At 33.1% G+C, this 57,671-nt stretch carries 49 protein-coding genes (2 of these 49 only partly in view); 16 read left to right on the forward strand and 33 right to left on the reverse strand.

The window, feature by feature from the left end:
* Positions 1-384, forward strand: the 3' end of a protein-coding gene (locus BW731_RS02305; RefSeq protein ID WP_079345347.1) for a polysaccharide deacetylase family protein. It extends 522 nt beyond the left edge of the window; only the last 384 of its 906 coding nucleotides appear in the window; its start codon lies beyond the left edge, outside the window; it ends in the stop codon at positions 382-384.
* 70 nt (positions 385-454) lie between these two features.
* Here BW731_RS02305 and BW731_RS02310 read toward each other — a convergent pair whose 3' ends face one another.
* The 14 genes from BW731_RS02310 to glsA form a co-directional block, all read right to left on the reverse strand.
* The gene (locus tag BW731_RS02310; RefSeq protein ID WP_079345349.1) at positions 455-991 is read right to left on the reverse strand and encodes a biotin transporter BioY; all 537 of its coding nucleotides are present in this window, start codon (positions 989-991) and stop codon (positions 455-457) included.
* A 72-nt stretch (positions 992-1,063) separates the two neighbouring features.
* The gene (locus BW731_RS02315; RefSeq protein WP_079345351.1) at positions 1,064-2,038 is read right to left on the reverse strand and encodes a biotin--[acetyl-CoA-carboxylase] ligase; all 975 of its coding nucleotides are present in this window, start codon (positions 2,036-2,038) and stop codon (positions 1,064-1,066) included.
* Positions 2,035-3,987 (reverse strand): alpha/beta hydrolase family protein, encoded by a 1,953-nt coding sequence (locus BW731_RS02320; protein ID WP_079345353.1) that lies wholly within the window; start codon positions 3,985-3,987, stop codon positions 2,035-2,037. Before BW731_RS02320 ends, BW731_RS02315 begins: the two co-directional genes overlap by 4 nt.
* A 105-nt stretch (positions 3,988-4,092) precedes the next feature.
* On the reverse strand, positions 4,093-4,803 hold the full coding sequence (locus BW731_RS02325) for an aspartate/glutamate racemase family protein (RefSeq protein ID WP_079345355.1): 711 nt from the start codon (positions 4,801-4,803) through the stop codon (positions 4,093-4,095).
* Positions 4,804-4,814: 11 nt separating this feature from the next.
* Positions 4,815-5,993, reverse strand: coding sequence for a carboxylate--amine ligase (locus BW731_RS02330; RefSeq protein ID WP_233120526.1), 1,179 nt, complete (start codon positions 5,991-5,993; stop codon positions 4,815-4,817).
* An 83-nt stretch (positions 5,994-6,076) separates the two neighbouring features.
* Positions 6,077-7,918 (reverse strand): asparagine synthase (glutamine-hydrolyzing), encoded by a 1,842-nt coding sequence (gene asnB, locus BW731_RS02335; RefSeq protein ID WP_079345359.1) that lies wholly within the window; start codon positions 7,916-7,918, stop codon positions 6,077-6,079.
* A gap of 201 nt (positions 7,919-8,119) precedes the next feature.
* Positions 8,120-9,628, reverse strand: coding sequence for a helix-turn-helix domain-containing protein (locus BW731_RS02340; RefSeq protein ID WP_158080139.1), 1,509 nt, complete (start codon positions 9,626-9,628; stop codon positions 8,120-8,122).
* 51 nt (positions 9,629-9,679) lie between these two features.
* A complete protein-coding gene (locus BW731_RS02345; protein ID WP_079345363.1) occupies positions 9,680-11,149 on the reverse strand; it encodes a response regulator transcription factor in 1,470 nt (489 codons plus the stop codon).
* Entirely contained in the window at positions 11,142-12,869 is a 1,728-nt protein-coding gene (locus tag BW731_RS02350; RefSeq protein ID WP_079345365.1) for a sensor histidine kinase, read from the reverse strand. Before BW731_RS02350 ends, BW731_RS02345 begins: the two co-directional genes overlap by 8 nt.
* Positions 12,859-13,464 (reverse strand): YesL family protein, encoded by a 606-nt coding sequence (locus tag BW731_RS02355; protein ID WP_079345367.1) that lies wholly within the window; start codon positions 13,462-13,464, stop codon positions 12,859-12,861. The genes BW731_RS02350 and BW731_RS02355 overlap by 11 nt, the downstream gene beginning before the upstream one ends.
* Positions 13,465-13,571: 107 nt before the next feature.
* Entirely contained in the window at positions 13,572-15,044 is a 1,473-nt protein-coding gene (locus BW731_RS02360) for an ABC transporter substrate-binding protein (RefSeq protein WP_079345369.1), read from the reverse strand.
* Between the two features lie 20 nt (positions 15,045-15,064).
* Positions 15,065-15,991 (reverse strand): carbohydrate ABC transporter permease, encoded by a 927-nt coding sequence (locus tag BW731_RS02365; RefSeq protein WP_079345371.1) that lies wholly within the window; start codon positions 15,989-15,991, stop codon positions 15,065-15,067.
* A 15-nt stretch (positions 15,992-16,006) separates the two neighbouring features.
* Positions 16,007-16,948: an ABC transporter permease gene (locus BW731_RS02370; protein ID WP_079345373.1), complete on the reverse strand. Its 942-nt coding sequence runs from the start codon at positions 16,946-16,948 to the stop codon at positions 16,007-16,009.
* A gap of 165 nt (positions 16,949-17,113) precedes the next feature.
* Positions 17,114-18,040 carry a glutaminase A gene (glsA, locus tag BW731_RS02375; RefSeq protein ID WP_079345375.1) on the reverse strand — a complete coding sequence of 309 codons (927 nt, stop codon included), beginning with the start codon at positions 18,038-18,040 and terminating at the stop codon, positions 17,114-17,116.
* 222 nt (positions 18,041-18,262) lie between these two features.
* Between glsA and BW731_RS02380 the strand changes: the two genes are divergently transcribed.
* Positions 18,263-19,723: an MDR family MFS transporter gene (locus tag BW731_RS02380; protein ID WP_079345377.1), complete on the forward strand. Its 1,461-nt coding sequence runs from the start codon at positions 18,263-18,265 to the stop codon at positions 19,721-19,723.
* A 244-nt stretch (positions 19,724-19,967) separates the two neighbouring features.
* Here the strand turns inward: BW731_RS02380 and tkt are convergent, their stop codons facing one another.
* Both tkt and BW731_RS02390 read right to left on the reverse strand, forming a co-directional pair.
* Entirely contained in the window at positions 19,968-21,968 is a 2,001-nt protein-coding gene (gene tkt / locus BW731_RS02385; protein ID WP_079345379.1) for a transketolase, read from the reverse strand.
* Positions 21,969-22,064: 96 nt separating this feature from the next.
* Positions 22,065-22,307 (reverse strand): DUF896 family protein, encoded by a 243-nt coding sequence (locus tag BW731_RS02390; RefSeq protein WP_079345381.1) that lies wholly within the window; start codon positions 22,305-22,307, stop codon positions 22,065-22,067.
* 145 nt (positions 22,308-22,452) lie between these two features.
* On the opposite strand from BW731_RS02390, the gene lexA reads away from it, so the two are divergent.
* The 6 genes from lexA (at position 22,453) to BW731_RS02420 (ending at position 28,068) form a co-directional block, all read left to right on the forward strand.
* On the forward strand, positions 22,453-23,073 hold the full coding sequence (gene lexA, locus BW731_RS02395) for a transcriptional repressor LexA (RefSeq protein WP_079345383.1): 621 nt from the start codon (positions 22,453-22,455) through the stop codon (positions 23,071-23,073).
* A gap of 108 nt (positions 23,074-23,181) precedes the next feature.
* Complete coding sequence (locus tag BW731_RS02400) at positions 23,182-23,370, forward strand: hypothetical protein (protein WP_071456510.1); 189 nt, start codon at positions 23,182-23,184, stop codon at positions 23,368-23,370.
* A gap of 57 nt (positions 23,371-23,427) precedes the next feature.
* A complete protein-coding gene (locus BW731_RS02405) occupies positions 23,428-24,462 on the forward strand; it encodes a M42 family metallopeptidase (protein WP_079345385.1) in 1,035 nt (344 codons plus the stop codon).
* A gap of 359 nt (positions 24,463-24,821) precedes the next feature.
* Positions 24,822-25,445 (forward strand): 50S ribosomal protein L25/general stress protein Ctc, encoded by a 624-nt coding sequence (locus BW731_RS02410; protein WP_079345387.1) that lies wholly within the window; start codon positions 24,822-24,824, stop codon positions 25,443-25,445.
* Positions 25,446-25,597: 152 nt separating this feature from the next.
* Positions 25,598-26,770, forward strand: a complete 1,173-nt coding sequence (locus BW731_RS02415; protein ID WP_079345389.1) for a hydroxymethylglutaryl-CoA synthase — start codon at positions 25,598-25,600, stop codon at positions 26,768-26,770.
* A gap of 20 nt (positions 26,771-26,790) precedes the next feature.
* Positions 26,791-28,068, forward strand: a complete 1,278-nt coding sequence (locus tag BW731_RS02420) for a hydroxymethylglutaryl-CoA reductase, degradative (protein ID WP_079345391.1) — start codon at positions 26,791-26,793, stop codon at positions 28,066-28,068.
* Positions 28,069-28,207: 139 nt separating this feature from the next.
* Here the strand turns inward: BW731_RS02420 and BW731_RS02425 are convergent, their stop codons facing one another.
* The 4 genes from BW731_RS02425 to BW731_RS02440 form a co-directional block, all read right to left on the reverse strand.
* On the reverse strand, positions 28,208-29,989 hold the full coding sequence (locus BW731_RS02425; RefSeq protein WP_079345393.1) for an oleate hydratase: 1,782 nt from the start codon (positions 29,987-29,989) through the stop codon (positions 28,208-28,210).
* A 130-nt stretch (positions 29,990-30,119) separates the two neighbouring features.
* On the reverse strand, positions 30,120-30,899 hold the full coding sequence (locus BW731_RS02430; RefSeq protein WP_079345395.1) for a sulfite exporter TauE/SafE family protein: 780 nt from the start codon (positions 30,897-30,899) through the stop codon (positions 30,120-30,122).
* Positions 30,900-30,967: 68 nt separating this feature from the next.
* Positions 30,968-33,121, reverse strand: coding sequence for a HelD family protein (locus tag BW731_RS02435; RefSeq protein ID WP_079345397.1), 2,154 nt, complete (start codon positions 33,119-33,121; stop codon positions 30,968-30,970).
* 153 nt (positions 33,122-33,274) lie between these two features.
* Positions 33,275-34,300, reverse strand: coding sequence for an NAD(P)H-dependent amine dehydrogenase family protein (locus tag BW731_RS02440; RefSeq protein ID WP_079345399.1), 1,026 nt, complete (start codon positions 34,298-34,300; stop codon positions 33,275-33,277).
* Positions 34,301-34,382: 82 nt separating this feature from the next.
* On the opposite strand from BW731_RS02440, the gene BW731_RS02445 reads away from it, so the two are divergent.
* The 4 genes from BW731_RS02445 to BW731_RS02460 all read left to right on the forward strand — a co-directional run bounded on the left by BW731_RS02445 (position 34,383) and on the right by BW731_RS02460 (position 38,997).
* Positions 34,383-35,219 (forward strand): MerR family DNA-binding transcriptional regulator, encoded by an 837-nt coding sequence (locus BW731_RS02445; RefSeq protein ID WP_158080140.1) that lies wholly within the window; start codon positions 34,383-34,385, stop codon positions 35,217-35,219.
* A gap of 72 nt (positions 35,220-35,291) precedes the next feature.
* Positions 35,292-35,921 (forward strand): TrkA C-terminal domain-containing protein, encoded by a 630-nt coding sequence (locus BW731_RS02450; protein ID WP_079345403.1) that lies wholly within the window; start codon positions 35,292-35,294, stop codon positions 35,919-35,921.
* A gap of 144 nt (positions 35,922-36,065) precedes the next feature.
* On the forward strand, positions 36,066-37,283 hold the full coding sequence (locus tag BW731_RS02455) for a quaternary amine ABC transporter ATP-binding protein (protein ID WP_079345405.1): 1,218 nt from the start codon (positions 36,066-36,068) through the stop codon (positions 37,281-37,283).
* A complete protein-coding gene (locus BW731_RS02460) occupies positions 37,276-38,997 on the forward strand; it encodes an ABC transporter permease/substrate binding protein (RefSeq protein WP_079345407.1) in 1,722 nt (573 codons plus the stop codon). The genes BW731_RS02455 and BW731_RS02460 overlap by 8 nt, the downstream gene beginning before the upstream one ends.
* Positions 38,998-39,034: 37 nt before the next feature.
* Here BW731_RS02460 and BW731_RS02465 read toward each other — a convergent pair whose 3' ends face one another.
* The 4 genes from BW731_RS02465 to ahpC all read right to left on the reverse strand — a co-directional run bounded on the left by BW731_RS02465 (position 39,035) and on the right by ahpC (position 42,402).
* Complete coding sequence (locus tag BW731_RS02465) at positions 39,035-39,856, reverse strand: DUF1129 domain-containing protein (protein WP_079345409.1); 822 nt, start codon at positions 39,854-39,856, stop codon at positions 39,035-39,037.
* Between the two features lie 4 nt (positions 39,857-39,860).
* Positions 39,861-40,181: a PadR family transcriptional regulator gene (locus tag BW731_RS02470; protein WP_079345411.1), complete on the reverse strand. Its 321-nt coding sequence runs from the start codon at positions 40,179-40,181 to the stop codon at positions 39,861-39,863.
* 120 nt (positions 40,182-40,301) lie between these two features.
* Positions 40,302-41,828, reverse strand: a complete 1,527-nt coding sequence (gene ahpF / locus BW731_RS02475) for an alkyl hydroperoxide reductase subunit F (RefSeq protein WP_079345413.1) — start codon at positions 41,826-41,828, stop codon at positions 40,302-40,304.
* Positions 41,829-41,838: 10 nt separating this feature from the next.
* Positions 41,839-42,402, reverse strand: a complete 564-nt coding sequence (gene ahpC / locus BW731_RS02480; protein WP_079345415.1) for an alkyl hydroperoxide reductase subunit C — start codon at positions 42,400-42,402, stop codon at positions 41,839-41,841.
* A 251-nt stretch (positions 42,403-42,653) separates the two neighbouring features.
* On the opposite strand from ahpC, the gene BW731_RS02485 reads away from it, so the two are divergent.
* Positions 42,654-43,220, forward strand: a complete 567-nt coding sequence (locus BW731_RS02485) for an HAD hydrolase-like protein (protein ID WP_079345417.1) — start codon at positions 42,654-42,656, stop codon at positions 43,218-43,220.
* Between the two features lie 19 nt (positions 43,221-43,239).
* The gene (locus BW731_RS02490) at positions 43,240-44,226 is read left to right on the forward strand and encodes an aldose epimerase family protein (RefSeq protein WP_079345419.1); all 987 of its coding nucleotides are present in this window, start codon (positions 43,240-43,242) and stop codon (positions 44,224-44,226) included.
* Positions 44,227-44,376: 150 nt separating this feature from the next.
* Here BW731_RS02490 and BW731_RS02495 read toward each other — a convergent pair whose 3' ends face one another.
* Together BW731_RS02495 and BW731_RS02500 are read right to left on the reverse strand one after the other, a co-directional pair.
* On the reverse strand, positions 44,377-45,237 hold the full coding sequence (locus BW731_RS02495) for an ROK family protein (protein WP_079345421.1): 861 nt from the start codon (positions 45,235-45,237) through the stop codon (positions 44,377-44,379).
* A gap of 9 nt (positions 45,238-45,246) precedes the next feature.
* Positions 45,247-46,620, reverse strand: coding sequence for a glycoside hydrolase family 1 protein (locus tag BW731_RS02500; protein WP_079345423.1), 1,374 nt, complete (start codon positions 46,618-46,620; stop codon positions 45,247-45,249).
* A 351-nt stretch (positions 46,621-46,971) separates the two neighbouring features.
* Between BW731_RS02500 and BW731_RS02505 the strand changes: the two genes are divergently transcribed.
* Positions 46,972-48,306 (forward strand): FAD-dependent oxidoreductase, encoded by a 1,335-nt coding sequence (locus BW731_RS02505; RefSeq protein WP_079345425.1) that lies wholly within the window; start codon positions 46,972-46,974, stop codon positions 48,304-48,306.
* 61 nt (positions 48,307-48,367) lie between these two features.
* Here BW731_RS02505 and BW731_RS02510 read toward each other — a convergent pair whose 3' ends face one another.
* Entirely contained in the window at positions 48,368-49,180 is an 813-nt protein-coding gene (locus BW731_RS02510) for a hypothetical protein (protein ID WP_079345427.1), read from the reverse strand.
* 500 nt (positions 49,181-49,680) lie between these two features.
* On the opposite strand from BW731_RS02510, the gene apf reads away from it, so the two are divergent.
* On the forward strand, positions 49,681-50,250 hold the full coding sequence (apf, locus tag BW731_RS02515) for an aggregation-promoting factor (protein ID WP_079345429.1): 570 nt from the start codon (positions 49,681-49,683) through the stop codon (positions 50,248-50,250).
* Between the two features lie 24 nt (positions 50,251-50,274).
* On the opposite strand, the gene BW731_RS02520 is transcribed toward apf, so the two are convergent.
* The 6 genes from BW731_RS02520 to clpX all read right to left on the reverse strand — a co-directional run.
* The gene (locus tag BW731_RS02520; protein WP_079345431.1) at positions 50,275-52,734 is read right to left on the reverse strand and encodes a heavy metal translocating P-type ATPase; all 2,460 of its coding nucleotides are present in this window, start codon (positions 52,732-52,734) and stop codon (positions 50,275-50,277) included.
* 11 nt (positions 52,735-52,745) lie between these two features.
* The gene (locus tag BW731_RS02525; RefSeq protein ID WP_079345433.1) at positions 52,746-53,186 is read right to left on the reverse strand and encodes a CopY/TcrY family copper transport repressor; all 441 of its coding nucleotides are present in this window, start codon (positions 53,184-53,186) and stop codon (positions 52,746-52,748) included.
* Between the two features lie 105 nt (positions 53,187-53,291).
* Positions 53,292-55,058 (reverse strand): sensor histidine kinase, encoded by a 1,767-nt coding sequence (locus tag BW731_RS02530; protein ID WP_079345435.1) that lies wholly within the window; start codon positions 55,056-55,058, stop codon positions 53,292-53,294.
* Positions 55,058-55,765: a response regulator transcription factor gene (locus BW731_RS02535; RefSeq protein WP_079345436.1), complete on the reverse strand. Its 708-nt coding sequence runs from the start codon at positions 55,763-55,765 to the stop codon at positions 55,058-55,060. The genes BW731_RS02530 and BW731_RS02535 overlap by 1 nt, the downstream gene beginning before the upstream one ends.
* 110 nt (positions 55,766-55,875) lie before the next feature.
* On the reverse strand, positions 55,876-56,775 hold the full coding sequence (locus BW731_RS02540; protein ID WP_079345438.1) for a phosphate ABC transporter substrate-binding protein PstS family protein: 900 nt from the start codon (positions 56,773-56,775) through the stop codon (positions 55,876-55,878).
* A 211-nt stretch (positions 56,776-56,986) separates the two neighbouring features.
* Positions 56,987-57,671: the 3' portion of an ATP-dependent Clp protease ATP-binding subunit ClpX gene (gene clpX, locus BW731_RS02545; protein ID WP_071456483.1), read on the reverse strand. 581 nt of this gene lie beyond the right edge of the window; only the last 685 of its 1,266 coding nucleotides appear in the window; its start codon lies off the right edge, out of view; it ends in the stop codon at positions 56,987-56,989.

Genomic DNA, 57,671 nt, shown 5'->3' on the forward strand with positions numbered 1-57,671 from the left:
CAATATTACTTCCACCAAGCAGACATGGAAAAAATGAAACAAAGTGGGCTTATTTCAATTGAAAGTCATACTGTTAGTCATCTTGATTTAAATACATTAAGTGACGAACAAATTCATACAGAATTACTTGATTCAAAAAAATGGCTTGATGACACACTTAAACAGCAAACAAGTGTTATATGCTATCCAGCTGGTAGATATGATGATCGTGTTGAAAAAGAAGCTGAGTTGACAGGTTATAAACTCGGTCTAACCACTGAACCTGGGTATGCAAGTAAAAATGATGGCTTATTTGCATTAAAAAGAATTAGAGTGTCTCCAGGTTTTGATAAAGAATCTTTTGGAAACTATCTTACTTCAAGTAATCAATATGCTAATAACTAATAAAAACGTATTAACTTAGTCAATTAGAGTCTAAGTTAATACGTTTTTATTTTTTCATTACTAGTGCTTTTTAAGCCATAGCTTTTCGTTGAACTAATGGACGTAACTTTTGCGATATTAATCCAATCAAAATCACTTTAATGATAGTTGTTGGAATAAAAGGTAGCACCGTTGCTGTAAAGGCTACAGATAGACTACTTCCTGTAACAAAATGAAACATAACAAATCCAACTACGAAATTTATAATAGCACTTAAACTTAGTCCCAGATAAAGAGAAAATGGATTACCTCGTTCTGCAAAAACTCCTGAAATGTAAGCCATTATTGGGAAACTTAAAATAAATCCTCCAGTTGGTCCAAACACAACAGCAGCTCCTCCAGAAAATCCTGCAAAAACAGGTAAACCAATTAATCCCAATAATACGTATAATGATGTAGCTACTGTCCCTGATTTTCTTCCAAGTAATACCCCTGTTAATGGAATAATAAATGTTTGTAGTGTCATCGGTACGCCGTAAGGCATTGGAATACTTATTTGTGATAGAACCAAAATCACTGCCGCAAATAATGCAGTTTTTGTTAAATCTGATGTTTTAAATTTTGTCATAGTCTCTCCCCTTTTCTTTTTTTATTATAGCAAAAAGAAAAGGTTAGTCAACCTTTTTTTAAAAAAAGTTGACTAATGTATTTTTAAGGAAACTTCTCCAAAACGAAGTTCTTGCGTTTGCCCATCAGAGCGTTTTACAACAAGTGAGCCATTATCTAAGATATCTTCTGCGATTGCGTCATAATTTGTGGTACCTGATACAACAGAAACAGGACGTCCAATCACGATTGATTTTTGTCGATATATATCCATCATTTTTTGCTGTGTCATACTATTAGCTTGTAAAAAGAACTGATTAATAATCTCTGCAGCAATATGATTTCTAACCACGTTTTTATCATCAAACAATGCAGTTGCAACTGATTGCACTTGATCTGAAAACAGTCGAGAATCTGTCGAAACGTTTATCCCTATACCTACTACAATCCAGTCTAGTTTACCTGTTTCAAGATTGGTTACAGCTTCAGTCAAAATACCACAAACTTTTTTTCCTTTAAGAAACAAATCATTTACCCATTTAATCCCAATATTTTCACCTGTGAAATGTGATAATACGTCTGCTACTATCACTGCCGAATAAGCTGTCATAAGTGAAGGTTCGATATTAGGTAACTCATCTGGTCGAATAATCAAACTCATATAAATCCCTGTGTCCTTTGGTGATTCAAATACTTTCCCGTATCTTCCTCTACCTTTAGTTTGTTCATTGGCAATAATGACTGTTCCATGTTCTGCCCCTGTAACGGCTAATTCTTTTGCTCGATTATTGGTCGAATCAATGGAATCATAAACATTAATCTGAGTTGCATTAATTGATTTACCTAGGTAAGGTTTCATGCCTTGTAAAGAGAGTTTATCACTAGTCTCCTCTAACGAATAACCTTTACTTTTTACAGCGTTAATTGGATACCCTTCACTTTCTAATTGTTTGATGGCTTTCCATACAGCGTTTCGAGATACGCCAATTTTCTCTGCTAGTTTTTCACCGGAAAAAAATTCTCCCCGATGATTTTCTAGCATTTCTAATGTTTTACTCTTTACTGTCATTTTATTTCCTCATTATTTAAATACTTGTCGAACCAATTTGCAATATCCGTTAAACGAGCGACCCTTAGATTTGGTAAGCCAGCTCTTGATAAACCATGACTTGATTTAGGGTAGACGATCATTTCTGTTGGCACATTAAATCGTTTCATTGCCGTAAACATTTGTTCACCTTGTTCTTTTGGACAACGTAAATCTTCTTCTCCATGTAAAACCAATAAAGGTGTCTTAGCATTTTCAACATAGGCTAACGGAGATAGTCGCCACATCTCTGAAATGTTTGGTAAATCTGTTAATAATTGATACTTAACAAAGAATGCACCGATATCACTTGTTCCATAAAAACTAATCCAATTTGAAATAGAGCGTTGTGTCACTGCTGCTTTAAATCGTTTTGAGTGACCAACAATCCAGTTTGTCATAAATCCACCATAACTACCACCAGCTACAACCAATTTTTTTTCGTCAATTTCGGGGTGTTCTGTTAATACAATATCTAATCCTGTCATCAAATCTGTATAATCTTTATTGCCATAATCTCCTAATATTGCACTAACAAATTTCTGACCGTAACCTTGTCCACCTCTTGGGTTTAACATAATTACACCATAACCATTTGCTGCATGATACTGCATCTCATGGAAGAATGTTTCACCATAACAAACTTGTGGTCCGCCATGAATATATAAAATAGCTGGATGATTTTTTTGTGTCGTTACAGGAGGCACATACCATCCTTGAACAGACACATCTTTTTCTGATTCATACCAAAATTCATGTGGTGTTGATAGTTCAAGTTCATTTAAAATTAATTCATTTGGATTATAAATAGTTTTTAATTCTGATGTATTTAAAGACAATACACCTAAAGATGATGGTTCTACTAAAGTTGAATATGTCACAGCAAACTCATTTCCATCAAAATAGGCATCTGTTAAATGATTTTTTTCATCATAAATTTTTTCTAAATGACCTTCTAAGTTTCCTTGATAAAGGAGTATTTTCCCATGATGTGTGACTGGAAAAATAAACTCTTTAGTAGATAGCCATTCAATGTCGACTCCTCTAACTTGTTGTTGGAAATCACCAACAATCGCATCTCCCACTTCCTCATCTAAGTGTTCAGTTAAACAAGCTAACTGTCCTGTTTTCATATTGTAGTGATACAATTTATTTTGTGAAACAAAACCAAAATCAAAAGTATTCCCTGTAAGTAGTAACTCTTCTTCTGTTGCATTCATTTTCCCATAGTAAAAACTTCCTGTAGGTAATGAATGGGTTAAGCAAGTGAGTGAGTGAGTTGAAAATTCAAGTTTATAAACAGTACTTCCATAATCCCACTCATCTTTTGGGTCTTTTTCTCTTCCAATAATGGCATAACTTTCGTCTTTTGACACATAGTCTAAACTAAACTCATCTTTTGTTTCATAAAGAATCGTTTCCTCTTTTGTAGCTACCATCACTTTACTCAATTGATAAGTCGCCTCTAAATCTAATAGACCAGCTCCATCTAGTTTGTAAGTTAGTTTGTCCCATTTTTTAGGTTGTTCAAATGATGTTTCTTTCGTTTCTTTTTTTGATTTGGTCTGAATAAAATAAATCGCACTGCTTGAAGCATTCCAAGTATAGTTTGAAAAGGACTCTTTTTTCATTATGCTAAAACTACTACCACCATCAAGAGCCTGAATATTCAAGTGTAATTCTTTTTCTTTTTTACTTACAAAACTTAGCCATTTTTTATTAGGAGATAGTTTTAACTGACTAATTGAAACGTCTTCTCCACTCCATAATCGTCGTTCGTTGGTTGATTTATTCACACTATAAATTCTTGATTCATATTTGTTTGTTTCTTTATTGATTGAGTGCTCCATAAAGAAAATCAACTCACCAGAAGATACAGGTTGAGATAAACTATTTAATTCAAATAAACTATCGGTTGTCACTTTTTTCATCTAATCAGTCCTTTCATATTACTATCATTGTAAAACAAAGAATTATAATATACTAGCCAAGACACAAAAAAGATGACCTCATCTCTTGATAAAGTCATCTTTCTCTTATTCCCTATTTTTTAATGCTAATTTTACCGTTTCTTCAGCTAATACATTTTGTGGATCGATGACGTGCTCATTCATTTGGTTTTCAGCGTCTTCCATCATAGATAATTCTGTACAACCTAACACAATCACGTCACAATTTAACGTGTTAAACATGTCATCAAGCACTTCATGATACAAGTCATGGTCTAATTGATTTAAATGTTTTATTTTTTCAAAAATAAGTTTGCTCACCTTATCTTGAATGTCTTGTGTTGGATGAACAACCTCAAATCCAGCTGATTCAATAAATGGATCATAAATTTTATTTTTAATCGTTCCTTCTGTCCCGATGATACCAACACGTGCATTTTTTTCATAAGCATCACTCACACGATTAATCGCAAGTTTTGGCATATGAAGTAATGGCTTGTCAGTCGCTTGTTCCAACTCATCAAAAAAATAATGTGCTGTGTTACAAGTTAGGACGAAAAAATCAGGTGATAATTTATCATATGTTTCAATCACATCAAGTAAATATGGTAATGGATTCTCATTGTTTTCTTTATCTAATATATAAGAACTTCTATCGGGAATTGTTGCATAATTTACTAAAACATAATTTAAATAATCTTGGTCTTTTTGGGCAGGCGTTTTATCATTTACCATTTTGACATATAATTCTGTCGCTTTTGTTCCCATACCACCAATGACGGTAAAGAAATGTTTCATGTCATCCCACCTTACTTACCATATTTTTTAAAGGCTTTTCGATAATATCTAAACATGCGTTGAAGTAGCATGTAACGTTTAATGCTACGGTCACCATCATAATAGAATGTGTAGCCATAGCGTTTATCAGCAATCATGTCTCGTGCAATATCTTTATAATGCGTCTCAGGCACGTATTTGTCAAAAATATCGATTGGGACATTTAGCCATAATTTACCTTGTTCTTCCGGAATATTCGCAAAAACAGGTTCGCTATCCTTTAAGTCATCATAGATATAATCTCTTACTACCCACTCAGCTAAATTCAAGCCGTTTAACGTGACAAAGAAACTACTTCTACCTTGTCTTAAATTAATTTCAAAGAATTTATATGTATTATCTTTGATATCATATTTCAAGTCAAAGTTTGCAAATCCAGTGTATTCAATATCTTCTAAAAAGTCTTTTACTTGCTTGTAAATAGCTTCATTGTAATCAGGCATAATTGCTAAATAATTTCCGATACCAAGTGGTGTTGGATCTTCAAGTAACGGATGACCTAAGCACATCATTTTTACTTGATGATTTTTATCAACATAACAATTTAACACACGCATCGGGCTTTCGTTGCCTTCAACAAATTCTTGTAAAATTAAGTTATCTTTATAACCTGCACCATATATACCATGAATGACACGGTTATATTCTGTCATATTATCAATGATATAAACTTTTTCTTTAATTGGGTCAGTAAAATCGTTCCAAGACACACTGTTTGCTGGTTTTAACGCAATCGGAAAATCAAAAGGCTGTGTTGCCTCTGAATTTTCTACCATACGGCGAGTGATAATTTTTGTTTTAGGATACGGCAAATTGTATCTCTCACAAACCTCGTAAAAATCTTGTTTATTAACTAATTGTTTTTCCAACTCTTTGTTGATGTAGGGACAAACAAACGTTTCAGATAATTCTTCAAGATGTTTTGAGATAAGTTCAGTATACCAATCTCCCATCCCCATCAAAATGACTGGGACATCAGAATCTTTATATTCTTTTGCAACTTCTCTCATTGTTTCGATAAATGTTGGGTCTGTGTCAAAATTCGGCACTACTTCAATAGCCAGTATTTTTGTGTGTTTGGTTGGCGCAATCGATGCACTGGCGATTGTCCGGACAGGTTTATTGGTAATGTCATAAAATGAGCGGGCCATGCCATATAGATTCAAGTCTCCACCGAGTAATACGGGGATAAACTCTTTTTTCTGAGTCAATACAATCGGTTCCCTTCTTTTAATTAATTTTCAATAAAATAAACTTGATACCAAACAATAAACGTGTAAATAGTAAATATTTTTTGCATATTTGCTATTCCTTGTTTTTGTTCTTCCAATAAACGATTTAGGTAGTCCACATTAAAGAATTTTTCAGCTATATCAGAGTTAAATGCCTCTTTTAACATCTCTTGGTATTTATCTTCTTTTAACCAAGAAGCTAGAGGTGATGGGAATCCTAGTTTTTCACGATTGACAATGCGATCGGGTAATTTTGCTTCTGAGGCTTCACGCCAAGCAATTTTTGTGACACCATTTTTCATATCTACACGTGTGTCTGTAGGCATTCTTTTCGCAATTTCAGCCACTTCTTTATCCACTAAAGGTGTTCTAACTTCTAAAGAATTTGCCATACTCATACGGTCTGCTTTATGTAAAATATCATAAGCTAACCAACCATGAATATCAAAATGTTGCATTTTAGTCACATCATCTTTACTTTTTGCTTCATCAAATAAATCTTTAACATAAAGAGATGAGGATTTATTGTAACGCGTATTTTTCAATAAATCATTTCTTTCTGCTTCATTAAACACATAATTTACACGATAATAACGTTCGCTAATATCTTGCGCACCACGAATTAAGAATCGACGACCATGGAAATGTGGCAAACGTTTCGCTGTTTGAGCAAACAATTGACGCATATTACGTGTCGTAAATTTCTCATATTTTCTAAATGTTCCTGCTTCTAAGTAAGTATTATACCCACCAAAGAATTCATCTGCACCTTCACCTGATAAAGCAACTTTTACATGCTTACTTGTTTCTTTTGATAAGAAATACAATTGAATCGCAGAAGGATTAGATAAAGGCTCATCCATGTGATACATTGCTTTAGGAATAATCCCAAAGAAATCGTCATCATTAATCATGATAGCTGTATTTTTTTGGTCAATTTCTTTTGCAAATTCTTGTGCCCATTCTAATTCACTGATGTTTTTATCTTCAAATCCTAATGAAAATGATTGGATATCTCTATCTTGTGATGCTTCATTTAAAATGTAGCTTGAATCAATCCCACTTGATAAGAAACTTCCCACTTCAACGTCAGCAATCATATGTTTTTTCACTGATTCATCAACTGTTTCAATGATGTCACGTTTTGCTTCATCCATTGTCATTTTTTTCTCTTCTTCAAATGTGAAGTGATAGTATTCATTCACTTCTAAATCGTTATCTTTAAATTTGAAATAATGACCTGGATTGACTTTATAAACATTTTTGAATAATGTTTCGTCACTTGGAATGTATTCAAAACTTAGATGAATTGGTAATAACTCTTCATTTAATTCTTTAACGAATGATGGGTGATCTAAAAAGGCTTTAATTTCTGACGCCCACATAAAGGTGTCTTCATTTTTAAAGTAATAAAGTGGTTTGATACCAAAATGATCACGAGCACCAAATACTTCGCCAGTTTCAGAATCATAAATAACAAACGCGTACATCCCACGAATACGGTCTAATAATCCTTCTTTCCAAGCATCATAGCCATGAATCAATACTTCAGAATCCACTTCTGTCTTAAATTCATACCCTAATTCTTGTAACTCTTCTCTTAATTCTACATAATTATATATTTCACCATTAAACGTTAATACTTTTGTGTTTGTTTGGTTAGTCATAGGTTGTTGTCCATGATTTAAATCGATAATTGATAGGCGTCTAAATCCCATTGAGATAGCGTCATCTTGGTAAAATCCTTCATCATCTGGTCCTCTATGTACAATTCGATCCGCCATTTTTTTGATGACTGTTGGATCAATACCTGGTTGGTTCATATATCCGACAAATCCACACATGTTTTCGTCCTCCAATTTTATAAATAAAACTTCTAATCATAAGTAACGCATGATTCCTCAACTATCAAGTATACTGCAAATTACTTGTAAATTAAAGTATATAATAGATACTTCCAAATTAAAATAAAATAACCCTATAATTCTGTTAATATTTTATTAAGAATTTACCCAAAAAAACATACTTCAAGAAATAAAAATCCCTTAAAGTATGGTTATCTCACTTTTTTCTTGAGCTAAATACTGTAACTTTTTACCAATATCTATTAAATCTCTTTCTTTTATAGGATAATCAAATAACTGAACATGCGATGAATAGCGGTTCATCTCTTCTAATGTGTTTGGGATATTCGTTAACATCAAGTCAATTATCTGTGTGTCAGTCAATTTCTTGAATACAATATGATAATCATACTTATAACGATATAAAATCCGTTCTTCAATATCCTTAGCAATAAAATAGGGTAAGTCAGTATCCAAATAAATGACAATTTCTGGTTCATAATATGTTAAAGGTAAAACCGATGAAAATAATAAAATATACTTTTGTAGTAAAAAGTCTTCCATTAAAAATAAATCATTACCTGTTTGATCATACAACTGTCTCACGGTAGATAATACCTTATGTTTTAATACAGGGTATCTATCATTCACCTCACTCATAACGTAATAACCATCAACATCTACATGAACACGCTTAAATAAGCGACAAAACATGTGAGCACAAAAACTCGTAATAAAAAAACGTTCCTTTAAATCTTTTGGTATCTGTACGAAAGTCTCTTGAAACACTCTCATGAATTCCATCGTTGCTTGATATACATCAGACTGTTTCATTTTATGATAGCCTAATATTTCTTGTTTAAAGACACTTGATTCATAGAATTTTGTTTTTATTTGAGCTACAACAGCATAAAAATAAATTTCAGATTCACAATAAATATGAAACTCCTGCATCACATTTTTTAAAAATGATAACTTTTCGATTAAAGTACTAATGTCAACATAATTCTTCCAAGATTCCTCCATCATCACAAAATGCTTTTTTCGTAACCGGATTAAGTTAGTTGATAACACATACGCTAATTGTTTACGCTGAATAACTGAAAATTGTAGATGATTCGTTTCGGAAAACAAATCTACTGTTTGATAAATAATGGTTTCATTAATTGTTTTAAATGGCCATTTAATTCCTTTATAAAGCGTCCACATCATAATATAAATAATTAATCGAATCTGTTTTTCATTTCCTACTATAGAATATGTTTGCCTTGATAAGCTTAAATCATATAATTCAAACATTAATTTAATTTTTTTTAAAGATGCCTTCACAGCATGGACACTAGTGTAATTATCCAATGCATATCGTTCAATATTTATCCCATCTTCTACTATAAGGTGCTTCAACAACTGGATAGTTTCATCTTTTTCAAAAATATAATTTTTTAAATCCATATAACCTGATTCACTATCTAAACAAATCCCCCGATATTTTTCATATTTAATAACAACTTTCACTTTAGATGTTTGATTAAATATATCCGTTATATCACGAATTTGCTGTATATACCTTTGTACCGTTCTTTCAACCATATTGATTTGAAGTCCTATTTCTTTGGTTGTATACCATCGCTTGTTTTCCGAAATAAAAGATAATATTTCCAATAATTGTTGATTTGTCGGATTTAATAATCGAAACATTTGCTTTTCCATCATCTCACCACTTTATTGTATACTATTTTTTCATCATATCATGATTATATATTATTTTTGATACTTTTCTCTGAATTCTTTTGGCGTCATACCATTTAATTTACGAAACATTTTTAAAAAATAGGTCATATTATTATACCCTATTTCAAACGATATCTCATTAATCGTCAAATTCGTATTTAGTAACATATCTTGAGCCTTTTCGATTCGCAGCTGATTTAATACCTGAGCAAAACTACGTCCTGTTTCTTTTTTGACTAGCTGGCCTAAATAGACGGAATTAACATGAAGCTCTTCGGATAATCTTTTCAGTGTTAAGTCCTCTTTAAAATCTTTATCAATAATATCCATACACTTTTGAACTAACTCTGAGTAGCGTTGTACTTTTCCATCCATACTTTCAGTAAGTTCAAGTAAATAAATCAGCCAATCTTCCAACTCTTTAATACTATGAGATTGTTTTATTTTTTCTAATGTTTCATTGTAAATAGCCACACTTAATGAAGGGAAGCGACGATATATATCAGTAAATAATAAAAATGATACATGGCGAACATTATCCGGTAAAAAAGCAAGTTGTCGCATTTGAGAGAATATCCCTTTTAATTTGATAATTGTCTCATTCATATCACCAACCATTAATGCTTTATTAAAAGACATAAACTCAAATGTCTCATCATCAAGTAGATTAAACACGTTTTTTGATGAGTTACTCAAAACCTGTTTATTATCATAAAACACTGAAAAAGTCATCATAGCTAAAGCTTGTTCATAACTTTCATAAACATTTTCCCACTCCTGCACCAATTCCCCCACACTTAATTGATAATCTTCTTCTATTGTTTGATCCATCTGTAATAAAAAAGTTGATAAGCCGTTTTTAGAGCCATGATAAATAATAATCGTATAAAACGTGTCTTCATTTTCTTGGATTACACATAATTTTTGTCCCATAGCCAAACTATATTGCCTTATAGTATCCGTATAAATGTCATTGGCACAGATAATAACAGCATAATCATCAAGTTTATCAACATCAAAATGCTGAATAAAATTATGGTATTCTGATTCATTTAACTCATCATTTAACCATCTAATTAATAACATTTCATTATATAAACGTTCTTTTTGTTTTTCTTGTCTATCATGATTTAGCTCTTCTTTTATCATCATTACTTTTTCAGTTAGTTCATTTTTATCCACTGGTTTTAATAGATAACCTTTAATGCCAAGTTCGAGCCCTTGCTTTACATACATAAATTCTTGGTACCCAGATAAAATGAGTATTTCTGAAGTTATTCCTTTTTCTTTCATGTAATGAATCAAATCAATACCTGATTTTTCTGGCATATTAACATCTGTAATCACTAAATCAACAGAATGACTATCTAGATAACGAATCGCATCATCTGTTCTACGACAAGTAGAAACGACATCAAATCCTAAATCGTTCCATGGAATAATTTTTTTTAACCCCTCTAAAATCATGTACTCGTCATCAACTAACAAAACGCTATACATCCACACTCACATCCTTTGATTGGTAAATAATGATTTGTATTTTAGTTCCCACGCCAATTTGTGATTCGATCATTAATTCAACTCCATTTGAAAAGTAATTTTGCATACGCTGATATACATTTTCCAACCCAATCGAGCCAGATAATAATTTATCACTGCCTTCTAGCTTTTCAGTTACTTCTTTCAATCTTTTTGTTGTAATCCCTTTTCCATTATCTTCCACTAAAATTTCAACATAAGAGTCATGTGTCGTTGCTCGAACACTGATAGCATTATCAATACGCGAATGATCCATTCCATGTATAAAATAATTTTCTATCAATGGTTGAATCATAAATTTTGGAATCATAAAATTTTTGAGTGATTCATCAATAATAAAGTGATACGCAATACTGTCTGGAAAACGCATTTGATACAAATACACATATTTTTCACAAAAGCGTAATTCTGCTTCTAAATCAATCGTTTTAGATTGATCAATGTTATTTCGTAACAGTGACGAAAAAGCAAACACAACATCTGCCAACTCCATTTGATCCTTACTAATCGCATACATGCGAATATATTCTAATGTATTATACATAAAATGAGGGTTAATTTGTGACTGTAATGCGCGCAAATGAGCATCCCGTTGTTTAACCTCTAAAACATAAACATCTTGAATATATTGATTTAAACTCACAATCATATCATTCACCGCATCTGATAAATCACATAATTCCATTTTCATATCTGTTGTATCAATTTGCGCTGATAAATTTCCCTGACTAACTTCTTTAGTAACTGATACAATACTGTTTACTTTTTTTGCATAGTTACTAAATACCCTTTTTAAACTGACTAATAAAAAGGCAATAACAAATAACCCCACTCCCCATACTGGAACTAGAGAGCGTAATATATCTTTCGTCACGTTTGATTTATCTAAAATAGTTAACACAGTTAATCCCTTAACTACTTCATCACTAAAGACTGCTTCTTTTTGTAATATTGTTCTATCTAGGTCGCCTGTTTTTTGAAACTCTTCCACTATTTTTTTTATTTTGGGGTTATGAAGTGAAGTACCATGCTCATATACTACTTGATGTCCTGTATCAAATACAAACGTTTTTATAGCATAATCATTAGCCAAGTCTTTTGATAAAAACATATCATCAAACGTTACGTAAATATGTCCAACTATTTCTCGTGTATTTGGTATTGGAATGGGACGTGATAACGTAAATTTTTTAGACAACATCGGTTTTCCCTGTAAAAATACCCCATTTGTTTTTTTTGTGTCTGCGTGCAAATAATCTTTTCTGCCATCCCATACAATATCAATTGTTTGAATAGAAGGAAAACTATAGAATAAATTATTTAAAACATTTGGGAAAAAGTCATTGTTTTGCGTCTCACGCCAATTATCCAATGAATATTCTACATATTCACTAATTGGTAACGTCATAAATTGATTTAAATTATCAAATTGATTTGGGGTTAACGCAATATCCCACAGAATACCTGATAATGTTGCATCTTTCACCTGAATAGAGGCTGCTAATTCTCTAGAGACCGTATCTAACACCTTTTTAGAATCGTCTTTTGCAAAATTAACGGTCAAAATCGTGTAGCCAATTAAGATAATCCCAATTGACCCAACTAATAAAAAACTATAAATTGTCATTAATTGATTCATTAAAATATTTTTTGAAAATAAACGATGTAATCTAGCTTTCATTTCCCACTAACCTTTTTTCAACAAACTCTCGGTTATGTTTTGTTGCAATATTATTCCATGCTGTCCACAGTGCAAAAGTAGCAAAAAGCAATAAGCCTTTCATTCCCCAACTAAATCCTAAAATAATAGCAATCCCAATTAATAATTTTAAAAAAGAAGAAAAACTTAAAAAGACACTAATGCACGATAATTTAATTAACTGTAACATCGGTAACTCATACTCTGATTCATACACTAATACATATTGATAAGACACGAAAATGAGTAAACTCATGGTTAATAATAAAAAGTCGATTATTAACCATAACAAACCCTTAAGCTGGACAGATAAGTATAAATTATAAAATAAAATAGCTAAACAGCCATTGTATAACCAAAATAATTGGTTACTCCGCACAAAATGACTTTTAAATGATATCCACGCTTTATGAAACGTTATTTCTTTGTAATCAAATTCAGACTCAACAAATAAATCATTCATCATTTGAAGTGCTGGACCCACACCAAACACAACTAGTCCACATAAACTAAATAGAACAAATAATAAATTTAATTTAACTATTAACCATACGCCTTTAAATCCTTTGTCAATCATCACTTTCACCTCTTCTATTTTTTATATCATACCATTATTTAATCTCTGTTTAATGATAATAATGTGAAAAGACTGAAACTCTTTTTGCTCGTTTCAGTCTTTCATTGTTATTTACTTGTCTTTAAAAAGTCATCCAATTGAGATTGCATTTCTTTTTGTACTTTATCCCATCCTGCTGTTTCCAAATCTTTATTTAATTTTGGTAATGTTTCTTTTGGATCAACTGTTCCTGTATTTAAACTTGCTTTATAACGATTCATCACATTTGCAATATTAGTAATTTCAGTTTTTACAGGAGCAGTATTAAAGTTAAATCCTAAGATTGGCGAAACTTCTGCATTTTTGATGCTTTCATCACGTTCTTTAATTTTTTCTTCTGGTAATGTATCTTGTGTGTATAAAATCATATTATTTCCAGTGTTCCAAGCTGCCATGTGCATATTTGGTTTGTAACCATCTAATAATTTAATACGGTTATCGCCAACTTTTTCCCACGCTTCGCCTTCAACACCCCAAACTAATCCATTTAATAAAGTTGGATCACTATTTAATAATCCTAAAAATTCGACTGATTTTTCTTTGTTTTTAGAAACATTTGATACAGCAAAGTTTGCCATTTGAGCTTGTGCTGTGGTTTTTAATGGCTTAGTGATTGCTTTTGACACTAATGGATGACCAGCAGCATTACTTAAAATTGTGTCACCATAATCCATAGGTCCTTGTGTTTCTTCACGCATAAACCAAGTATTTCCTTCTAAAGGATAGCCTGTTGTGTTTGTTGATGCATCAGTTGGAATTAATTTGTCTTCATACCATTTATGCATTAATTCTAAGTTTGATACAAATTCAGAATCATCATATTGGTTGATAATTTTGATACCATCTTTACTATCATTTTTAACAGCAAATGGGTACTCTTTTCCTAATGGATAATCATAATCTCCTGATAATTGGAATGATTGTCCAATAGCAAATGGTGCGATATTAGGTTCTTTTTCATGAAATTCCTTTAATACTTTTTCAGCATCTGCATATGATTTAACATCATCAATGTTTAAATTGTATTTATCTAAATATTCTTTATTAAATGTTAGAACTTGTTGACCATACACATTACCATTTACTGGAAAGGCATATAACTTACCATCAATTGTATTCCCTTTAATATAAGCTTCATCTAATTGCTCATAAGCATCTTTAGCATATTTAGGCGCTAATTCAGTTAAATCAGCATAAGCACCTTTTTGTGCATTTGCCACATAATTTGAAGCAAAAGAGATGTCATAGTTTTCACCTGAAGCAATGATGGTACTCATTTTCTTATCCCAATCGCCCCAACCAATATATTGTAAATCAACTTTTACATTAATGGCTTCTTCAATTTGCTTATTAGCAATTGACATCAACTCATCATAATTTTCTGGTTTATCACCAATTTGATACATCAATAACGTGGTGACATCGCCATCTTTCCCGTTACTTTTCTTATCATCTGCTTTTTTATCTCCACCACACGCTGTTAACGCAAGGGTTGCCACAATCGCAGTCGACGCAAATAAAAATTTCTTTACATGTTTCACTAATAATTCCTCCTAAATAGTTATTCTTTTACTCCACCAATTGTTAATCCACCAACAAAATATTTTTGGAAAAACGGGTAGGTTATTGCTATAGGTAATGTTGAAATAACGACAATCGCCATACGAGCTGACTCACTTGGTAAGGCAGCTAGACCACCGGATATCTGAGCGCTCATTCCTGCATTTTGTGCTAGATAGTCTAAGTTATTTTGAATCTTCATTAATAAATACTGTAATGGAATTAAGTTGTCATTTTGGATATAAAGTAACGCATTAAACCAGTCATTCCAATACCCAAGAGCTGCAAATAAACTAATTGTTGCAATACCCGGTACTGCAAGTGGTAATACAATACGAACAAAAATTTTTAATTCACTCGCGCCATCAATTCTAGCTGATTCGATAATACTATCTGGAACATTTTTTCTAAAAAATGTCCGCATAACCAAAATATTAAATGGCCCAAGGGCTAACGGTAAAATCAACGCCCATATCGTATCTTTTAATTGAAGTAAGTTACTCATTACTAAGTAATTTGCCACCATGCCAGGTACAAATAACATCGTAATTAAAGCAAACAGTGTAAAAAATCGTCTAAATGGAAAATTACTTCTTGAAATTGCATAAGCATATAAACTGGTTATGGTAGCATTTACAATTGTTCCCACAACTGTAACAAAGATGGTTATTCCAAACGAGCGCACAATTTTAGCTGACATATTTCCAGAAAAAATATATTTGTATGCTTCAAATGACCATTCTTTTGGGAAAAAGCTATATCCATTTGCTGTTAATGCCGATTCACCTGTCAGTGAAATAATAATGACAAAAATAAATGGGATTAAACAAGAAATAGCAAATAACGCGATTAAAATACTGAAAAACAAATCCACTTTTGGACTAAAAGCGCGTATTTCAACTTTTTTAACTCTCTTTTTTTCTCTCAAAATTACTCACCTCCATTAGAATAATGCTGCATCTGGATCTAGTTTTCTAACAATTGCATTGGTCCCTAATAATAAGGTACTTCCTACAACTGATTGATATAAACTTGCTGCAGCTGACATCCCAATGTCACCTGTTGCCGTCATACCATTATAAATATAAGTATCCAGCACAGATGTCACTTGATACAATGCACCAGAATTCATTGGAACAGAGTAGAACATTCCAAAGTCTGCTCTAAAAATACCACCAATGTTTAAAATTAATAACACACTCATCATTGGGATAATTTGTGGAATGGTTACATTTTTGATTTGTTGCCACTTGCTTGCACCGTCCACCATTGCTGCTTCATAATACGTTGGATCAATCCCCATAACTGATGCATAGTAGATAATACTGTTGTATCCCAAACTCTTCCATACATTTAAGATAACAAAAATCAATGGCCACCATTTTGGATCAGCATACCAATTAATTGGTGTTTTTCCATTTGATAATAACAAATGATTAATAATACCTTTATCTGGACTTAAGAATGCGTATACAAAATAGGAAATAACTACCCAAGACAAGAAATATGGCAGTAAAGACATCGTATGATAAACTTTTACTGCTCGTTTATTTCTCAACTCACTCATGATAATGGCAAACGCTATGGCAAAAAACAAATTAAATGCTAAAAACACAATATTATAAACCAATGTATTTCTAGTAATTAACCACGCATCACTTGAGGCAAATAAAAATTTAAAATTTTCAAATCCAACCCAAGGACTCTGTTTTAAACTAGCAAAAAAACCATCTGGAGATATTCTAAAGTCTTTAAAGGCAACTACATTGGCCATTACTGGAATATAGAAGAAAAAGATAAACCAAATCATTCCTGGTAAAGCCATTAAAATTAATGCCTTATATCGAACAATGTCAGACCATGTTTTTTTTAATTTATCGCCCATTTGTTTCCCTCCCTCATAACTTATAGACACAGTATAAATCGAAGGATTTATTTTTATAAGAAACAAATTATAGGATTATTTAAACAAATTATAGTTATATTCCATAAAAACATTTCCAAGTAGGTTTTTTTCTTTTTTTATAAACATTATTCACTAAAAATAACTTTAACTGAAAATATTTAACTGTAAATCTATGACAACATCTTTTAATAACTTCATCCCTGCCAAACTATTACCCGATTTATCAAGAGGTGGACTAAATACACCAATCCCATATTTATTTGGGGCAACACCCATCAAACCACCACCAACACCACTTTTTCCCGGTATTCCAACATGAGCTGAAAATTCTCCCGACTCATCATACAAACCAGCAGTTGTCATAACAGACTTCACTAAAGTCGCTGATTCTTCAGATATCAGTCGTTTGTTGTCCCAAGGTTTTACCCCTTTATTTCCTAAAACACTCGCCATCATGGCAATATTTATTGTCGTTACATTTAAAGAACACTGTTTAAAATAAACCTCTAAAATACTTTCCACATCACCTGATAACATGTGATTACCTTTTAAATAATAAGCAAGCGAGCGATTAATATCACCCGTTTTTGACTCTGATTCATAGATTTCCTCATTCAAACTAATACTTTCATCATGACAAATTTCTTTTACAAAAGTCAACAAACGACTAAAACGTGTGTCGGGTGAATCTCCTTTAATCAAAGAGGTTGTTTCAATCGCTCCAATATTAACAAATGGATTGAGTGGATGTTTGTCGTGATTGATTTCCATATTAAGTGGTGAATTAAACGTAAAACCAGTTGCTTCTGTATTGATATGCTCTAATACAGTAGTTAAACCATTATCTTCAATTGCTAATAAAAGTGCTGGAACTTTTGATATGCTTTCAATCGCAAATTTTACTGAAGCATCCCCAGCCGAAATAAGCTCTTTACTTCCGATATGATAAAGAGATACCCCTAATTGGTTAGGATTTACACTGGCTAATGCTGGAATATAGCTAGCATTGGCCCCCATAGAACAATATACTTTATTCTTTGTAATCAATTCATCTAATGTTTCCTCATTCATATTACTCATCTTCTTTCGTATTTTCCTTTATTATGACGAAAAGAAACGAAAAAAAATGTTATTTTTACAAACCTTCTAAGTATTTTTCATAAATCAACTCTAGCTCAACTTAAATAAAAAAGATAGTCTATTAATTTTGATAATAAAACACTGACATTTTCATTAGTTTTTCAATAAATCAGCGTAATCTAAATCCTATATTTAGTTTAAGGAGGAATCATTATGGAAAACCCCATCGTCAAAATCAAACATCGGAATTTACTCGTGGTGACAATTATTATCGGAAGCTTTTGTACTGTTCTCAACCAAATGCTTCTAACCACTGCTTATCCAGATTTAATGAGACAATTTTCAGTATCAACTTCTACCATTCAATGGTTAACAACTGGTTTCCTACTAGTTAATGGTATTATGATTCCACTCAGTGCATATTTGATGAATAACATTCGTACTAAAACTTTATATATTGGCGCTATTTCTCTTTTTCTAGTCGGTACCATTATTTGTTTAATAGCAAATTCATTTGATATGCTTCTACTTGGACGAATTATCCAAGCTATGGGTGTTGGGATTTCACTTCCCCTACTACAAACCATTATGTTGAGTATCTATCCAGAAAACGAGCGGGGAAAAGCACTTGGTATAGCAGGTATTGTTATCGGACTTGCCCCTGCTATTGGACCAACTTTATCAGGTTGGGTGATCGATACTTTTAACTGGCGATATCTTTTTGGGTTACTCATCCCGATTGTCGTATTAGTCATTGTCTTGTCCTTTATTTTTATGCAAGATGTATTACCTCTACATCCATCCAAGATTGATATTCTCTCGCCTGTTTTGTCAACTTTAGGATTTGGTAGTTTACTTTATGGTTTTTCATTAGTTGGCGATCACGGATGGACGGATCCATTAGTTCTCATTCTTTTATTAGCCGGAGCGACACTTGTTGTTCTTTTTAGTCAGAGACAAAAGAAAATCAAAAACCCTTTCTTAAGTATGGCAGTATTCAAATCAAAACTGTTTACCAATACCACCATATTAAGTGGTATTGTCAACATGGCTATGGTTGGAGCAGAAATGGTTCTACCTCTTTATATCCAAAATGTCCGTGGCTATGATCCCTTTCACTCTGGTTTAGTTTTACTTCCTGGTGCACTTATTCTAGGTATCATGATGCCTATTACTGGTAAAATGTTTGACAAATACGGTGCCAAATATTTAGCGATTATTGGCATGAGTTTACTAACATTCGGGACAGCATGTCTATGTACTCTAAATGAAAAAACGCCCATGCATTTTATTACCATTATTTACGGTATTAGAATGCTGGGTGTTGGAATGGTCATGATGCCAGTTACTACTGCCGGCATGAACTCTCTTCCTGATGATTTAATCAGTCATGGTTCTGCGACAAATAACACAGCCAAACAACTATTCAGCTCAATTGGAACAGCGATTCTCATTAGTTTTCTCTCTCAAGCAACACTTAGAGATATGCCACACAAATCCCTATTGTTAACTTCTCCTATCACTTATAAAGCCGACGTGTTATCTGCCACTCTACATGGATATAACATCGCCTTTATTGTAGCAACATTATTTTGTGCGATGGGATTAGCACAAGCGATTTTGATGGGTGTCAATAAATCATTAAACAAAACAAAAAAACCCCAACAATCATAAAAATTGTTGGGGGATTTCAATTATCAATATAATGTTTTGGAAGCATTCAACACAACATAGCAAGTTAAAATAAGGCTTAGTCCGTAATCAACTTCTGTGGCGCTGTTTCGGCGCTTTTTTTATTTTATCTAGTAATCTAATTATACATCACTATGTATAACTAATATACCTTTATTTAGCAAAACTGTTTTTTAAAACAAAAAAAACCCCAACAATCATAAAAATTGTTGGGGGTTTATTTATATTATAATGAGTTAAATGTTTTTACAACATTTTCTACTGTAAAGCCATATTCTTCAATCACTTTATCACCTGGTGCACTTGCGCCAAATTTATCAATACCAATTGATTTACCTGATAAGCCCACATAACGGCCCCATCCAAATGTTGTTCCCATTTCGATTGACACGCGTTTGCTTACAGATGATGGTAACACACTTTCTTTATAAGCTACATCTTGTGCGTCAAATAATGTAGTCGATGGCATTGAAACAACTGACACATCCACGCCTTCTTTTTCATATAACGCTGCTTGTGCATCCATCGCTAATTTCACTTCTGATCCAGTCGCGATTAAAATACCATCTGGTGTGTCACGTCTTGATGGTGACAATACGTATGCACCACGTGCCACGCCTTCATAGGCTTTTTCTTTTGTTCCTTCAAGAACTGGTAAGTTTTGTCTTGATAAAGCTAAAACAGTTGGTGTTTCTGTTGAAGTTGCAGCCAATTTCCATGCTGCTGATACTTCATTCCCATCAGCTGGACGAATTAAGTTTACATTTGGCATACCACGTAAACTTGATAATTGTTCGATTGGCTCATGCGTTGGTCCATCTTCACCAACTGCAATTGAATCATGTGTTAACACAAATGTTACTGGTGCTTTTTGAATCGAAGATAAACGTAACGCTGGACGTAAGTAATCAACGAATACAAAGAATGTTCCACCATACACACGTGTTCCACCATGTAATGAAATACCATTCATCGCTGCTGCCATACCAAATTCACGAACACCAAACCAAATATTACGGCCTTCATATTGTCCTGGTTCAAAATCTTTTTCAGCTGCTACCATGGTATTATTTGATGATGATAAATCTGCAGATCCTCCCCAGAATGATGGAATTTCTTTAGATAATACTTGAATGGCTTCTTTGCTTGTCACACGACTTGCAGCACTTTCACCAAGTTCGTATGTTGGTAAAACAGATTCCAAATCAACTGTCACGTCACCTTTGAAGGCTTCTTCAAATTGTTTCGCTAGTTCTGGATAAGCTGCTTTGTAATCAGCAAATAGTTTTTGCCACTCTGCTTCTGCTTTTTCACCTTTTTCTACCATATCAGCGTGGAAACGTGTTGCCACTTCTTCTGGTACAGTAAATGCTGGGTAATCCCAACCGTAAGATTTTTTAGCAAATGCCACTCCTTCAGCTCCAAGTGGTGCACCATGTACTTTATTTGTTCCTTCATTTTCAGCACCAAAACCAATCACAGTTTTGACTTCAATCATGGTTGGTTTCGCTGTTTCTTTTTGTGCGGCTTCAATAGCATTTGCGATTTCTTCTAAATCATTGCCATCTTTTACTAAAATATGTTGCCATCCTGATGATTCAACACGGCCCTTTACATCTTCAGTAAATGATTTATCTAATGGTCCATCTAAAGAAATATCATTTGAATCATATAAAACGATTAATTTACCAAGTTTCAAATGACCAGCTAAACTGATTGCTTCTTGAGAAATACCTTCCATTAAATCACCATCACCACATAAAGCATACGTGTAATGGTCAACAATGTTAAATTTATCTTTGTTATATGTTGCAGCGAGGTGCGCTTCTGCCATCGCAAACCCAACACTCATTGCAATCCCTTGACCTAATGGACCAGTTGTTGCTTCAACGCCATCTGTATGATGTACCTCTGGATGTCCTGGTGTTAAACTATCCCATTGACGGAATTTTTTTAATTCCTCCATTGGTAAGTTATAACCTGACAAATGAAGTAAACTATAAAGCATTGCTGAACCATGTCCTGCAGATAATACAAAGCGGTCGCGGTCTGCCCATTGTCTTGATGTTTTAGGATTTACCTTTAAGAATTTTGTCCAAAGAGTGTAAGCCATTGGTGCAGCTCCCATTGGTAATCCTGGATGTCCTGAATTTGCTTGTTGAATCATGTCTAAACTAAGTGTACGAATCGTATTCACGCCTAGTTGATCAGTTTGATCAAATAACATATAACGCCCTCCTATTTAGGTTTTATTTACCTTTATTACATTCTACATCGAATATTTTATTTTTACAAGCGTTTTTATAGAAATAAAAACATAAGGTTATCTATCATGTAAACCTTTTTCTTTTTGAATTTGTTTTAATTTTTCAGGCGTAACATCTGTTCCTTCTTCATCAACAACTTTCATTCCTTCAATATGATTTCTCATACCTTTTCTAAAACTATCTAAATATTCTTCTCGCAATAATTGTTGCTCTTTTTTTTCAACGTCTGTTAATCCTTCTGTTGTTTTTGATTTGTTTGCTAATTCGTTTATTCTTGCTAATTTTTTTTCACTTAACATGAGTGTAAACCTCCTTAAAGTTCTAATTAAATAGTATCTTAAAAGGAATAAAAAAACAATTAATTGTAACAAAAAAGTGCGAACATGCGTTTGATTTTAATAAAAATTTATGTTACACTCGAAAAAAAGGAAATGAGGTATCATTATGTCAACTAAACGTTCTTCTAGACAATTAGACGTTTTAAAATACATACACGAACAAGTTGAAGAAAAAGGGTATCCTCCAACTGTTAGAGAAATCGGAACAGCTGTCAACCTTTCATCAACGTCAACCGTTCATGGGCATCTTTCTCGTTTAGAAAAAAAAGGCTTGATTAGTCGTGACCCTACTAAACCAAGAGCTATTGAATTAACAAGCGAAGGATTAAAAATGATTGGTATCAACTCACCTTTCATTCCAATGTTAGGTGTAGTAACTGCCGGCGAACCAATTTTAGCTGTTGAAGAAGCATCAGACTTTTTCCCACTACCACCTGACTTAAAATATGAAGAAAACAGTTTATTCATGCTTACGATTCGTGGTGATAGTATGATAAACGCTGGCATATTCGATGGTGATCATGTTATTGTCAGAAAACAATCGTCAGCTGTTAATGGTGACATCGTCATTGCCATGACAGATGAAAACGAAGCAACATGTAAGAGGTTTTTTAAAGAAAAAAATCATATTCGTTTGCAACCAGAAAATGACACAATGGAACCTATCATATTAAGCAATGTCTCAATTTTAGGCAAAGTTGTCGGCCTTTATAGAAATCATATTTAATAAAGCATGATGTTATGCTTTATTTTTTTCTTTACAAAGAGAACGGATGTTTGTATAATAATTTTATGAATAAGAACGCACGTTCGTAAAAATTAAAGGAGTGTTTGTATGTTTGCTATTAGACGATATGCTTTAATCTTAATTGTTTTAATTATTGGAATTATTTTAGGTACTTTAGGACTAGATGTGGCACTGATTATTTTGACTCCTCTTGTGTTACTTTGGTTAATGCTTTGGGATGAGAAAAGTTATAAACGTTCGCAACAAAAAAATCACCATCTGTCTTATAAAAAATAGTCATTGCTTTTTATAGATGATTCATCTAACCTTAACTTAAAAGAAAGGATGATACGTTTGTCAAAAGAAACAATTGAACTAACTCGTGAATTAACCAATATACCTTCTCCAACTGGAGATACATCAACCATTATTGATTTTATTTATCATGAAATGACTTCTTATGGTTATGAACCAACTATTAATAATAAAGGCAGCCTAATTATCACTGTTCCAGGTAAAACTTTAGATAAAGAGAGATTTATTACGGCTCACATTGATACATTAGGTGCAATGGTTCGTGCGATAAAACCAGATGGACGATTGAAACTTGATTTAATTGGCGGATTTAACTTTAATGCCATTGAGGGTGAATATTGTACGATTCACACGCAAGAAAATAAAACTTACACGGGAACCATCTTAATGCATCAAACGAGTGTCCACGTTTATAAAGATTCAGGAACAGCAAAACGCGACCAACAAAACATGGAAGTAAGAATTGATGAAAAAGTTTCTTCTAAAGAAGATACAGAAAATTTAGGTATTCAAGTAGGTGACTTTATTAGTTTCGATCCACGAACAGTGATTACACCTTCTGGATACATAAAATCTAGACATTTGGACGATAAAGTTAGTGCTGCTATTCTAATGAATTTTTTAATTAATCTAAAAGAAACTAATCAAACGCTACCATACACAACTCACTTTTTCTTCTCAAACAATGAAGAAATTGGTTATGGTGGTAACTCTAATATTTCTCCAAATGTTGTTGAATATGTCGCTGTTGATATGGGAGCTATGGGAGACGATCAACAAACAGACGAATACACTGTATCCATCTGTGTAAAAGATGCTAGTGGGCCTTATCATCTTGGTTTAAGAAATCATTTTGTTTCTATTTGTAAAGAAAAAAATATTCCTTATCAACTTGATATCTATCCATATTATGGAAGTGATGCCTCTGCAGCTATGAGAGCTGGAGCAGATGTGAAGCATGGATTAATTGGAGCAGGGATTGAATCTAGTCATGCTTATGAAAGAACACATAAGGAATCAATCCAATCTACTGAACACCTAGTATCAGAATACTTATTTAGTTCTTTGTCATAATAAAAAAACAAACTCATAGAGTTTGTTTTTTTATATAAAACTATTTCACTTGACCTTTTCTTGTTTTCGTCGTATGGTTAGTTCATAAGCTTATATTATAGTGTGGTTTTTTAGCCATGATGAGCAGGCAATATATGGGTTGCTTAAGTCCTTAGTCTCCATATTTAACTTAGTAATTAGTATTTAATTGTTAAGATTGCCTCAAAAGGTATAATATAGTCTTATCGTTCGTTATTGATATGTTTAACACGCTTATCAATATCACTAGATTAATCGACTAGCTCATCACAACGATTACGTCTACATGAACTAAATAACGAACTAATTAAGATGTTATATTCTAAAGGAGGAAATTATTTATGTCAGTAGTGTTAAAAGTAGAAGAAAGAGCGACTAGACCAAGATCTATCCGCAGAAAATTAAGAGAAGAAGGTCGTGTACCAGGTGCTGTAAACGGTAATGGTATCCAAAACTTGTCTATCTCTGTAAATGCTCGTCAATTGGAAAAAGATATCCGAGAAAACGGTATGAACGCGGTATATGTACTAGATTTAGACGGTAAAAAAATCAGTACATTATTACATACTTATGAATTAGATACATTTACTAAATCTTGGGTTCATGTTGAATTCTTAGCTGTAGATATGTCTCAAGAAACTGAAGTTGAAGCAGAATTGTCACTTGTTGGTACTCCTAAAGGGGTTAAAGCTGGTGGTGTTCTTGAACAAAACTTATACACTGTAGTTGTTTCTGCAACTCCTGATAAATTACCAGAACGTGTTGAAGTTGATATTACTAACTTAGAAATTGGTGATTCTTTAGTAATTGCTGATATTCCAAAACATGAAGAATTCTCTATCGTAACAGATGCTGAAGAACAAATCTGTTCTGTATCTGAAATGTCAGCTGCTGTTGAAGAAGATGCTGAAACAGCTGAAGCTGCTGAACCAGAATTAGTTAACGCTAAAACTGAAGAAGACTAATTTTACCATAATGCAAACTGGACTTTTATAAGTCCAGTTTTTTTATACCTTAAGAGATTACTAAAATTAACAAATATCCCCTACTCTTTTGTTCTTTGTATGATAAAATACTTAGTGAATTACTCTTATTTAAAAGAAAGTAGGTTAATTGTATGGTTGGTATAGATAAAATAAATTTTTACACTCCAAATACGTATATCGATTTAGAAGAATTGGCAAAACATCGAGGCGTTGATCCCGCAAAATTTACAATAGGTATTGGTCAATCTAAAATGTCAGTCCCACCTATTAGTCAGGATACTGTCAGTATGGCAGCTAATGCAGCCTACCCTCTACTTACGGATAATGATTTAAATAACATAGATTTAATTGTCGTAGGTACAGAAACAGGTGTTGATGAGTCTAAGTCTGTTGCCTCATTTATTCATGATTTGTTGGGCATCCATCCTTTTGCTAAATCCGTTGACTTGAAACAAGCATGTTTTGGTGCAACTGCTGGACTTATGATGGCTGTTGATTTTGTAAGATTACATCCTGATAAAAAAGCCCTAGTTATTGGGTCTGATATTTCAAGATACGGTCTTAATAGTTCTGGAGAAGTAACACAAGGTGCTGGAGCAGTTGCCATGATAGTGAGTTCTAATCCAAAAATTATTGAAATCGAAGAAACTTCTGTATCAATGACAAAAAGTATTTTTGATTTTTGGCGCCCAAACTATTCTAAAACTGCCATTGTAGATGGAAAATTCTCAAATGAAGCGTATATTTCTTTTTTCAGTGATTTATGGGAAGAATACTCTAAACGTACTAATCTGTCACTAGAAGATTTTTCTGCTTTTTGTTTCCATTTACCTTATACAAAAATGGGGAAAAAAGCTTTACTACCACTTTTAGAAAAAGAAGAACCAAAAAACAAAGACTTATTACTAGAAAACTACCAATATAGCACAACCTACTCTCGTGATATCGGAAACATTTACACTGGTTCATTGTATTTAAGTTTTATGTCCTTGATTGAACATGCGTCATCTTCTCTTAACGCAACTGATCGCATTGGTTTCTTTAGTTACGGTAGTGGTGCTGTAGCAGAAATATTTACCGGCAAATTAGTTGATAATTTTAAAGATTCTTTATTAGCGGCTGAACATGAAAAACTACTAACCAATAGAATAGATTTATCTATCGAAGACTATACGACGATGTTTAATGAAGAATTAAGCATTGATTCAGATGGTAATCATTTGTTTAATCAAGATAAAACAGACAATGGCGTCTTTTTCTTTAAAGGTACTGATAATCATCAACGTCTATACGGTAAAAACTAAATTGCAAGGAGAGTATTTTAGTGACGAATTTATTTAATAAGTTTTATAAGAAAACACGAGATGAAAGACTCTCTATCTTACTTAGTGAGCATTATCTAGACGACGAAGACTATTGCTTGTTTAAAACTAATTCACCTTTAGATAATGACGTGGCTAATTCTCTAATTGAAAATCAATTAACTCAATTTCCACTTCCTTTAGGTGTTGCACTGAATTTTCTGATTGATGGTGAAGAAAAAATCATTCCAATGGTTGTTGAAGAACCTTCTGTTATAGCTGCTTGTAGCAATGCTGCTAAATTAGCTAGACCAAATGGTTTTAAAACATCTATCGAAACTTATTTGAAACGTGGGCAAATTATCTTAACAGGCGTAACGAATCCAAATGACGCTGAAAAGCTAATTTTGTCACAGTTTGATAAAATTAAAGAAGTCGCAGATAAAGCTCACCCATCAATCATAAAACGTGGTGGTGGGTTAAAAGAGATTACTTGCGACATTTTTGAATCTGAAAACGACAATGATACATTTTTAACTGTCTATTTATTAATAGATGTCCAAAAAGCTATGGGAGCGAATATTATCAATACCATCCTTGAAGGTGTCACTCCATTTATTGTTGATTTAGTCGGTGGTGAAGCACTGATGTCTATTTTGAGTAACTACAACACCGAGTCTCTTGTCACTTCGACTTGCTCGATTCCTTTTAATAAACTTGGGAATCAAACAACTAGTGGAAAAGACATTGCTCAAAGGATTGAAAAAGCCACACAATATGCCAACCTCGATACATATCGTGCCGTCACTCATAATAAAGGTATCATGAATGGGGTTGATTCTGTTGTTATTGCAACGGGAAACGATCCGCGTGCTGTCTCTGCTGCTGCTCATGCATATGCTAGCAAGAATGGCGCATATCAAAGTATGACAGAATGGCACGTGCAAGATGAGTATTTAGTTGGAAAACTGACTTTACCGATGTCAATTGGTAGCGTGGGAGGAGCTATTTCAGTTCTTCCTATGGCACAAGCAAATTTGAATATGATGTCTATATCAACGTCTGAAGAACTTGCTAGAATAATTGTTTCAGTAGGTCTTGCTCAAAACCTTGCCGCACTGAAAGCACTGGTTAGTGATGGTATTCAAAAAGGGCATATGACATTACATGCAAGCTCTCTAGCTATACAAGTTGGCGCCACAGGGGATGAAATAGAACTAGTCACAGAAAAACTAAGACAGTCTCCCCATATGAATACCCAAACAGCCACAGATATTTTAAACCAGTTAAGACAAAAATAAAAGAGGCTGACCCAAAAGTCTTAAACATAGAAAAATCCCATGAAATCAGCTTATTAAAACACTGACTTCATGGGATTTCTATTTTGTTAGTTTAGTTATTTTCATTTAAAAAGTTACTTTTGGGTCAGCCTCTTTTAAATTATAATAAATGATTATCTTTTAATAACTCTTCGACAAATGTACCTTGAATTTTTTTCAGTTCATGTTTTTCAACTTTGCTCATTAACCAAGGTACTTTTATTTCAGGGAGAGTTTTCTTATCTGTTAAGTAATAAGTCGCACGAAGTAACGTACGGATGTCAAATGCTGATGCGAATACTTCAGGTACACCTCTATCAACGTCCATTAATTCGTACACAGCTTCCATCGCTGTTCTAACTGAATACTCTGTCGTAAAGACTGTGTCTCGTTTAGTTTCTGCAAAATTCCCAATGAAGGCTATATTTTTAGAGCCATTTGGGACAACTAATGGTCTATCACCATTTGCTCTTGGCATAAAGTAAGACGTAATAAATGGCATGTAAGTTGGGACAACATTGACAGAATTTTTAGCTAAATCATCAATTTTTTCAACAGGTACCCCAATATGATACAACCATTCTTTCGCTATTTCTTCACCAGTACATGAGGTAATTGGTTTTTTCACATAATTTCCATCTTTGTTTGAACACAATGCGTAAAACCAAATAACTAACTCATCTTTAGGTTGTTTTTTAAAGTGTGGTTGACGATTAATAGTGTAACTTTGACGCCAATTTGAATCTTCAGAATACACAATCCCACCTGTTACAACTCGACCTGAATAAGGATCTCTTTTACTGATATTTTCAAGATATGGTGCTATTTTTTTATCTAATGTTGTGATTGTAGCAGACACTACCCAACTCTCACTTGGTAAATTTTCACAGAATTTTTCCGGGCGACCAAACTCGTCACATTGTTCTGCTAATTTTTTCCATAGATTCCAACTGCCACCAAGGTCCTCTGCACTTGGAATTGGCGCTGGTGTTGTTTGTGTACCATAAGTTGAACTTTCAGTGATTGAACCATTTGTTACAAACACTAAATCGTCTTCTTTTAACTCGATTGTTTGTTCTTTACCGTCTACTATTAATTCTAATTTTTCAGCTATTTTTTGATTGTTAGCACAATTCACAATGATATTATCAACTTTTGTATTGTATTGGACTGTCACACCTTGCTCAGTTAAATAGTCAACTAATGGCATCACTAGAGACTCATACTGATTGTATTTGGTGAATTTCAATGCACTAAAATCCGTTAAGCCATCAATATGATGAACAAAACGCATTAAATAGCGTCGCATTTCCATTGCTGAATGCCAGTTTTCAAAGGCAAACATTGTACACCAATATTTCCAAAAATTCGAGTCAAAAAATTCTTGTGAAAAGACTTCGTCAATTCTTTTATCTTGTAAGTCATCTTCTTTAGTTAAACACAATGAGATAATTTCTTTTAATCCTTTTTCAGTCAATGTAAATTTTCCATCAGTATCTGATTGAATACCTTGGCTATGAATCAAGCGACATTTTGATGAGTTTGGGTCTTCTTTATTTAACCAATAAAATTCATCTAATACTGAGGCATTTTCTACCTCTAACGATGGAACTGAACGATATAAATCCCATAAACATTCAAAGTGATTTTCCATCTCACGACCGCCACGTATAACAAAACCATAGTGATCTTTATCAATCCCATCAAGAGATCCACCTGGAAGTGGTAATTCTTCTAAAATCGTAATTTTGTTACCTGGTAATTGAGCATCTCTGATTAAAAAAGCTGCCGCAGATAATGAGGCTAATCCTGATCCTACTAAATAGACGGCTGAAATGTTATCTGTTCTTTCTGGTTTCTTTGGTCGAGCAAATGCTTCATAATTTCCATTACTTGTATACATTATCATAACCTCCAGTATTTGTTTCTACCCTTACTAAAGACTATTCTAACGCACACAATCTAAAAAAAACTTTTATTTAATGCGTTTAAAATGACAAAAAAGACCATTTACTCCACGAAAGTTAAAATTCTTATAAGAACAATTTGTACGCATTATAAAAATTGACAAAAAGAACGCCAATTATCACAAATTGATAAATTGTCGTCACTTTTTCTGACGATACTATTTTACTTAAATAGGCTCCTAAAAAGCCACCAATAATACCAGCTGGAATGATATAAATAAGTAGGCTTAAATCAAATTGAGAAAATCCGGTACTTACTGAAATCGTGATAACCTTTGATAATTGTGAAAAAAGAATCGTAATAATGGAATATACTGTGGCATCTTTAATGGGCACTTGAAATAGCATCATCAATAGAGCCACATTTAAAGGACCGCCACCTATTCCCAGAAAGCTAGCAATCGCTCCTAAAAATAACCCACATCCTAGAATAGAAATCGTACTGTTTAAGTGGTACCCTTTCCAGTGCTTTTTACTGTATGCGTATGAGAAGAGTAATGTTGCCACAATCAAGATGATTTGAACCAATGAGACAATTCTTTCAGAAGGCATGATACCTACTAGTTTATCTAACCCAAGACTTCCAAAGATACCACCTAAGACAGAGCCAAATGATAACCATAAAGCAAAAGACCAGTTTATTTTAATCCCATTTTGCACTTGCCTAATTGTTGAAACAATCGACATACTTAAAACAGCTACAGTTGAATAAAATGAAATACTTAATACGTCATGAAATCCTAATGTATCAAATAATGGTTTGATAATCACTCCTCCACCCATACCTGATATGGCACCTATGCTATTTGCAAAAATAATAATGAAAAAATAAATCCAACCAACCATGTTTTCCCTCCTAAAAAAGACTACTTACCTCCTAGTTTATCGGGTGATAAGTAGTCTGTCTATTAATATTAAAGTAAATAAGATAGAAGTGGCGAGATGTTTTTATTGTACGCAATATACAGTCGATTCATCGCACGAGAAAAGGCTGTATAAAGTATTTTTTGATCTCTTACGTCGTTATAATGCTCACTTGACGCACCCCAGAGTAGCACATTATCAAATTCAAGACCTTTAGCTAAGTTAATACTGGTCACCTGTACATCCAATAACTCGTCAAACCAATGTTCAAGTAATGCTTTTTCGTCCTCTGTTTTAACAATAATGGTTAATTTTTCGCCGTTCAATTCTGTTAAAATATCCGTTACAACTTGGTTGATATCAGATAACTCGTTATACTGAATCAGCACAGGTTCTTCTCCTTGTGGTCTGATTGGCACAATTGTTGCATTTTTTGATAAAGATAACTCATTAAATGCTTTCGTAATAGCCCCTGTCGAACGATAACTCGTCAATAGTTGATAGGTCGTCAATTCCTTACCATCAGAGGTAAACAATGCTTCAATTGCTTTAAATGGTGTATTGGTATTGAAAATAGCCTGATTCTCATCCCCCACCATAGTAAAATCACTTTTTGGAAACAACAACAGTAAAAATTGTAACTGTGCTGGAGTGTAGTCTTGCACTTCATCCACTAAGACAAATCGCATATTTGGCATAGTAAGTCGTTCTACGTAATAATGTGTAATCGTCAATATTGCAATAGCTTCATCTAGCGTAATAGGAGCCATTTGTCTTTGATACGTGACACCTGAAAAACCTTTGAATAGCTCATTAAATAAAATCTCCTGATTTAGCCAACGATAACGATTGATTTGCTGCGTTACTTTTTTATATTTCTTTCTTAAAAGTTGTTCAGCATAGCGTGTTAAACTTTTTTCAGAATCATCTTGGATTAAATGACCAAAGTATTTTTCTTGTTGTTCTTCTGTTAAAGATGTGACTTGGTCATGGATTTTTTTAGTTCTAGATTGTTGGATTAAACGTTGATTCCAACTGCTTAACAAGCGTTGTTTTACTCCTTGTACTCGGTCAACATGCGGACTATTGTTTGGTGTTTCATCAAATAATTGTTTGATATGTTCTTTTGAAATAATCGTTTTATCACGTAATGTAATATCATCAAACAATTTACTGCTATCAAACTCACGATAAACATTATCTTTTATGTAATGAATAAACTGACCATCTCTTAAATACTCTGTTTCTTTTGACATGCTTTCTTTAGAAATTCGTTTGAAATAATGTTCTTCTGACTCAATATGTCGACGCATATAACTTTGAGCAAATTGTAACAGTGTCATGTTGCGTGGATTTTTTTCTCCTAATGACGGCAATACGTCTGACACGTATTGGATAAACGCTTTGTTTGGAGACAGTATCAACACATCTTCAGAGGTAATTTCATCTTGCATATTATATAGTAAGTACGCGATTCGTTGCATAATAGCTGATGTTTTCCCACTACCTGCGACTCCATTGACTAACATATAAGGCGTACTTGTGTCGCGAATAATCACATTTTGTTCTTTTTGAATTGTCACTGTGATGTCACGCATTTTTTTGGTATCATCTTTTGCTAAAGCATCGAGCAATACATCGTCTTGAATCGACACCATCGTATCGAAATAAGTAATCAGCTTGTCTTTTTCAATGACAAATTGACGTCTTTCTTCAATAGATGTTTCAATGGTATTTCCTCTCACGTTATATGATGAAGGGCCTATTTCATTATTATAAAATAGTTCAGCTATTGGAGAACGCCAATCATAAATCAAGTTATCATTATTAGCATCTGAAAAACCATGCATCCCAATATAAAAAGACTCTGGCTCTTCTTCATCTAAAAAGTCGACTTTAATTTTTCCAAAATATGGATTTTCTAATAATCGATTAACTTTATCTAAAGTAACTTCCCCATTTCTAATTTTGATATTATATTGATCAATTTCACGATTTTTCATTTCTATTTGAGAAAAACTATCTAACTTATCAGATATGCCATCTACATTTAGTTTAATGTCTTCTGTAATTTTGCTCATCATCGTTTGACCAGATTGCTTTGTTTCATTTAACCACTCACTAAGTGTTTTTTGTGTTTTCTGCAACTGATGATACGTTGATTTCAAATAATCTTCTTCTTGTTGTCGAATTTTTTCAGACATTGATGTTCATTCCTTTCAACATGGAACTGCATTATTAAAGAATAACCATATCATCATTTTTTTTCTAAGACAAGATAAGAACACTCGTTTAGCGAAATAATCTAAAAAACTGCGGTAAATACTTAAAAAGTATCCCCACAGTTTACTATATTTTTATTTATACATATGTAATGGATAAGTCGTAAATTCTACTTCGTTTAATTTTTCTGCTGTGATAAATCCTGCTGGTGCTTGTAATAATGAAGGAATGCGATTCACAACAGTCGCACATGTATGAGCCACAGTATCTGGTTTTTCAACTGAGAATACCATATTTGGTTCACCTTCAATCACCCAGTCACACATATCGCCATCAGTTTCCCCATATACTTTACCAATACACTCTACTTCTAACTCTGGACCTTGGATCGTTTTCACTATTGTCACTGCAGACATTCCAACAGCATCACCTTTAGGAATCGTTTTACCTAATGTTTCTGAATACACGTCTTCATCTAAAACAAATGGTACATTTTTTTGTGAAATTGATTTAATGGTCCAATTCATTTTAGCACAAATGCCCTCTGCAGCATTCCACATATATGATGGTAAACTTTCTGCTTGTGCTACTTCTGTCTCAAATTGTTCTAGCGTTAAACCAGCACCATGTGCTTTTGCTAAAGCCAAGCCATAATCTTCTACATTATAACTTGCTGCTCCTTTAATTTTTTTAATGCTGTTCATACCAGCCATCATTAAACTCGGCATGTTTACCCAGTAGATGTCTTGCATACCACTACCAGTAATTGTTACGTGATGTTCTTTTGCTAATTTATCTAAATAATTTGTTTCAACTGGTGATGTATTCCATGGATAAATCGCTTCTTCACAAGTAGTGATAACATTCACATTATTCTTTAAACATTTTTCAAAAAATGGTGTCATCTCAGGCATATAACTAAAGATTGTTACGACAGCAACATCAGCGTCAGTTTCTTCTAATACTTTATCTGCATCATCAGAAATAAGTATACCTGTTTTACGTCCTAGTTTTGCAAAGTCACCTATATCAGTCCCTACAAGGTTTGGATTGTTATCAATAGCACCAACAATTTCTGCTCCATGCTCAACTAAATAACGAACCATAACCTCTGCCATTTTACCGCATCCGTATTGAATTACTCTTATTTTTTCTAACATTTCGTATCCCTCTTCCTTTTGTTATTTTATTCACATTTATAGTATAATGTCTATAGTAACTATACAGTCAAGGAGAGTTTTTATGAAAAATTTAATTCGTATTGGAGAATTTGCTAAATTAAATAATATGTCTATCCAAACATTAAGATATTATGAAAGTATTGATCTATTACATCCCTACTATATAAACCCAGAAACAAATTATCGCTATTATCATTTATTACAATCACCTATTATTGATAGCATTCAGTTTTTAAAAAGTTGTAATCTTTCACTAGATGATATCAAACATCTTCTAAATGAAGAAACGCCTGATGAAAAGATACACGAAACATTGGCATTAAATCTTGACGCATTAAAAGAACAACAAAAAAAGATTCAACAACAAATCAATATCACTGAAACGTTTTTAAATAATAATATGATTTACCAAAAAAATAGAGAAATTCAATCTTTTGAATATCAATCATTTCCAACTCGTTACCTATATACGTACACAATTGATACCAATATCTATGATTTATCTAGCATGGAGTACGAAAGTTATCTGAGACAGTTCAAACAGTCACTTGCAACACATCATTTACCTAATCTACAGTTCAGTCATGTTGGCTCTATCATCAAACAAACTGATTTACTTCAAGATAATCTTTACTCCAATACTTTTTTTGTTTTTTGTTCGGCTGATTTGAAACATTTACCAAATGTTGTGACTTTAAAATCTAGTGAATTTGCGATTGATTACTGTCAGTCTTTCGATGAAGAAAAAAAGATGTTTCATACCTTTAAACACAAAGTGACTACCTCACACAGACGAATTAATGGGGACTATTTATGTGAAGTTGTCAGAGAAATGCCACACACTTCAAAACTAGAGAGAAATATGTTTATTAGAATCCAAATACCAGTTAGTCAATAAAAACCTTTTTGCATTTCAGTTCTTTTTTTAGTACGATAGCGATAATAAGTAACGTAGAAAGGGTCGAGCAATATGGTCAAACATAAAAAAATTATATTACCTAAGTATCAACAAGTAGCAATTGAAATTGCTGAACGAATTGATACAAATTACTATAAAGTTGGTGACAAAATTCATGCCAGATCAACTTTAGCTAATACTTTTAGCGTATCACCCGAAACAGCAAGAAAAGCTGTAAATATTTTAGTTGATGTTGGTATTATGGAAGTGAAGCATGGAAGTGGTGTCATTGTAGCATCAAAAGAAAAAGCAACCTCTTTTTTATCACAATATAAAGATGTCCAAAACATTGAAGAAATCAAACAAGACTTACTAATGAATATTCAACAACAAAAAAAAGAATTGGATGACTTAACTGATTTAGCGAATTTACTTGTTTCACAAACAAAAAAAATTAATCATGCTAATCCTTTACTACCTTCAGAACTGATTTTAACTGAACATGCAAAATACTTAGAGAAAACCATCAAAGACTTAAATCTATGGCAAGAAACATCGGCTACAGTTGTGGCGATTTTACATGAACAACAATTACTCATCTCCCCTGGTCCTTACGCAAAAATCTCTGCAGGTGATACATTATATTTCATTGGAGATGAGTTTTCCAAACAACGCCTTTCAAACTTTTTTTATCCATCATAATCCTAGTTATATCAAGCCTTATTATCATTTTATTTTCAGAAAATATGATAATAAGGCTTTTTTATCTTTGACAAAGTGACCATTTCGTTATAACATAGTGTGGTCACTTCGAGTAAAAAAGAATTTATATAAAGGAGTTTTGTAATGACTAAAGTAAAAGTTGAAAATTTGACCAAAATTTTTGGTAAAAAACAACAACAACAGGTTGCTTTACAAATGGTAAAAGAAAAAAAATCTAAAACAGATATTGTCAAAGAAACTGGGGCAACTGTTGGTGTATATGATGTTAACTTTGATGTTAAAGAAGGCGAGATTTTCGTTATCATGGGGCTTTCTGGTAGTGGTAAATCTACATTAATTCGTTTAATTAATCGAATTATCGAACCAACATCTGGTGATATTTATATTGATGGACAAGATATTGCCAAACTTGATAAAGATGAATTAAGAGAAGTAAGACGTCATAAAATGAGTATGGTATTCCAAAACTTTGGACTGTTTCCTCATCGTACTATTTTAGAAAATACAGAATATGGTTTAGAAGTTCGTGGCGTTGAAAAAGAAGAACGACAACAACGTGCCGAAAAAGCGTTAGAGAATTCTGGCTTACTTACTTTTAAAGACCAATACCCTGATCAATTATCAGGTGGGATGCAACAACGTGTAGGATTAGCACGTGCCTTAGCAAATGATCCAGAAATCTTATTAATGGACGAAGCCTTTTCAGCACTTGACCCATTAATTCGTCGTGAAATGCAAGATGAGTTAATTGAATTGCAAGATAAAGTAAAAAAAACCATCATCTTTATCACCCATGATTTAAATGAAGCATTGAGAATTGGGGATAGAATTGCATTAATGAAAGATGGTCAAATTATGCAAATTGGTACTGGTGAAGAAATCCTAACAAATCCAGCCAATGATTACGTCCGTGAGTTCGTTGAAGATGTTGACCGCTCAAAAGTCTTAACGGCGCAAAATATCATGGTACCTGCTATTACAACAAATCTTGATATTGATGGACCAAACGTTGCTTTACAACGTATGAGAAGTGAAGAAGTCAGCATGTTAGTCGCAATAAATAAAAAACGTGAATTGTTAGGTACTATTACAGCAGATGCTGCAGCACAGGCTAGAAAAAACAAACAAACACTACAGGATGTTTTAGATAAAAATATCATTACTGTAGACAAAGACATGTTAATTAGTGATATCTTCCCTCTTATCTATGATTCTCCAACGCCTCTTGCTGTTATTGACAATGAAGATAACGATCGTTTATTAGGTGTTGTAATTCGGGGAAGCGTAATTGAAGCTCTAGCTGATACTACTGATGAAAACGAGGTGATGGATAATGAATAGTTTATTAATGAACGCTTTACCAGTTGCAGATTGGGTGGAAAATATAACGGATTGGTTTACAAATACCTTTTCTGGATTATTCTCTTTAATTGAAACTTTAGGGAAACAAATAATGGGGGGCATGACAAATTTATTAACTGCCATTCCACCACTGATTTTTATTATTTTAATGACTGCTCTAGCTTTCTATATTTCGGATAAGAAAAAGGGGCTGACTATTTTCACATTCCTTGGTCTATTGTTTATTTTAAACCAAGGTCTATGGGCTGATTTAATGAATACAGTAACTCTCGTTTTAATTTCAAGTGTTCTCTCTATTATTATTGGGGTTCCTCTTGGAATTTTAATGGCAAAAAGTGATAAAGCACAAGCTGTTTTAACTCCTATCTTAGACTTTATGCAAACAATGCCTGGGTTTGTTTATCTAATCCCAGCAGTAGCGTTCTTTGGTATAGGAATGGTTCCAGGTGTATTTGCTTCAGTTATATTCGCATTACCACCAACTGTTCGTTTTACAAATTTAGGAATTCGCCAAGTCCCAGAAGAATTAGTCGAAGCAGCCGATTCATTTGGTAGTACAGGGAAACAAAAATTATTTAAATTAGAATTACCGTTAGCAAAAAGTACTATCTTAGCCGGTATTAATCAAACAACGATGCTTGCCCTATCAATGGTTGTTATTGCATCAATGATTGGTGCTCCTGGATTAGGTCGTGGTGTATTATCTGCTTTACAAAGAGCTCAAGTTGGTAATGGATTCGTTAATGGTTTAGCTTTAGTTATTTTAGCGATTATCATCGATCGATTCACACAATATGTTAATAAACCACGTGCTAAAAAAGCAAAAGCCACAAATCCTAAGCAGAAAAAAGTAACAATTATTGCTGCTGTTGTCGTTCTAGTTGCTGCCATTGGGTCATCTATGTTTCTATCTTCAAATAAATCAAGTGATAAAAAAATTAACTTGGCTTATGTTGAATGGGATTCAGAAGTTGCCTCAACACATGTATTAGCAGAAGTATTAAAGCGTCAAGGCTTTGACGTTGAAACAACACCACTAGATAATGCTATTATGTGGGAATCTGTTGCATCAGGAAAAACTGATGCTAGTGTATCTGCTTGGTTGCCAAGTACCCATAAAGCTCAAGCTGATCAATATAAAGACAAAATTGATATTCTTGGTCCAAACTTAGATGGAGCAAAAGTTGGTTTAGTTGTTCCTAGTTATATGGATGTTTCTTCTATTGAAGATTTATCAAACCAAGCTGATAAAACTATTACGGGCATTGAACCTGGAGCTGGAGTCGTAACAGCTGCTAATAATACAATTAAAGCTTATCCAAACTTAAGTGATTGGAAAGTTGAAACATCTTCTTCTGGAGCAATGGTAGTTGCTCTTGATCAAGCAATCAAAAATAAAGAACCAATTATTATTACAGGTTGGACTCCTCATTGGATGTTCTCTAAATATGATTTAAAATATTTAGAAGATCCTAAAGAAGCGATGGGCGCTCCTGAACAAATTAACACATTTACTCGTTTAGGGTTGAAAGATGATTCGCCAGAAGCTTATAAAATCCTAAAAAACTTCAACTGGACAACCGAAGATATGGGAACAGTTATGTTAGCTATTAATGAAGGAGAAAGTCCTGAAGTAGCTGCTAAAGAATGGGTTGATAATAATCAAGATAAAGTAAATAGTTGGTTAAAATAGAACAACAAAAAGCTCGCCAAAATTATGGCGAGTTTTTTTATTTGTCCTCATTTGAAATAGCTTTTTGAGAAACTCTTGCAGTTAGAAAACTACCTAATAATATCACTATAATACTACCTATCATGACAGGCTCTGATTCAAACCATTTTTGTGTCTGCGGCAATCTACTTACTATAGTAAAAAAAGTAATCCCCCACCCAAAAACTAAATAACTATAATAAGGTTTGTTTTTTCTCTTAATAATATAATACGACATGACTATCATTGCTAACACTATAACAATCATTGATACATATAAAGGAACTGGAAGAGATAAAAACTTATTTCCTATCATAACCGAACCAATGTAGCCCACTGTTAACAATCCGCCAATAACAAAAGTACCGATATATTCTAGAATTTTTGATTGCTTACTGACTTTAAACGTCATTTTTTCTAAATATTTAAACACACTAAATACTAACAACATGCTGAGTAGTCCATTTAATAAAATGGTCAAAATATTTATTGAAGGATTTCTTTGTGTGAGTGTACTAAATAAAGAAAATCCTGAACTAATTCCAAACACCATATAAAATATGGATAATTTTTTTCTTAAAGGAACTTGTGGCATCTCTTTAAACAACTCATCTAAATAACTTTTCGGTTCTTTACCGAAATAATCTTCAGCTGAAATGCCTGATTCTTGTGCATCAAGTAAATCATATAAGATGTTTAATAATGCAGTTTCGATCATCTCATCATCACCAAATAATCCTTTAAATCGTGTATATAGTAATATCTTTTCATAATATTTTTTATTTTCTGGTGTTAATTTATCTCTTAACTCATTATTTTTTTCAATCATTTCCTCTATCATTACCTTATCCCCTTTTTAATATGACATTCACAATGTCACTGAGTTTTTCCCATTGATTATTAAACTCTTCCAAACGGTCTATTCCCTCTTCTGTGAGCGAGTAATACTTACGATTTGGACCATCTGGCGAGGCTCTTAGTTCACCAGAAATCATATGTTGCTTTTCCAATTTTTGTAATAAAGGATACACTGTCCCCGCACTTAAATCGGTGAACCCAAACTGAATTAATTTTTGAACTAATTCATAACCATATGTTGTCTCATCTTTTAAGATAGATAGTACACACCCTTCGAGAATCCCTTTTAATAATTGAGTTTGTTTCATGTTTTCCTCCACTACTATGTCATACCAACTACTGAATATAATATATCACAATACAACTACTATGTAAAACATAATAGCATACAAAAAAACTGACCCCATAATCGGAATCAGTTTTTTTAGTTATTGACGAATCAAATAATCAAACGCGCCTAAAGCAGCTGTTGCACCACTTCCCATAGAGATAATAATTTGTTTGTACGCACTATTTGTACAATCTCCTGCAGCAAAAACGCCTGGAACATTAGTCATACCATGACTATCAACTAAGATTTCACCACGATCTGTTGTGTCAATTGTGTCTGGTAACCATTCTGTATTGGGTACTAACCCAATCAAGATGAACACACCGCTGACATTTAATTCATGTTGTTCTTTAGTATTAACATCTTCATAAACTAATTTTTCAACACTATCACTACCCTCAATTGATTTAGTTGCCGCATTCGTTATCACAGTAACATTAGGTAGTGAATGTAATTTATCTTGTAACACTTTATCGGCTTTTAATTCAGGTAAAAATTCTAGTACATAAACATGTTTCCCCATACCAGCTAAATCAATAGCAGCCTCAATACCAGAATTTCCTCCACCAATAACCGCAATATCTTTGCCTGCAAATAATGGGCCGTCACAGTGAGGACAATAGGCAATCCCTTTATTTTTAAATTCTTTTTCACCAGGTACATTGATGTTTCGCCATCTAGCACCTGTTGAAATAACTAATGATTTCGTTTTTACCACTGCTCCGCTTTCTAGAGACACTTCAACAAAATCATTTTTCTGAATATCTTTTGCTCGTTGATTTTTCATAATATCAACATTGTATTGTTTCACATGCTCTTCGACTTGATTCATCAACTGTGGGCCTTCTATATAAGGTGTGCCAATGACATTTTCAATACCTAATGTATCCATCACTTGGCCACCGAATGTATCAACTACCATTCCAGTGCGGATTCCTTTTCTTGCTGCATAAATTGCGGCAGCTCCACCAGCAGGTCCTCCACCAATCACAAGCACATCATATGGATTTTCTTGATCGATATCACTGATATCAACACTACCAAGAATTTTTTCTAAAATAGTACTCAATTCCATACGACCACTTGAAAATTCCTCACCATTTAGAAAAACGGTAGGCACTGCCATGACTTTTTTCTCATTAACTTCGTCTTGATACATACCGCCTTCAATCATCGTGTGAGAAATGTTTGGATTAACAACACTCATAATGTTTAGTGCTTGAACGACATCTGGACAATTATGGCATGTTAAACTAACAAATGTTTCAAAACTCATTGGCTCATCAATTTTTTTAATCACATTAATTACTGAGTCTTCAACTTTAGGTGCACGTCCACTCACTTGTAATAACGCTAAAATAAATGATGAAAATTCATGTCCTAAAGGCAGTCCTGCAAACGTCACACCACTTGTTTGACCTGGTTGATTAATCTCAAAACTAGGTGTTCTTTTTAATGTTTCTTCAACCAGTGTTAATCGTGGTGACAACTCACAAACTCCTGTTAGGAATTCTCTTACTTTATTTGAAGAGTCACTCTCATCCAAACTCGCTTTAAACTCTATGTCGGATTCAAGTAATTCTAAATACTGCTTTAATTGAGCTTTTGTGTCATTATCTAACATATTTTTCTCCTTATATTTTTCCGACTAAATCAAAACTTGGTTTTAATGTTTCACCATTTTCTTTCCATTTAGCAGGACAAACTTCGCCTGGATTTTCACGTACATATTGTGCTGCACGAATTTTATCAACTAAAACACTTGCTTCACGTCCAATACCATCAGCATTGATTTCAATTGTTTGAACAACACCATCTGGATCAATAATAAATGTTCCACGTTGTGCTGCACCTGCTTCTTCATCTAAAACGTCAAATTGGCGTGAAATGGTATGTGATGGGTCTGCTAACATGATGTATTCAATTTTACCAATCGCATCAGATGTATCATGCCACGCTTTGTGTGTAAAGTGTGTATCTGTTGAACAAGAATAAACTTCCACACCTAACTCTTTCAATGTTGCATATTGCTCTTGTAAGTCTTCTAACTCAGTTGGACAAACAAACGTAAAGTCAGCAGGATAAAAACAAATAATACTCCATTTACCTTTTAAATCTTCATTAGAAACAGAGATAAATTCTCCTTTGTGGTAAGCTTGTGCGTTAAATTCTTCTACTTCTTTTCCAATTAATGACATAATAATAACCCTCCATATATTTATTCGCTCTAATTTAAATGAGCCTTATTTATAATCATTGTAAACAAATAATCTTTTTAAGTCAAACATTAACTTATATAACTGACAACATTCATTAAAATAACACATATTATACATTTATATACTTTTAGCCTATTCTTATTATCACCTAATAACCAGTGACAAACGTTTATTATTTCGTTAAAATGAACTTAGTAAACTCTTTCATTACAGATATAGAGAGGTGTCTTGTGTTTTCAACAATTGTACTACCCTTAGATGGTTTAATAACGGATACAACTTATCTCCACTATGAATGTTTCCTAGATGCTTGTCGTTCTTTTAATATAACTATTCCAAACGAGTTGTCTTTTGAGGAACAAAAAGTATTTCGAAATCATCAGTGGTTAGAAGAGATAGATAACTTGTCACATCAACAAAAGGAGGAACTCATTCTAGAAAAAAATAGGTTATATGATGACGAATTAGACGATATTGATGACGACGATATTTATCCTGGAATTCTCGCATTAATAACTGACGCTCATAAACAAAATGTATTGATTTATGCGGTATCTGACGATGACTTGGCAAATAAATTAATCGAGCAATTAGAACTACCGTCGTATATTAAACTAATCACATCAAATGACTTAAACAAAGTGACATATGATATTCTTGTTATAGATGATTTAGTAACTCTTAATGCTATGGATAATAAACCAATAATATCCATACTGTTATCACAGAATGACCTATCATATTCAACTGATTTCACCATTCAAAATACCGAAGAGTTAACATTATGTTTTTTTTAAAAAATTTGGGAGGAAACCAATGACTTACAATATTACTCACGATAAACAAACAGATATCCATTATATTACCGTTACAAAATCAAATCACAGTGTCACGTTCGTTGATTTTGGGGCTAGAATTCAAAAATGGATCACTCCAGATAGATTTGGTAATAAAGATAACATTTTACTTTCACCAGATACTCCGGAAGAAATTATCAATGATACTGCTCAATTTGGTGCACTAGTTGGACCTGTAGCTGGACGTATTAAAGAAGGAAAATGGAATGGGTATCAATTTGAAAAAAATAATGGGAACCATCACTTGCATGGAGGCAGTAATGGCTGGTGGCATCAATTTTGGGCATTTGATATTGAAGAACATGACGAAGGTACGATTGTTCATTTTATGTTAAAAGACACATTAACAGATTATCCCGGACCAATTTATGTCAAAAATTCTTATAAAGTAACAGATGACGCAATTGAAATGACAACAAGTTGCCACTCTGACAGTGATACAATTGTCAATCCTACTAATCATATTTACTTTAATTTAAATGGTAAGGATAAACAAGATATCACCAATCATCTATTAACCATCCACGCAGATAGTATTTTAGAAACAGATGACGAAACGATTCCTACGGGAGAATTACTTGACGTAACGAACACTGGTTATGATTTTAGACAACCTCGCTTACTAAAAGAAGCCCTAAATTCTTTACCTAACGGCATTGATGATGCTTTTTTACTGACATCTGAACAGCCTCAAATTATATTAAGTCAACCAGATAATGGAAGAAATATTCAGCTATTATCTGATAGGCAAGCTGCTGTTGTGTTTTCTACAACAGGATTTGCTACTGATCAATCAGTATCGGGAGAAAAAATGCATTCTCAATTAGGCATCGCAATTGAGACTCAGGAACTACCTGATGTGGTAAATCATCCTCACTTAGGAAATATTGATCTCAAAAAGCAACAAATTAAAACGTGGCATACTACCTATCAATTCTTTGTTTGATGACATTAATAATCAAAAGGTCAGCCAAAAAGTCACTTTTTAAAATAAAAATCACCAAATTAATAAAACAAAAGTCCCATAAAGTCAGTGTTTTAATAAACTGTTTTCATGGGATTTTTTTTATTTTACGTCTTTTAGGTCACCCTCTTTTTATATTGTTTCTATAAAATTAATTGCAGCTCCGATTAAATTAGCATCATTTTTAAACTGACATGCTGATACTACTGGTGTGATGTGTTGCAATCGAACACTTGCTAACTTTTCATATAACCTTTTTTGTAATTCATCAATCACTTCTGGTCTTTCTGAAATAGCCCCACCAACGATAATCATCTCTGGATCCAAAGCCACTTGTAAATCATATAGTATTTGAGAAATGTTTTCATACATCGTATCCAATAATTCATTGGCTAGTGGATCTCTTAAACTGGCTAATCTAAACAATTGTTTTCCATCAATTACTTCGCCAGTAACTTTTTCATATGCCTTAGTCGCCTTAACAATTGTACCTGTTTCACTCAATATTCTATTTGTATGATTTTTCATCAAACCAAATTCTCCACCAAATAAGTGAGCTCCTTTATAAAGGGAACCATTAATAAATACTGCTCCACCAACACCCGTTCCTAAAACAAGAAATAGTGCGTGATTGACATTTGTCCCCACTCCACAATTCATCTCAGCAATCCCTGCACAATTCGCATCATTTTCAATTCGAATTGGCAATTTAAAAGCTTTTTCAAATATATCAAATATCGGGCAATTATGAAGATATGGTACTGCACTAATGCCATCAATTATCCGAGCCTTAGCATCAACCACACCTGGAGAGCTGATAGCTACTCCTTCTACATCTACCGGGTAATGGTTGATTACTTTCTTCATTTGTTCAATTATTGAATCTAAATTTTTGGGAGTAAAAAATTGTGTATTAAACGATAAACTGCCATCTTCCCACAAACCACATTTTACTGCCGTTCCTCCTATATCAAATACAGCCAAATTTGTCATATTAACACCTCAAAATCCATTATTTTTAGATAATTCTTTAAACCATAATCCGCTTTTTTTTACAGTACGTTGATAGTTATTTTTTAAATCCACACGATAAAAACCATAACGATTTTTATACCCATTTAGCCATGACCAACAATCTACAAATGTCCATGTATGGTAACCAAAACAATTGCTACCTTCTTCAATTCCTCGATGTAGGTATTCTAAATGCTCTTTCATAAACTCAATTCGATAATTATCTATTATCATACCAGATTCATCCATGAAACGCTCTTCATCTGCGACTCCCATCCCATTTTCTGATACATACCAAGGAATATTACCATAATCGTCTTTCATCATTATAGCCACATCATACATCGCTTCTGGATAAATTTCCCATCCACGATAAGGATTAATCCTCTTGTCAGGCCAATCGTATGACTCATAAAAATCCGTCGGAAAAATAGCTGGGTGTCGAATTTCTCTAGGTGCTTGAACTCTCATTGGTTGATAATAATTTATTCCAATAAAATCAACAAGATTACGAGAAATAGCTTTTTTATCATCTGATAAAATATCAGGTGTTAAATCATTTTCTAATAATAGTTCACTTAGTTCAACCGGAATAGTCCCTAATACACATGGATCTAAAAAACTTTTTATTATCAATAAATCAGCTTTTCTTTTTGCTTCTTGATCTTGTCTTTTATCACTTTTAGCATATGTAGGTGTCACATTTAATATAATACCAATTCTACCATCATTTTGAGTATCACGAAATGCTTGAACTGCATAAACATGTGCCATCAGTGTATGAAAACCAACTTGAATTGCTTTTTTTAAATCAATAATAGCTGGGTAATGATAACCATAAAGATACCCACATTCAATATGAACGAGTGGTTCATTAAATGTTACCCAGTCACTCACCAAATCACCAAATAACTCAAAAGCTGTTTTAGCATAAAAATGAAATGCTTCGACTGATTCCCTTGTCTCCCAACCACCTTTTTCCATTAGCCACCAAGGCATATCAAAATGAAACAAATTAACGATTGGATGAATCCCTTCATCTAACATTGTTTGAAAGTAATCTCGATAAAACATCACAGCTTCTTGATTAATCTTTTTCCCATCCGGTAACAATCTTGCCCATGAAATAGAGGTACGATAAGAATTTAATCCAATCTCTTTCATTCGTTTAATATCATTAATGTATTCCTCATACACATTAGACGTGTTTTCCGGTCCTTCATTTGCATGAAATTTCTCAGGATTTAACTCAAACCATTTATCCCATGTTGTCGCACTTTTTCCATTACCTAATGAATGCCCTTCTGTTTGAGGTGCTGATGCTGCTGATCCCCATAAAAAATTAACTGGAAATTTTAACATGATACCCACTCCTTATCTCATTATCTTTACTATCTATTATAAAATAAGATATATCTTTTATAAAGAAAAACATCTAAAAAAATATTTGATATATCATATAATATTGTGAAATTTTTATAATAAAAAAAGAATAGACACCTTTTTGAATACCTGTTCATTCATGTTACATAACTAACTCTATATAAAACAAATCACTTGATATTTAATGAGCATGAAGTTTCGTTAATACCCCTTTTTGTACTTTGTCATTCACAAGCATAATGTTATACATTGATTTTACTTTCTGTTATATTTTGCACATGTCACATATAGATGTATTTGTGATAAATCATACATATAAGGATGGATACAATGAAAGTTGTTGTTATAGGATGTACTCATGCAGGGACATCAGCAGTAAAAAGTATTTTAAAAGAATCACCAGAAGCCGAAGTGATTGTCTATGAAAGAAACGATAATGTGTCGTTCCTATCATGTGGAATCGCACTCTACGTTGGTGGCGTTGTCAAAAATGCGCAAGACTTATTCTACTCAAATCCTGAGGAGCTAGCTTCTCTAGGTGCTACAGTAAACATGGAGCATAATGTGACATCCATCGATACTGAACTTAAACAAGTGACAGCTGTCAACTTGAAAACAAATGAAACAAGCATTACGTCATATGATAAATTAGTGATGACAACAGGATCATGGCCTATTGTCCCTCCTATTCCAGGAATTAAAGCCAATAATATTTTATTATGTAAAAATTATAATCAAGCAAATAAAATCATCGACTCTGCTAAAGATGCCAAAAAAATCGTTGTTGTGGGTGGTGGATATATAGGTATTGAACTAGTTGAAGCGTTTGTCGAATCAGGTAAAGACGTCACCTTGATAGATGGCCTGGATCGTATTTTAAATAAATATTTAGATAAACCTTTTACAGATAAACTAGAACAAGAATTACTTAGTCAAGGGGTCACACTGGCATTAGGAGAAAATGTTGCACGCTTTGAGTCTGATGAGCAATCTAATGTGAAAAAAGTACATACGGCTTCTAAATCTTTTGAAGCAGACATGGTGATTCTGTGTGTTGGATTTAAACCTTCGACAGAATTATTAGGTGACAAAGTTGAAAAACTACCTAATGGTGCGATTAAAGTGAACGAGTATATGCAAACAAGTCAGCCTGATATTTTTGCTGCAGGTGATAGTGCAATTGTTCACTATAACCCAACACAGTCAGATAACTATATTCCTTTAGCAACAAACGCTGTCAGACAAGGTTTATTAGTTGGAAAAAACATTGAAAAACCAACCCTAGCTTATCGTGGAACTCAAGGAACATCAGGTTTGTATTTATTTGGTTGGAAAATTGGGTCTACTGGTTTAACCATAGAAAATGCATTGGCTCAAGGGATTAATGCTGATATGGCATATTTAGAAGATAACTACCGTCCAGAATTCATGCCTACAACAGAAAAAGTTATGATGCAACTGGTATTTGACAAGGATACAAAACGCATATTAGGCGGTCAATTAATGTCTAAATATGATATCACTCAGTCAGCTAACACATTGTCTTTAGCCGTTCAAAATGAGATGACAGTTGAAGATTTAGCATTATCAGACTTCTTCTTCCAACCTCATTTTGATCGTCCGTGGAACTATTTAAATTTATTAGCCCAAGCAGCTATGAACTAGTTTCTACTATTATATAGAGTAAAAAATCCTTAAAGCCGTTTAATCGACTTTAAGGATTTTTTTATATTTCATCTGTAAAAGAAATGCGATCATGAACTTTCATGAAATTAGGTCTTGAAAAAAATAAATCATCATATACGGCTACTTTTTCACTTGCTTCTAACATCAAGATAGCAATTTTATTTGTAAATACTTCTATTTCCTTAATATCAAAAGGTGTATAAGATAATATGAATTCTTTTTCTAGATGAGACAATCGAGATTTTTCACCTTCATAGTTTCGCCAATCGTCATCTATATTTGGCTCAGTACCTTTTGATAAGTACCACATTGATACCAGATGTTGTTTAATAGACAAAACAATTGACTCGATATGATTACTTTCATTTCTTCTCCATGCACGATATAAATTAAAATAATCTGCATAGTATTGATTTAATATATGATCAAAGACTTCTTGCGTCACAACATATTGCATACCCTTTGATAAATTATGTAACTCGGTCAAAGTCCCATCATCTTTAATAATCTCAATATGTTTATATAAAATACTAGGCTCTAACATTTCTAATGTGTATACCATCAAATCAAGTTTGATAAATGTTGCATAATGAATAATCGAATGATTATAATCAAATAATTCGATAAATAAATAATCGCCAATTGATCGAATGATCTCACGTTGCTTCTGTTCTATTTGAATACCTGGTTTTAGAATGATACGTGCATTAATATCAGAATAAAAGTCTTCCGTCTTATCGCCAATTGAACCACTAAAATAGGCACCAATAATATCATTATCTTCCTTTACTAATCTCGCAAATCTATTTTGTAATTTATCTCTTTCAACGGGTAAATTTGAATCCACTAACATACTAACCTATCCCCCTTCAATATCTACTATATACAGTATATTCAAAAATAACTGGTTTTACAAAAGATTTTATAAATAAATCAACAATTTTATCATTTTTTCACTTATTCGATGGTTTTATAAAAAGACAACAATGTAACAAAACAAATTAACTTAGTAACATCTGTAATAATTATCAGTTTATTATAATAACTTATAATGAAAAACAATTAATAATTTCACTCAAAAATTATCATATTACATTGTTTTTATTACATAATAAAAAATATTTTAGTCATTATATGTTAAATAAGTAGTAAAAACACTGTTTTATAGTTCGTTACATATTATGAACAAATAAATATTTCTATATGTCAAAAATTGTAATATTAAACTATATTTTGTTACCAAATTTCACTCATTCTTTCACCTAAGAAATATGATTCGATGGTAAAGTATATCTTGTCGTTGGATATCAACGAAGTAAATTAAAACAATTTTAAAAGGAGATTTTTAAATTTATGAAATCACTAAAAACATTAATATTTGGTAGCACATTTGCATTAGGACTATTATTCAGTACAACTGTACTTGCTGACTCTGTATACACTGTAAAAGCTGGAGACACTCTTTCTTCTATCTCAGTTGAATTCTTTGGCTCAAACAACAACATCGAACAAATCGCTAAAGACAATAATATTAAAAATATGCATATGATCTTCCCAGGTCAAGAATTAACCATTAAAACAGATGGAAAAACAACAACACCTGTGGAAACATCAGCTGTTACTTCTGAACCTGTACAAGAAGAAAACACTTATGTTGCACCACAACAAGAAACTCAAGCAGCTGTGTCTTCAGCTCCTGCTACAACTTCTAGTGCAAAAGAATGGATTGCTCAAAGAGAATCAGGTGGTGACTATAATGCAACTAATGGACACCATATCGGACGTTACCAATTAGACCCAAGTTATTTAAATGGTGACTACTCTCCAGCAAACCAAGAACGTGTTGCAGATCAATATGTTGCTGGTCGTTATGGTTCATGGGAAAACGCTCAAGCATTTTGGATGAATAACGGTTGGTACTAAAAAAAACCTCATTTGAGGTTTTTTTTATTGTTTTGGTTTAAATCTTTTTAAACGAAGAGCATTCAATAAAACAGAAACGGAACTAAAACTCATCGCAGCTCCTGCAATTATAGGATTAAGTAGTGGTCCACCAAATAAATGTAATACACCCATTGCTACAGGAATACCTAATATATTGTATCCAAATGCCCAGAAAAGATTTTCTTTAATATTTCTCATTGTCGCATCAGATAGCTCTATTGCTGTTGCGACACTTTTTAAATCATCATTCATTAGCACAACATCGGCAGATTCAATCGCCACATCTGTTCCATTACCAATTGCTAACCCGATGTCTGCTTGAGCTAAAGCTGGTGCATCATTAATCCCATCACCAACCATGCCAACTTTCTTACCTTGTTTTTGCAATCGTGCCACTTGATTTGCTTTATCTTCTGGCAATACCTCACTGACAACTGTATCAATACCTACTTGACTAGCGATGGCTTTGGCTGTCAACTCATTATCTCCCGTCAACATGACCACTTGTTTTCCTAATTTTTTTAATGTCGTAATAGCTTTAATGCTACTTGGTTTAATCGGATCAGCTACTGCAATAATCCCAACTACTTTTTGTTTAGTTGCCACATACATCGGTGTTTTACCTTCTTGTGCTAATCTATTTACTGCTTCTTTTTTGTCATCTAAATTGATTTTTTGCTCAGTCATTAAGCGTTTATTTCCAATGTAGTACGAAATACTATCAACAGAAACAGTAATTCCTTGACCCGGTATCGCTACGAAATCAGAAATTGATAATAAATCAATTGTCATCTCTTTTGCTTTTTCAACAATAGCTTGTCCTAACGGGTGTTCAGAATGAACTTCTGCTGAAGCAGTTAACTGGAGAATATCAGTTTCTCTTAACTCATCAAATACTAAAACATCTGTTACAACAGGTTTGCCTTCTGTAATGGTTCCAGTTTTATCAAATACTATGGTATCGAGTTGATGAGCAGTTTCTAGTGCTTCACCACTTTTTATCAAAATACCATTTTCAGCACCCTTACCTGTTCCAACCATGATAGCTGTTGGTGTTGCGAGACCTAACGCACATGGACAGGCAATAACTAAAACAGAAATGGTAATCGTCAACGCAAAAATCCATGATTCTTGTCCTAAAAAATACCATAATAAGCCAGATACAATCGCTAAGACAATAACAATCGGAACAAATACTCCAGATACTTTATCTGCTAATTGCGCAATCGGTGCTTTAGATCCCTGTGCTTCTTCAACTAATTTGATTATTTGTGATAATGTTGTATCTTGCCCAACTTTAGTCGCTCTAAATTTAAAACTTCCTGTTTTATTTAAGCTAGCACTAACTACTTTATCTCCAACTCTTTTCTCAACGGGAATACTCTCACCAGTAATCATTGATTCATCCACCGCACTATTTCCTGAAATAACGTCGCCATCAACAGGGATTTTTTCACCCGGACGCACGATTAATACATCCCCTAAGACCACTTCTTCAACTGGAATACTAACTTCTACATCATCACGAATTACAGATGCTGTTTTTGGTGCGAGATTTATTAGAGTTTTAATCGCCTCAGATGTTTTCCCTTTTGACACAGCTTCAAAATATTTTCCAAGTGTAATTAAAGTCAGAATAGTTGCGGCTGATTCATAATACAGATTCATTGCAAAGCTACTATCTCCTAAAATCACTTGAATTGTCCCATAGATACTATAAAGTGTTGCAGCACTTGTTCCAAGAGCAACAAGAGAATCCATATTAGGATGTCTTTTGACTAACGCTTTAAAACCAACCGTAAAAAATGGCCATCCTATTGCGATAACGGGAATGGTTAAAACTAATTGGGTCAACGCAAATGCTACTGGTGAATGCATCGGATCAATCACTGTTGGTAAAGGTAGACCAACCATATGCCCCATTGAGATATAAAGTAGTGGCACAGTGAAAATTGCGGAAGAAATAAATCTCTTCCACATAACTTTTATGTGTTTTTCTTTATTATCTTCTTTTGTGTCTGTACTGACTTTCTCTACTTCTCTATCAATTGCTGAGTATCCAGCATCAGATACAACGTTAATAATATCTTCTTTTGATGTAACGGCTGGATTAAATAAAAGCGTCATACTTTCTATTGCTAAATTAACAGATACTTCTTTGACTCCATCCATCTTACTGACAGCTTTTTCAACTGCACTTGAACAGGATGCACAACTCATTCCTTCAATATCAAATGTCGCCGACACGTATTGTTCAACAACATCATACCCTGCATCCTTCACTGCTTTAGCGATATCTTCTTCTTTTAGAGTCTCTGTATCATAAGTTACATCTAATTTTTCAGTAGCCAAATTAACACTGGCTTTTTTTACACCTGAGAGTTTTGATACAACTTTTTCTACTGTACTCGAACAAGATGCACAACTCATTCCTTCTACTGGTAAAATAATTCTTTTTTCCATTTGTATACACCTCACTTATGACAATTACACTGACCAACGACACAATTACATGATACTTTTTTTGGCGCATTTCTTTTTTTTATCGTTAACAAATCAACTAAATTATCAATATCTTGTTCTGATAATTCTTGTTCTTCTATTAATTGATAAAGCATTCGGCCTTTTTTCTTTTGACAAATTTTGTCTAAATCTTGCTCTAATAAAGTATTGACTGCTACTTCTTCATTCACTAATGCTTCATAAATAAATTGCTTGCCATTTTTTTGAGTGGTTAAATACTCTTTATCGACAAGTCTTGCCAATAATGTTTTGACTGTCGATATACTCCATTCCATCGTATCTCCTAATACACCTAAAACAAATCGACTAGTGACTGAATCATTTGCCCAAACAACTTTCATTATTTCCCACTCTGCTTGAGTAATGGAAACATGTTTCTCTTTGGTTACCATGAATTCACTCCCTTAATTATTTTATAAGTACACTATAAACCCATCGTCTACAATTGTCAACGATAAAGAAATAAAAAAAGAAATAGCTACTAACTATTCCTTTAATCACTTTTCTTCGTATTTAGATTTTAACACGTCTAAATTAATTTTCACAATCACCGTGGTTCCTTCACCCAACTCACTAACAAGTTTCACACGGCCACCTAAAATAGTAGCATAGTGTTGCACTAGAGATAACCCTAAACCAGAGCCACCGCTATTACGTTGTCTTGAATGACTAACACGATAAAATCTTTCAAAAATGCGTTTTTGATCTTTTTCAGAAATACCTATTCCTGTGTCTTCAACTTTTAAAATTAATTCATTATTCGTTTGTGTTAAATAAACAAATATTTTACTATTATCCTCAGAATACTCAATCGCATTTTCTAATAAATTCTTGATAATAATTTGAAATGAATCATTTGGTATAACTAAATCATCTGAAACATTACCATCAAAAATCACTGTGATATTTTTATCATAGGCTTTGAATCGGTAACGATCTATTTCATCTTCTACAACAAGTTTAGGATGAACGACAAATGAGTCCATAATATAAATATCTTTTTCTGTTTTCAACAACATCATAATGGTTTGAATTAAACTCATTAATCGCTGCGCTTCACGTTCAATGATTGTTAAAAACTCTTTGCTTGCTTCAGGATCATCTTTAGCACCAGCTAGCAGTGTTTCAGAAAAACCAATGATAGATGTCGTTGGTGTTTTTAATTCATGAGAAATATTACTAATAAAATCTTCATGGACCCGCTCAACTTGTCTTACTTCCGTGACATCATAAATAATTCCAACGTACTCATTATTTTCGATCGATAATTGTCGAATAACTATCCTTAAGTCTTGTGTCAGTGGTTTTTCAATACGAATTTCTCCTTGAACGGGCTCTCCAGTTTCATATGCTTGTAGAATCAATTCATTCAAGGTCGGTTCATTAAACCATTTATCATATGGAGAAATGGTCCATTTTTTATGAAACATCTCTTCAATCACTCGATTAGCAAGAGTCAATTCTAAACTGTCATTTAAAATAAAAATACCGATGTCTAAGTTTTCAAATAAAAAATGTAGTGTCTCTTCATTTTTTAACTGCTTATAATACAGTAAATTCGTTTCTTCCATTAATTCATACACCGTTTGATAGAGTTCACGCCATTCTCCTGGCGCGTCTATAACCTTTTGTTTTTTCTCTGGATTCTGAATCGCTTGCCTTAAAATGGGTAGCATAAATTGAATTGGTTTGTTCGTTTGACGACGAATGTAATACCCCATAATAAGAATGGCAACAAACAACAGAATCATAATAGAAATAACAATTCGTTGGAAATTTTCAACATATTGAGAAATCCCCTGATATGTTTCAGATAATCTCACAATTCCGATTAATTTATTATCCTTCTCAATTCGTCTAGATACATAAATTAATTTTTCATTAACTGTATCACTATTTCGAATAGCAACAGCTTCCGATTTCCCTTCTTCGAGTAATTCTTTTATTTCTGGACGATTCTTTCTTGTTGTTTTTACCAAATTATTTTTTGAAGAATCATACAAAATATCGCCATGCTCATCCATAATCGTTAATCGTTCATGCTTTCCAACACTTTTTTCTAATCTCACTTCATCGATAATTATCCTTGTACCATCTGATATGAATGGTTCTAGCATTTGTATTTCTCTAGATAATTGCTTAGTTTGTTGCTCAATCACGTCCTTTTTAAAAAAGTAGGTGGTATAATAACCACCTACTAAAACGAGTATAATTGTTACAACGATAATCCAAACTGGCTTAATCACTTTTTGTAATTGTTTCATTATTCTGGCTCCTGGAATTTATACCCAAATCCTCTCACTGTCTTAATATATTTAGGACTTTTCGCATCATCCTCTATTTTTTCTCGTAAGTGACTAACATGAATATCAACTGTTCTTGATAGATGATACATATCGTCTTTCCAAATGGATAACATCAACTCGTCTCTGCCAATAATTCGATTTTGACGTTCCATAAAATAGATCAACAATTCAAACTCTTTTTTAGTCAGATTAACTTCAATATTTCGTTTTAAGACTTTATAATCTCTCGGATAAGCGATTAATTCTCCTATAATTAGTTGATTATTATCAAGACTAGATGTTTCTAGATCATCAGACTTATTTTCTAAACGCCTTTCTACAGCACGGAGTCTGGCAATCAACTCTCTTGGACTAAACGGCTTTGTTATATAGTCATCTGCACCTATTTCAAGTCCAATAATCTTATCGATTGTTTCATCTTTTGCCGTTAACATAATAATCGGTGTACTTATTTTTTCTTTTCGTAATTTTTTTGTCACATCAAATCCATTAATTTTAGGTAACATCAGATCTAATATAATAAAACTATACTTATTTGACATGGCATAATCTATTGCTGCTTCACCATCGTGAACAACATCAACTTCAAAGTTTTCTTTTTCTAAATTATACTTTAATAGTGTTGTAATTGATTGTTCATCATCAACTACTAAAATTCGTTTCATTCCTTGTATACGTCCCTTCCTTATCCTATTTAATTTGTTCCATTATACCATAAGTTAATATAAATAGAGGGAATTAGGAGGATACGGAAGGAAGATGACTCATAATTCAGTTATTTAATATTTCCATCCAAATCACGTTCTACCTTCATATCTGATATAGCAATATAACCTAATTCATTAACCACATTTTTTTGTACATCTTCTGATTTCATGTAATCAAGGAAAGCTAATACATCTTTACTTGCATCTTTTTGTGTATACATATGCTCATAAGCCCAAATTTTCCATGAATTGTCTAAAACTTTTTCATCTTTAGGTTCAACGTCATCAATTGAAAGTCCTAAAATACTGTCATCAATATAAGAAAACGCTAAATAGCTAATCGCTCCTGGTGTTTCAGAAACGATTTTTCTAACTGTACCTGAAGAGTCTTGTTCTTGTCCCTTAGCTGCTTCAGCGCCACCAATCCCCCACTTTTCAAAAGTTGCACGAGTACCACTTCCAGCTGCACGATTGATTAATTCAATCTTTTGATCTTTTCCACCAACTTCTTTCCAATTAGTCACTTTACCAGTAAAGATATCTTTTAATTGTTCTGATGTAATATTTTTAACACCGACGTCTTTATTAACCACTGGTGCAACACCAACTACTGCAATTTTGTGATCTTCAATTTTAGAAGCATCGATTCCATCTTTTTCTTCTGCATAGACATCTGAGTTACCAATGTCTACCGCACCTGTTGATACTTGAGTTAAGCCAGTACCACTGCCCCCACCTTGAACAGTGATTGTATAATTTGGATTATCAGTCATATAGATTTCAGCTACTTTTTCTACTAATGGTTGTAAAGCTGTTGATCCAACTGATGTAATGTCAACTTTTTTTGATGAGGATGATTTATCAGAACTATTTCCAGATGAACTGCTATCAGCGTTATTCCCACTGCCGCATCCCACTAATGTAAATAAAGCCCCTACTGTAATGACTGATAATAATTTTTTCTTCATTTTTTCAAAACTCCTTAAAAGTTATTTGTTTGTATTATTTGTACAAACAGAGTGTAACAATCTTTTGTAAAGTTTATAGTCTTGAAATTGTAAAATAAAGGTAAACTAATTGAAAATGACTAAAAATTTCAATTTTCTTTAAAAGAACGTAAAGTTTATAACAATATTTACGTCAATCTAAACAATTATGACAAAAAAAAAGAAAGCAATTTTACTTGCTCTCTTTTTTTGAAGCTTTTAATTTTAACTCAGGTTCTAAATCACTTTCAACAGCTTCTTTAGTGATAATGACTTTCTCAACATCTTCACGAGTTGGAATTTCATACATAATACCCATCATCACATGCTCAATGATTGAACGAAGCCCACGAGCTCCAGTATCACGTTCAATTGCCTGATTTGCAATTGCTTCTAACGCCCCTGGTGTAAATTCTAATTCAACATCATCTAATGATAATAATTTTTTATATTGTTTTACTAATGCGTTTTTAGGTTCAGTTAAAATTCTAACTAAATCTTCACGTGTTAATTTTTCAAGAGATGCTGTGACAGGTAATCGACCAATAAATTCAGGAATCAAACCAAATTTTAGTAAATCTTCTGGAATGATTTGTGACATAATACTTTTTTCTTCATCTCGTTTGTTTTTATTAGTTGAACCAAAGCCAATCACTTTCTCACCTAAGCGTTCTTTTACAATCGTTTCGATGCCATCAAATGCTCCACCAACGATAAATAAAATTTCAGACGTATCAATCTGAATTAATTCTTGTTGAGGATGTTTACGTCCTCCTTGAGGTGGTACACTAGCAACGGTTCCTTCTAATATTTTAAGTAAAGCTTGCTGTACCCCTTCACCAGAAACATCACGTGTAATGGATACATTTTCACTTTTT

It is taken from the genome of Vagococcus martis (genome assembly GCF_002026305.1).
GTDB classification, from domain to species: domain Bacteria; phylum Bacillota; class Bacilli; order Lactobacillales; family Vagococcaceae; genus Vagococcus; species Vagococcus martis.

Coding starts and splice junctions, on each gene's coding strand:
- BW731_RS02525 (WP_079345433.1), bottom strand. CDS start 53,186: ATGGTAACCAAAGAGAAACATGTTTCCATTACTCAAGCAGAGTGGGAA.
- BW731_RS02450 (WP_079345403.1), top strand. CDS start 35,292: ATGGTCAAACATAAAAAAATTATATTACCTAAGTATCAACAAGTAGCA.
- ahpF (WP_079345413.1), bottom strand. CDS start 41,828: ATGTTAGATAATGACACAAAAGCTCAATTAAAGCAGTATTTAGAATTA.
- ahpC (WP_079345415.1), bottom strand. CDS start 42,402: ATGTCATTAATTGGAAAAGAAGTAGAAGAATTTAACGCACAAGCTTAC.
- BW731_RS02320 (WP_079345353.1), bottom strand. CDS start 3,987: ATGAAAAAAGTGACAACCGATAGTTTATTTGAATTAAATAGTTTATCT.
- BW731_RS02510 (WP_079345427.1), bottom strand. CDS start 49,180: ATGTTAGTGGATTCAAATTTACCCGTTGAAAGAGATAAATTACAAAAT.
- BW731_RS02430 (WP_079345395.1), bottom strand. CDS start 30,899: ATGGTTGGTTGGATTTATTTTTTCATTATTATTTTTGCAAATAGCATA.
- BW731_RS02520 (WP_079345431.1), bottom strand. CDS start 52,734: ATGGAAAAAAGAATTATTTTACCAGTAGAAGGAATGAGTTGTGCATCT.
- BW731_RS02400 (WP_071456510.1), top strand. CDS start 23,182: ATGTTTGCTATTAGACGATATGCTTTAATCTTAATTGTTTTAATTATT.
- BW731_RS02455 (WP_079345405.1), top strand. CDS start 36,066: ATGACTAAAGTAAAAGTTGAAAATTTGACCAAAATTTTTGGTAAAAAA.
- BW731_RS02325 (WP_079345355.1), bottom strand. CDS start 4,803: ATGAAACATTTCTTTACCGTCATTGGTGGTATGGGAACAAAAGCGACA.
- BW731_RS02410 (WP_079345387.1), top strand. CDS start 24,822: ATGTCAGTAGTGTTAAAAGTAGAAGAAAGAGCGACTAGACCAAGATCT.
- BW731_RS02425 (WP_079345393.1), bottom strand. CDS start 29,989: ATGTATACAAGTAATGGAAATTATGAAGCATTTGCTCGACCAAAGAAA.
- BW731_RS02330 (WP_233120526.1), bottom strand. CDS start 5,993: ATGGCCCGCTCATTTTATGACATTACCAATAAACCTGTCCGGACAATC.
- BW731_RS02445 (WP_158080140.1), top strand. CDS start 34,383: ATGAAAAATTTAATTCGTATTGGAGAATTTGCTAAATTAAATAATATG.
- BW731_RS02440 (WP_079345399.1), bottom strand. CDS start 34,300: ATGTTAGAAAAAATAAGAGTAATTCAATACGGATGCGGTAAAATGGCA.
- BW731_RS02490 (WP_079345419.1), top strand. CDS start 43,240: ATGACTTACAATATTACTCACGATAAACAAACAGATATCCATTATATT.
- BW731_RS02340 (WP_158080139.1), bottom strand. CDS start 9,628: ATGGAAAAGCAAATGTTTCGATTATTAAATCCGACAAATCAACAATTA.
- BW731_RS02535 (WP_079345436.1), bottom strand. CDS start 55,765: ATGAAACGAATTTTAGTAGTTGATGATGAACAATCAATTACAACACTA.
- BW731_RS02470 (WP_079345411.1), bottom strand. CDS start 40,181: ATGAAACAAACTCAATTATTAAAAGGGATTCTCGAAGGGTGTGTACTA.
- BW731_RS02350 (WP_079345365.1), bottom strand. CDS start 12,869: ATGAAAGCTAGATTACATCGTTTATTTTCAAAAAATATTTTAATGAAT.
- BW731_RS02460 (WP_079345407.1), top strand. CDS start 37,276: ATGAATAGTTTATTAATGAACGCTTTACCAGTTGCAGATTGGGTGGAA.
- BW731_RS02500 (WP_079345423.1), bottom strand. CDS start 46,620: ATGTTAAAATTTCCAGTTAATTTTTTATGGGGATCAGCAGCATCAGCA.
- BW731_RS02530 (WP_079345435.1), bottom strand. CDS start 55,058: ATGAAACAATTACAAAAAGTGATTAAGCCAGTTTGGATTATCGTTGTA.
- BW731_RS02310 (WP_079345349.1), bottom strand. CDS start 991: ATGACAAAATTTAAAACATCAGATTTAACAAAAACTGCATTATTTGCG.
- tkt (WP_079345379.1), bottom strand. CDS start 21,968: ATGTTATTTGATCAAACTGATCAACTAGGCGTGAATACGATTCGTACA.
- asnB (WP_079345359.1), bottom strand. CDS start 7,918: ATGTGTGGATTTGTCGGATATATGAACCAACCAGGTATTGATCCAACA.
- BW731_RS02505 (WP_079345425.1), top strand. CDS start 46,972: ATGAAAGTTGTTGTTATAGGATGTACTCATGCAGGGACATCAGCAGTA.
- BW731_RS02435 (WP_079345397.1), bottom strand. CDS start 33,121: ATGTCTGAAAAAATTCGACAACAAGAAGAAGATTATTTGAAATCAACG.
- BW731_RS02465 (WP_079345409.1), bottom strand. CDS start 39,856: ATGATAGAGGAAATGATTGAAAAAAATAATGAGTTAAGAGATAAATTA.
- BW731_RS02355 (WP_079345367.1), bottom strand. CDS start 13,464: ATGATTGACAAAGGATTTAAAGGCGTATGGTTAATAGTTAAATTAAAT.
- BW731_RS02380 (WP_079345377.1), top strand. CDS start 18,263: ATGGAAAACCCCATCGTCAAAATCAAACATCGGAATTTACTCGTGGTG.
- BW731_RS02370 (WP_079345373.1), bottom strand. CDS start 16,948: ATGGGCGATAAATTAAAAAAAACATGGTCTGACATTGTTCGATATAAG.
- BW731_RS02540 (WP_079345438.1), bottom strand. CDS start 56,775: ATGAAGAAAAAATTATTATCAGTCATTACAGTAGGGGCTTTATTTACA.
- glsA (WP_079345375.1), bottom strand. CDS start 18,040: ATGAATGAGGAAACATTAGATGAATTGATTACAAAGAATAAAGTATAT.
- apf (WP_079345429.1), top strand. CDS start 49,681: ATGAAATCACTAAAAACATTAATATTTGGTAGCACATTTGCATTAGGA.
- BW731_RS02390 (WP_079345381.1), bottom strand. CDS start 22,307: ATGTTAAGTGAAAAAAAATTAGCAAGAATAAACGAATTAGCAAACAAA.
- BW731_RS02495 (WP_079345421.1), bottom strand. CDS start 45,237: ATGACAAATTTGGCTGTATTTGATATAGGAGGAACGGCAGTAAAATGT.
- lexA (WP_079345383.1), top strand. CDS start 22,453: ATGTCAACTAAACGTTCTTCTAGACAATTAGACGTTTTAAAATACATA.
- BW731_RS02345 (WP_079345363.1), bottom strand. CDS start 11,149: ATGTATAGCGTTTTGTTAGTTGATGACGAGTACATGATTTTAGAGGGG.
- BW731_RS02415 (WP_079345389.1), top strand. CDS start 25,598: ATGGTTGGTATAGATAAAATAAATTTTTACACTCCAAATACGTATATC.
- BW731_RS02315 (WP_079345351.1), bottom strand. CDS start 2,038: ATGACAGTAAAGAGTAAAACATTAGAAATGCTAGAAAATCATCGGGGA.